At 70.3% G+C, this 57,671-nt stretch carries 47 protein-coding genes (1 of these 47 running past the window's edge); 24 read left to right on the top strand and 23 right to left on the bottom strand.

The window, feature by feature from the left end:
• The 4 genes from VI238_RS05975 to VI238_RS05960 form a co-directional block, all read right to left on the bottom strand.
• On the bottom strand, positions 1–4,298 hold the 5' portion of the coding sequence (locus tag VI238_RS05975; protein ID WP_331649468.1) for an ExeM/NucH family extracellular endonuclease. It extends 1,393 nt beyond the left edge of the window; only the first 4,298 of its 5,691 coding nucleotides appear in the window; it begins with the start codon at positions 4,296–4,298; its stop codon lies off the left edge, out of view.
• A gap of 174 nt (positions 4,299–4,472) precedes the next feature.
• Positions 4,473–5,717, bottom strand: a complete 1,245-nt coding sequence (locus VI238_RS05970; protein ID WP_331649466.1) for a DegT/DnrJ/EryC1/StrS family aminotransferase — start codon at positions 5,715–5,717, stop codon at positions 4,473–4,475.
• Positions 5,689–6,081 (bottom strand): DMT family transporter, encoded by a 393-nt coding sequence (locus VI238_RS05965; RefSeq protein ID WP_331649464.1) that lies wholly within the window; start codon positions 6,079–6,081, stop codon positions 5,689–5,691. Before VI238_RS05965 ends, VI238_RS05970 begins: the two co-directional genes overlap by 29 nt.
• Positions 6,078–6,443: an EamA family transporter gene (locus VI238_RS05960; RefSeq protein ID WP_331649461.1), complete on the bottom strand. Its 366-nt coding sequence runs from the start codon at positions 6,441–6,443 to the stop codon at positions 6,078–6,080. Before VI238_RS05960 ends, VI238_RS05965 begins: the two co-directional genes overlap by 4 nt.
• Before the next feature lie 195 nt (positions 6,444–6,638).
• Between VI238_RS05960 and VI238_RS05955 the strand changes: the two genes are divergently transcribed.
• From VI238_RS05955 to VI238_RS05920, 8 genes are all read left to right on the top strand, one after another.
• Positions 6,639–6,899: an acyl carrier protein gene (locus VI238_RS05955; protein ID WP_331649459.1), complete on the top strand. Its 261-nt coding sequence runs from the start codon at positions 6,639–6,641 to the stop codon at positions 6,897–6,899.
• A gap of 27 nt (positions 6,900–6,926) precedes the next feature.
• Entirely contained in the window at positions 6,927–8,141 is a 1,215-nt protein-coding gene (locus VI238_RS05950; protein WP_331649457.1) for a beta-ketoacyl-[acyl-carrier-protein] synthase family protein, read from the top strand.
• Between the two features lie 241 nt (positions 8,142–8,382).
• Positions 8,383–9,285, top strand: a complete 903-nt coding sequence (cysD, locus tag VI238_RS05945) for a sulfate adenylyltransferase subunit CysD (RefSeq protein ID WP_331649455.1) — start codon at positions 8,383–8,385, stop codon at positions 9,283–9,285.
• Positions 9,285–11,189 (top strand): sulfate adenylyltransferase subunit CysN, encoded by a 1,905-nt coding sequence (gene cysN / locus VI238_RS05940; RefSeq protein WP_331649453.1) that lies wholly within the window; start codon positions 9,285–9,287, stop codon positions 11,187–11,189. Before cysD ends, cysN begins: the two co-directional genes overlap by 1 nt.
• Before the next feature lie 64 nt (positions 11,190–11,253).
• Positions 11,254–11,649 (top strand): cupredoxin domain-containing protein, encoded by a 396-nt coding sequence (locus tag VI238_RS05935; RefSeq protein ID WP_331649451.1) that lies wholly within the window; start codon positions 11,254–11,256, stop codon positions 11,647–11,649.
• Positions 11,650–11,662: 13 nt separating this feature from the next.
• Complete coding sequence (pcp, locus tag VI238_RS05930) at positions 11,663–12,331, top strand: pyroglutamyl-peptidase I (protein ID WP_331649449.1); 669 nt, start codon at positions 11,663–11,665, stop codon at positions 12,329–12,331.
• Positions 12,332–12,483: 152 nt separating this feature from the next.
• The gene (locus VI238_RS05925) at positions 12,484–13,353 is read left to right on the top strand and encodes a DMT family transporter (protein WP_331649494.1); all 870 of its coding nucleotides are present in this window, start codon (positions 12,484–12,486) and stop codon (positions 13,351–13,353) included.
• Positions 13,350–13,943, top strand: coding sequence for a hypothetical protein (locus tag VI238_RS05920; protein ID WP_331649447.1), 594 nt, complete (start codon positions 13,350–13,352; stop codon positions 13,941–13,943). Before VI238_RS05925 ends, VI238_RS05920 begins: the two co-directional genes overlap by 4 nt.
• Before the next feature lie 152 nt (positions 13,944–14,095).
• Here VI238_RS05920 and VI238_RS05915 read toward each other — a convergent pair whose 3' ends face one another.
• The 3 genes from VI238_RS05915 to VI238_RS05905 are packed head-to-tail and all read right to left on the bottom strand — an operon-like array spanning position 14,096 to position 17,765.
• On the bottom strand, positions 14,096–14,809 hold the full coding sequence (locus VI238_RS05915; RefSeq protein ID WP_331649445.1) for a phosphatase PAP2 family protein: 714 nt from the start codon (positions 14,807–14,809) through the stop codon (positions 14,096–14,098).
• Complete coding sequence (ispG, locus tag VI238_RS05910) at positions 14,802–16,052, bottom strand: flavodoxin-dependent (E)-4-hydroxy-3-methylbut-2-enyl-diphosphate synthase (RefSeq protein ID WP_331649443.1); 1,251 nt, start codon at positions 16,050–16,052, stop codon at positions 14,802–14,804. Before ispG ends, VI238_RS05915 begins: the two co-directional genes overlap by 8 nt.
• A 42-nt stretch (positions 16,053–16,094) precedes the next feature.
• On the bottom strand, positions 16,095–17,765 hold the full coding sequence (locus VI238_RS05905) for a hypothetical protein (protein ID WP_331649441.1): 1,671 nt from the start codon (positions 17,763–17,765) through the stop codon (positions 16,095–16,097).
• A 93-nt stretch (positions 17,766–17,858) separates the two neighbouring features.
• Here VI238_RS05905 and VI238_RS05900 point away from each other — a divergent pair, with 93 nt between their 5' ends.
• From VI238_RS05900 to VI238_RS05890, 3 genes are all read left to right on the top strand, one after another.
• Positions 17,859–19,319 carry a phospholipase D-like domain-containing protein gene (locus tag VI238_RS05900; RefSeq protein WP_331649439.1) on the top strand — a complete coding sequence of 487 codons (1,461 nt, stop codon included), beginning with the start codon at positions 17,859–17,861 and terminating at the stop codon, positions 19,317–19,319.
• A 64-nt stretch (positions 19,320–19,383) separates the two neighbouring features.
• Complete coding sequence (gene xseA, locus VI238_RS05895) at positions 19,384–20,739, top strand: exodeoxyribonuclease VII large subunit (RefSeq protein ID WP_331649437.1); 1,356 nt, start codon at positions 19,384–19,386, stop codon at positions 20,737–20,739.
• A gap of 414 nt (positions 20,740–21,153) precedes the next feature.
• A complete protein-coding gene (locus VI238_RS05890; protein WP_331649435.1) occupies positions 21,154–22,581 on the top strand; it encodes an aldehyde dehydrogenase family protein in 1,428 nt (475 codons plus the stop codon).
• Between the two features lies 1 nt (position 22,582).
• Here the strand turns inward: VI238_RS05890 and VI238_RS05885 are convergent, their stop codons facing one another.
• Entirely contained in the window at positions 22,583–23,065 is a 483-nt protein-coding gene (locus tag VI238_RS05885; protein ID WP_331649433.1) for a hypothetical protein, read from the bottom strand.
• A 70-nt stretch (positions 23,066–23,135) separates the two neighbouring features.
• Here VI238_RS05885 and VI238_RS05880 point away from each other — a divergent pair, with 70 nt between their 5' ends.
• The gene (locus tag VI238_RS05880) at positions 23,136–23,738 is read left to right on the top strand and encodes a TetR/AcrR family transcriptional regulator (protein WP_331649431.1); all 603 of its coding nucleotides are present in this window, start codon (positions 23,136–23,138) and stop codon (positions 23,736–23,738) included.
• A gap of 33 nt (positions 23,739–23,771) precedes the next feature.
• On the opposite strand, the gene VI238_RS05875 is transcribed toward VI238_RS05880, so the two are convergent.
• The 4 genes from VI238_RS05875 to VI238_RS05860 all read right to left on the bottom strand — a co-directional run bounded on the left by VI238_RS05875 (position 23,772) and on the right by VI238_RS05860 (position 27,604).
• Positions 23,772–24,131: a VOC family protein gene (locus tag VI238_RS05875; RefSeq protein ID WP_331649429.1), complete on the bottom strand. Its 360-nt coding sequence runs from the start codon at positions 24,129–24,131 to the stop codon at positions 23,772–23,774.
• 30 nt (positions 24,132–24,161) lie between these two features.
• Positions 24,162–25,007, bottom strand: a complete 846-nt coding sequence (locus tag VI238_RS05870; RefSeq protein WP_331649427.1) for an AraC family transcriptional regulator — start codon at positions 25,005–25,007, stop codon at positions 24,162–24,164.
• A gap of 62 nt (positions 25,008–25,069) precedes the next feature.
• Positions 25,070–25,666: a hypothetical protein gene (locus tag VI238_RS05865; protein ID WP_331649425.1), complete on the bottom strand. Its 597-nt coding sequence runs from the start codon at positions 25,664–25,666 to the stop codon at positions 25,070–25,072.
• 474 nt (positions 25,667–26,140) lie between these two features.
• Positions 26,141–27,604, bottom strand: a complete 1,464-nt coding sequence (locus VI238_RS05860; RefSeq protein WP_331649423.1) for a wax ester/triacylglycerol synthase family O-acyltransferase — start codon at positions 27,602–27,604, stop codon at positions 26,141–26,143.
• 120 nt (positions 27,605–27,724) lie between these two features.
• On the opposite strand from VI238_RS05860, the gene nhaD reads away from it, so the two are divergent.
• The gene (gene nhaD, locus VI238_RS05855) at positions 27,725–29,107 is read left to right on the top strand and encodes a sodium:proton antiporter NhaD (RefSeq protein WP_331649421.1); all 1,383 of its coding nucleotides are present in this window, start codon (positions 27,725–27,727) and stop codon (positions 29,105–29,107) included.
• A gap of 50 nt (positions 29,108–29,157) precedes the next feature.
• Positions 29,158–30,354, top strand: a complete 1,197-nt coding sequence (locus VI238_RS05850; RefSeq protein ID WP_331649419.1) for a cation:proton antiporter — start codon at positions 29,158–29,160, stop codon at positions 30,352–30,354.
• On the opposite strand, the gene VI238_RS05845 is transcribed toward VI238_RS05850, so the two are convergent.
• Positions 30,327–30,776 carry a GNAT family N-acetyltransferase gene (locus VI238_RS05845; RefSeq protein WP_331649417.1) on the bottom strand — a complete coding sequence of 150 codons (450 nt, stop codon included), beginning with the start codon at positions 30,774–30,776 and terminating at the stop codon, positions 30,327–30,329. The genes VI238_RS05850 and VI238_RS05845 overlap by 28 nt on opposite strands.
• On the opposite strand from VI238_RS05845, the gene VI238_RS05840 reads away from it, so the two are divergent.
• Positions 30,775–31,272, top strand: a complete 498-nt coding sequence (locus VI238_RS05840) for a Slp family lipoprotein (protein WP_331649415.1) — start codon at positions 30,775–30,777, stop codon at positions 31,270–31,272. The two genes, VI238_RS05845 and VI238_RS05840, sit on opposite strands and share 2 nt — an antisense overlap.
• Before the next feature lie 193 nt (positions 31,273–31,465).
• On the opposite strand, the gene VI238_RS05835 is transcribed toward VI238_RS05840, so the two are convergent.
• From VI238_RS05835 to VI238_RS05810, 6 genes are all read right to left on the bottom strand, one after another.
• Positions 31,466–33,421 (bottom strand): pyrroloquinoline quinone-dependent dehydrogenase, encoded by a 1,956-nt coding sequence (locus VI238_RS05835; RefSeq protein ID WP_331649413.1) that lies wholly within the window; start codon positions 33,419–33,421, stop codon positions 31,466–31,468.
• A 340-nt stretch (positions 33,422–33,761) separates the two neighbouring features.
• Positions 33,762–34,532 carry a LytTR family DNA-binding domain-containing protein gene (locus tag VI238_RS05830; RefSeq protein WP_331649411.1) on the bottom strand — a complete coding sequence of 257 codons (771 nt, stop codon included), beginning with the start codon at positions 34,530–34,532 and terminating at the stop codon, positions 33,762–33,764.
• Positions 34,525–35,643, bottom strand: coding sequence for a sensor histidine kinase (locus tag VI238_RS05825; RefSeq protein ID WP_331649409.1), 1,119 nt, complete (start codon positions 35,641–35,643; stop codon positions 34,525–34,527). Before VI238_RS05825 ends, VI238_RS05830 begins: the two co-directional genes overlap by 8 nt.
• Before the next feature lies 1 nt (position 35,644).
• On the bottom strand, positions 35,645–36,553 hold the full coding sequence (locus VI238_RS05820) for a cation diffusion facilitator family transporter (RefSeq protein ID WP_331649407.1): 909 nt from the start codon (positions 36,551–36,553) through the stop codon (positions 35,645–35,647).
• 129 nt (positions 36,554–36,682) lie between these two features.
• Positions 36,683–37,060 (bottom strand): MmcQ/YjbR family DNA-binding protein, encoded by a 378-nt coding sequence (locus VI238_RS05815; RefSeq protein ID WP_331649405.1) that lies wholly within the window; start codon positions 37,058–37,060, stop codon positions 36,683–36,685.
• Positions 37,057–37,428, bottom strand: a complete 372-nt coding sequence (locus VI238_RS05810) for an MmcQ/YjbR family DNA-binding protein (RefSeq protein ID WP_331649403.1) — start codon at positions 37,426–37,428, stop codon at positions 37,057–37,059. The genes VI238_RS05815 and VI238_RS05810 overlap by 4 nt, the downstream gene beginning before the upstream one ends.
• Positions 37,429–37,567: 139 nt before the next feature.
• Here VI238_RS05810 and VI238_RS05805 point away from each other — a divergent pair, with 139 nt between their 5' ends.
• On the top strand, positions 37,568–38,131 hold the full coding sequence (locus VI238_RS05805) for a GNAT family N-acetyltransferase (protein ID WP_331649401.1): 564 nt from the start codon (positions 37,568–37,570) through the stop codon (positions 38,129–38,131).
• Here VI238_RS05805 and VI238_RS05800 read toward each other — a convergent pair.
• Entirely contained in the window at positions 38,122–41,253 is a 3,132-nt protein-coding gene (locus VI238_RS05800) for an efflux RND transporter permease subunit (protein ID WP_414650029.1), read from the bottom strand. The genes VI238_RS05805 and VI238_RS05800 overlap by 10 nt on opposite strands.
• Positions 41,254–41,301: 48 nt before the next feature.
• Positions 41,302–42,387, bottom strand: a complete 1,086-nt coding sequence (locus VI238_RS05795) for an efflux RND transporter periplasmic adaptor subunit (protein ID WP_331649397.1) — start codon at positions 42,385–42,387, stop codon at positions 41,302–41,304.
• Between the two features lie 277 nt (positions 42,388–42,664).
• Here VI238_RS05795 and mfd point away from each other — a divergent pair, with 277 nt between their 5' ends.
• The 5 genes from mfd to VI238_RS05770 all read left to right on the top strand — a co-directional run bounded on the left by mfd (position 42,665) and on the right by VI238_RS05770 (position 49,871).
• Entirely contained in the window at positions 42,665–46,162 is a 3,498-nt protein-coding gene (gene mfd / locus VI238_RS05790; RefSeq protein WP_331649395.1) for a transcription-repair coupling factor, read from the top strand.
• 196 nt (positions 46,163–46,358) lie between these two features.
• Positions 46,359–46,712, top strand: a complete 354-nt coding sequence (locus tag VI238_RS05785; protein ID WP_331649393.1) for a hypothetical protein — start codon at positions 46,359–46,361, stop codon at positions 46,710–46,712.
• A gap of 105 nt (positions 46,713–46,817) precedes the next feature.
• Positions 46,818–47,735, top strand: a complete 918-nt coding sequence (locus tag VI238_RS05780; protein WP_331649391.1) for an Hsp33 family molecular chaperone HslO — start codon at positions 46,818–46,820, stop codon at positions 47,733–47,735.
• Between the two features lie 194 nt (positions 47,736–47,929).
• Positions 47,930–48,496 carry a GNAT family N-acetyltransferase gene (locus VI238_RS05775; protein WP_331649389.1) on the top strand — a complete coding sequence of 189 codons (567 nt, stop codon included), beginning with the start codon at positions 47,930–47,932 and terminating at the stop codon, positions 48,494–48,496.
• A 115-nt stretch (positions 48,497–48,611) separates the two neighbouring features.
• Complete coding sequence (locus VI238_RS05770; RefSeq protein WP_345786180.1) at positions 48,612–49,871, top strand: MFS transporter; 1,260 nt, start codon at positions 48,612–48,614, stop codon at positions 49,869–49,871.
• 45 nt (positions 49,872–49,916) lie between these two features.
• Here the strand turns inward: VI238_RS05770 and VI238_RS05765 are convergent, their stop codons facing one another.
• On the bottom strand, positions 49,917–50,972 hold the full coding sequence (locus VI238_RS05765) for an NADH:flavin oxidoreductase/NADH oxidase (RefSeq protein WP_331649387.1): 1,056 nt from the start codon (positions 50,970–50,972) through the stop codon (positions 49,917–49,919).
• Positions 50,973–51,152: 180 nt separating this feature from the next.
• Between VI238_RS05765 and VI238_RS05760 the strand changes: the two genes are divergently transcribed.
• Together VI238_RS05760 and VI238_RS05755 are read left to right on the top strand one after the other, a co-directional pair.
• Positions 51,153–51,767: a cysteine dioxygenase family protein gene (locus tag VI238_RS05760; RefSeq protein ID WP_331649385.1), complete on the top strand. Its 615-nt coding sequence runs from the start codon at positions 51,153–51,155 to the stop codon at positions 51,765–51,767.
• 72 nt (positions 51,768–51,839) lie between these two features.
• The gene (locus tag VI238_RS05755) at positions 51,840–53,090 is read left to right on the top strand and encodes an ectonucleotide pyrophosphatase/phosphodiesterase (protein ID WP_331649383.1); all 1,251 of its coding nucleotides are present in this window, start codon (positions 51,840–51,842) and stop codon (positions 53,088–53,090) included.
• Between the two features lie 108 nt (positions 53,091–53,198).
• Here the strand turns inward: VI238_RS05755 and VI238_RS05750 are convergent, their stop codons facing one another.
• Positions 53,199–54,617, bottom strand: coding sequence for a formimidoylglutamate deiminase (locus VI238_RS05750; protein ID WP_331649381.1), 1,419 nt, complete (start codon positions 54,615–54,617; stop codon positions 53,199–53,201).
• A gap of 189 nt (positions 54,618–54,806) precedes the next feature.
• Here VI238_RS05750 and VI238_RS05745 point away from each other — a divergent pair, with 189 nt between their 5' ends.
• Positions 54,807–57,434: a fibronectin type III domain-containing protein gene (locus tag VI238_RS05745; protein ID WP_331649379.1), complete on the top strand. Its 2,628-nt coding sequence runs from the start codon at positions 54,807–54,809 to the stop codon at positions 57,432–57,434.
• The last annotated feature ends 237 nt before the right edge of the window (positions 57,435–57,671 follow it).

Below are 57,671 nucleotides of genomic sequence, written 5' to 3'. Positions count from 1 at the left end.
GCGACGCCCGAATGCACGCCCGTGCCCGCGCGGACGACGCGCATGCCCGTGCTGCGCAGCGCACCGTGTGCGTGGCGGACCTTGGAAACGTGCGGCAGCAGCCGCGCGATGCGCGAGGCCTGTCCCGTGATCGCGTACGTCAGCGCGTCGCTGCCTGCCGCATTCGCGATGTTCAGTGTCTGCGTACCGGTCTGGTCTTCGCGCACCGTGAAGCCCAGCGACGTCGGCGCCACCGTCGCCGCGGGAGGATCGTTGACGACGATGCCCGTACCGCTCAACGTGATCGTGCCGCTGCCCGGCGCGCTCGCGGTCACCGTCAGGACCTGGTTCGCCGCGCCCGCCACCGTCGGCGAGAACGTGAAGCTCAACGTGCAGCTTGCGCCGGCCGCGATCGTGATCGGGCCCGAACTCGCGCACGTGCCGCCGCTACGCGCGAACGGCGTGCTCGGCGGCGTCAGCGGCGCCACGTCGAGCGAGGCGCTGCCGTCGTTGCCGAGGGTGACCGTCTGCGCCGCGCTCGTGGTACCGACCGCCTGGTTGCCGAACAACACGCTCGTCGGTGTGATCGTGAGGTGGCCCTGCGGCGCGCCGGTGACCGTCGTCGTCGCGGTCGCGCTGTTGTTGGCCGGCACGGTATCGCCGAGGCTGCTCGTGATCGCCGCCGTATTGCTCAGCACGGTGCCGCCGGTGACGCCCGATGAAACCGCGACGGTCAGCGAGAACGTCGCATCGCCGATCGCGAACGACGCGATGCTGCAATCGACCGCGCCGGCCGCACCGACCGCCGGCGTCGTGCAGCTCCAGCCCGCGGACGAGGCCAGCGACACGAAGGTCGTGCCTGCCGGCAGCGTGTCGCTCCAGCTCGTCGACGGCGCGTCCGCCGGGCCATTGTTCGTCGCGGTGATCGTATAGGTGAGGTTGTTGCCGGCCGTGACCGGGTCCGGCGAATCGGCCAGCGCGATCGCGAGGTCGGTGCTGCCGAACAGGCCGACGACGACCGGATCATGGTCGGACGCGCGGTACGGCGAGGCCGGCTCGAACACCACGCGCGGCGGAGCGAGCGCGGAGCCGTCCGGCTTCTCTTCCTGCGCCGCTTCACCGGTGTCGCGGATCTCGTCGTTGTAGTCGAACGACGGCACTTCGTCGGAATTGATGTGCCAGGCGTCGGCGCCGGTCACCTGTGACTGCAGGCTCGCGTTCGCGAACGCATAGTCGAGGTGGCCGAGTTCGCCGTCGAACTGGTACGAATACGCGTTCGTGCCGTGCAGTACGGTCTCCATATCCGCGTAACCACCGGCCTCGAGTGCGGCGACCGGGTCCTCGCTCGCGTACGAATTGAAGTCTCCGAGCAGGAGCACGTCGGGGTCGCCCGCGGCCGGGATCACGGTACCCGCGATCCAGCTCATCGTGCGGTTCGCCTGCTGCGTGCGCTTGGGCGCCCAGCAGCCCTGGCCGTCGCCCTGGTCCGCGTCGGCGCCGCTGCCGGGGCAGCTGCCCTTCGACTTGAGGTGGTTGGCGACGACGGTGAAGCGCTGGCCGAACGCGGGATTGGTCGCGTCGGTCACGTCGAACGTCTGCGCGGTCGGCGGGCGGTCGTGGATCGGGTCGAGGTCGACGAGCGGCGACCCGACCGGCGAGACGACGCCGCTGCGATAGACGATCTGCACGCGGATCGCGTCGGTGCCGAGCGTTCCGCCCGTGCTCGCGGCCTGATACGGGTGCGCGCCGCCGCAGCGCGCGTTGACCGCGCCGAGCAGGTTGTCGATCGTGTCGCTCGGTGTCGTGTTCTCGAGCTCCATGAATGCCGCGATGTCGGGATCGAGCGTGCAGATCACGATCGAGGCGCGTTCGCGCTGGCGGCTGAGTTCGGCCGCGCTGTCGGCGCCGCGGCAGTCGAGCGTGCCGCCCGGACCGCAAGGTCCGCTGTTGTTGGACGAGGTCGTGTCGATCGTCGTGAAGTAGTTGAGCAGGTTCATGCCCACCACACGGATCGAACCGCCGACGTCCGGCGGCGTCGCCGGACGCGTGTTGACCGGCGTGAACGCGACCGGATGCGCCGCCGTCGGGCGGACGCGCCAGGCGTCGGTGCCGGTGAACCCGGCGAAGGACCAGTGCAGCACGCCGGTGAGGCCCGAAATCGTGTCGCCGCCGCGGAAGTAGTCGAGGCCCTGCGTGCCGGCGCCGAAACCACCGTTCTGGTGCGGCCAGTACATCGCCTGCTGGCCGTTCGGCTGCGCCAGCACGGAGTTCTGCACGTTGTTGTCGTCGTCGAGGATCACGCGGCGGCGCGCGAGATCCTCGAGGTGCGCGGCGAGGCCGGCGACGCTCGGCGCGTTGTCTTCGGTGAACGTGCGCGAACGACCGCCTTGCAACAACTCGATCTGGCCGTAACGCGGCAGCTCGAAGAATTCGGAGATCGTGAGCGTGTCGGAGAACGTGACGAGCATGCCCTCGCGCGCCTCGTAGTACGCATCGACGTCGCCGACGACCGGCAGCGTGATCGTCGCCGGGGTGACGTCCGCGAGATGGTTGCCCGCATCGGTGACGACGACCGACGCGGCCGACGGCGGGGTCAGTTCGGTCATGTTGAAGAATTCGCTGACCGTGCCGGTCACGCGCACGCGCTGGCCTTCGACCACCGAGCCCGCGACGCAGGATCCGCAGAACACGAAGATCGCCTCGGAGGTGTTCGGGTCGGCATCGGCATCGGCGTCCTCTTCCTGCAGGAAGAAGCCGCTCAGCTTCGACGAGCCGAGGAATTCGGCGGTGACGACGCCCTCGACCGTCACGGTCGCGCCGGCGATCGGCGTCGCGGCGCCGTTGCCTTGCACGTCGTGAATCCTGTTCAAGTCGTCGTTCGCGATCGAGCCGGTCGCCTGCGCGTCGTCGACGACGGCGTTGACGACGTTGCTCACGTTGACGTTGAACGCTTCGTCCGGCTCGCTCGTCGTGTCGCCGTTGACGACGACGGTGAACGCGTAGGTCGAACTGCCGGGCGGAATCGTCTGGCCCGCGAGCGACGTCGCTGCGTAGTCGGATGGCGCGGTCGCGCTGCCGTCGCTGGTCGCGATGTCGAACGTGACGCCGCCCGGGCCGGCCGGTTGCGTGAGCGACACGGTGAATACGTAGTTCGTCGTGCCGGCATTGCCTTCGCTCTGCGCGACGTCGGCGATCGAAAGGTGCGGCGCATCGTTGTCGACGATCGTGCCTTGGCCCTGTCCGTCCGTGACGGTCGCGCCGGTGGCGTTCGTCACATCGACGAAGAACGTCTCGTTCGCCTCCGGCAGCACGTCGCCGTCGACGGTCACGTCGAACGTGTAGCTGCTGCTGCCTGCCGGGATCGACTGCGAGACGAGCGCCTTGGCGACGTAGTCGCTGCCCGCGCTCGCGGTGCCGTCGGCGGTCGCGATGTCGAACGTGACGCCACCGGCGCCGGCGGGCTGCGAAAGGCTCACCGTGAACGTCGCGACGGTCGTGCCCGCGTCGCCTTCGGCAACCGATACGTCGTCGATGCCGAGATTCGGCTGCGCGACTACGCCGTGCGGCGTGACCGAGAAGTCGTCGATCGCGAGGCCGTGGTCGGCGCCGGACTGGTCCGGATCGGACCAGCGCAGCATGACTTCAGTCCCGTTCGGGATCGACAGGCCGGTCAGCGTGAACGTCTTCGCGACGCGGTTCGCCGCGAGGTTGCCGTCGAGCGCGCTGGACGTGCCACCCGTGATCGGGCTCGTGAAATCGAGCGACGTGACCGCGACGCCCGCGGACTGGAACTCGGCGAGGCTGCCCGTGACGAGCGGACTGCCGACGAGGTAGGAGAACGCGACCGTCTGCGCGGTCGCGGCGCTGTTGCGCCATTGCTCGCCGGTGTAGGCGATGTCGAGCGAGGTGATCGTCGCGCCCGTGGCGTTGGCCAGGCGCACGCCGTGGAAGAAACTGCCGGCAGCCGCGTTGCCCGAACCGAGCGTGCCGAGCGCACGGTCGGCGGCGCTGGTCGACCCGTAACTGTAGAGATTGCCGCCGTTGCTGCTGCCGGTATCGGCGACGATCGTCGTGCCCGAGCCGGTCCGCACGCTGTACCACCCGGCGAGCGTGGAGTTGCTCGTCCACGTCGCCGAGCCGGAGGCCGGCAGCGTGTTGAAATCCTGGGTGTACGGCGTGTCGAGCGCGGTCAGCGAAACCTGCGCGGACGATGCCGTCGCGAACGCGAGCAGCAGCAGCGCACCCGCCGTCCTGGCGGAAAACGGAACGAAACGACGATCGGCTCGCGCTGGGCGCGAGCGCATGGAAGGTGACGACATCACGATTTTCCCCTGCGAAATGGGCTGCACGGCGACCGCAGCCCGCAAAGTCTACCGGTCAACACGCGAACGGATTGATGCGGCGCAGCAAAAGCACCCGGTCTCCCGGGGGCAGGTCGGTGCCGCGCAAGCGTGCCGCGCGCATGCGACAGGCGGATGACGGCGGCGACGCGGTCAGGCCGTTGCCACCGCGTTGCGCACGAGTTCCTGCTCGATCACGGCGCAGACGGCCTCGAAATCCGCGTCGCCGAGCCATGGACTGTTGGAGATCGTGAGCGTCGTCGCGGCGAAGCGCCGCGCATGGGGAACATCGGCATCGCCGACGACGCCACGCAAGTACGCATAGTCGGGCAATGCGTGGATGAACAGCCGGCTCACGCCCCTGCCCGCGCCCCAGAGGCGCGCGAGGATCGCATCGCGAACCGCCGGCTCGCGCAGCTGAAGGAGCAGGAACGGCCAGCATCCTTCGGCGCCCGCGGGATCACCGAGTACCGCGACACCGGCGATCGCGGCGAGTCGCGCGCGCCGCCGGCGCGCGCGCAGACGGCAGTCGGCGACGAACGCGGGCAGGCGCGCGAACGCGCGCGCCCCCACGGTGCGCCGCCAACGACCGAGGCCGTGCAGCGGGATGCGCAGCGGGAAGTCGTCGCCGACGGCGGCGACCGGATCGCCGCGCCGAAGCGCTCGCCGCAGCGGCGCCCCGTAAGCGAGGCGCAGCAGCGAGGGCCGGTAGAACGCGTGGTAGCCGAGCAGCTCGAACGATCGACGCAGCTCCCAGTCCGGGCGCCACGCCACGATGTCCCGGCTCGTGCGGCGCAGTTCCCGGCGCAGGCTCGCATCCGCGCTCACGAGCAGGCCGCCTTCGTAGGTCGTGAGTCCCTTGCCTACCGCGAGGCTGAAGAAGCCGGCATCGCCCTCGAGGCCGACCGAACGACCGTCGCGGCGGGCACCCAACGCCTGCGCCGCATCCTCGATCACGAACGCGCCGACCGCGCGTGCGCGCTCGACTGCCGCCGCGACGTCCGCGACGCGCCCGCCGAGATGCGTCGGCAGCACGGCCAGCACATCGCGGTCGCACGCACGCGCGAGCGCATCGGCGTCGAGGTCGATCGATCCCGGCGCGAGGTCGCACAAGCGGAGTTCCAGGCCGCAATGCGCGACCGCGATCGCGACGAGCGGGCAGGTGAAGGCAGGTGCGACGACCACGCGGCGGCCGGCAAGGCGACGCAGCGTCGTCAGCGCGACGACGAGCGCCGCCGTGCCGGAGCACTCCGCCTGCACCTCGTCGACACCGATGAAGGCCGCTCCCTGCCGCTCGAGGCCGCCCTGCCGCGGCGCGAACGGCCAGAGATCGCCGCAGTGCGGCGGAAGTCCCGCGGTCGGCGGAATCTCAGCGAGGCGCGGGTGGTTTGTCGGCATCGGTTTCGCTGATCGCGAGGCAGACGATGCCTGCGATGATAAGCGCGCTGCCGATCCATTGCGGCGTACCGATGCGTTCGCCGAACAGCACGACCGACAGCCCCATCACGCTGAGCACTTCGAGGTGCGAGGCCGCGAAAGCCGGCCCGATCGGCGCGTGTTCGAGCAGGGTCATCCAGGTCACGAACGCCCCCACGTAACACGCGATCGCGCAGTACACCCACGGCGACGACAGCACGCGCAGAACCCAGCCGAGGTCCGCCGCGGGCGGCATCGCGTGGTTCGCAGTGAGCTTGAAGCAGATCTGCGCGAACGTGTCGAAGCAGACGAGCACGAGGAACCCGACGAGGTAGAAGCGTCTCACGCCCGGCCCCCGATGCCGACCACCGCGACGCCCGCCGCGATGAGGAGGATGCCGAGCGTGCGCAGCGGCGACAGCTTTTCGGCGAACAGGACGCGTCCCGCGACCATGACGGCGACGATGTTGATCGAGCCGAGCAGCACGCCCTCCGACAGCGGCACGAGCGAGAGGAACGCGAGCCAGACGAGGAACTCGGCCACGTAGCAGGCGATGCCCGACCATATCCACGGTCGCCGCGCCATCGCCCTCCAGCGCGCGAAGCCGCCGCCGAGATCCGATTCCGCCGCGGCCGCCTTGAACGAAAGTTGCCCGAAAGTATCGAGGACTATGTTGGCGAGCCAGAGCATGGCGACGGTGGCGGACATCGGATCCTGCACGGCGCGACGGGCGCGCAGTATGCCCGCGCGACCGCGGCAAGTCGAAGCGGCGCGGCACGCCGCTTGAAGATCGCTGCATGCCCGGCGATCATGCCGGGCGCCCGCGTCGCCGCCGTCGATGCGCGACGAAGGGATCGGGTGCGCCGCCCGGTCGAACCTTCCCGAACCATCCGGAGACGTGGAATGAGCAGCGTGCAGGACACCGTGTTCGACATCATCGCGAAGGAGTCGGGCATCGATCGCGCCCGCATCACGCCCGACGCGACGCTCAAGGACCTCGATATCCAGTCCCTCGATGCGGTGCAGATCATTTTCGAGATCGAGGACCACTTCAAGATCACGATGCCCGATCGCGATCCGAAGTTCGACACCGAGTCGGTGCGCGGTCTGGTCGAGACGGTCGAGAAGCTGCTGGCCGAGCAGGCAACGCAGCCGGTCCCCTGACCGGCGCGGGCCAACGATACGGATCGCATGCAGCGCGTCGTCATCACCGGCATGGGCGCGGTCACCGCGCTCGGCCACACCGCAGCCGCCACCTGGTCCGCGATGCGCGAAGGGCGCGTCGCGATCGGGCCGATCACGAGCCTGCCGCGCGAGGGCCTGCGCTTCGGCATCGCCGCGGAGGTGCAAGGGTTCGATCCGCTCGCACACTTCGAGCAAAAGAAGCTGATCCTGCTCGACCGCGTGTCGCAGTTCGCGCTCGTCGCCGCGCGCGAGGCGATCGCGCAGTCGGGCATCGACTTCGCCGTCGACGGCATCGGCGAGAACACCGCGGTCGTGATCGGCACGGGCATCGGCGGCGAACAGACGCACGACGAAGCCTCGCGCCGCCTGTACGCCGAGAACAATCCGCGCACGCATCCGCTGACGATCGTGCGCCTGATGGCGAACGCGCCCGCGAGCCAGGTCTGCATCGAGCATGGCCTCACCGGGCCTTCGTTCGCGACTTCGAGCGCGTGCGCGTCGGCGAACCATGCGCTCGCACAGGCGTTCCACATGGTGCGCAGCGGCGTCGCCGAGGCGGCCGTCGCCGGCGGCAGCGAGGCCTGCATCACGCTCGGCGTGATCCGGGCCTGGGAAGCGATGCGCGTGATGGCCGACGACACGTGCCGGCCGTTCTCCAAGCAGCGGCGCGGGATGGTGCTCGGCGAAGGCGCCGCCGTGTTCGTGCTCGAGACGCTCGAGCGCGCGCGCCGCCGCGGCGCGACGATCCTCGCGGAGTTCGCGGGCGCGGGCATGTCGGCCGACGCCGGCGACATCGTGTTCCCGTCGGAAGCCGGCGCGGCGAAGGCGATCGCGCGTGCGCTCGCCGACGGCGGCCTCGCCATCGACGACCTCGACTACGTGAACGCCCACGGCACCGGCACGCCGGCGAACGACCCGACCGAGAGCAAGGCGATCCGGCGCGTGTTCGGCGCACACGCCGACGCGCTCGCGGTGTCGTCGACGAAGTCGATGCATGGGCACGCGCTCGGCGCGGCCGGCGCGATCGAACTCGTCGCGACCATCGGTGCGCTGCGCGACGGCGTCGTGCCGCCGACGATGAACTTCCTCGACGCCGACCCGGAATGCGACCTCGACTACGTCGCCAATGCCGCACGCGAGCGGCGCGTGCGCGCCGCGCTGAGCCACTCGTTCGCGTTCGGCGGCCTCAATGCGGTGCTTGCGCTGCGCGGTGCCCCCTAGCCGGCGCGGGACCGCGCGCACGTTGCCTGGAGACGACGACTTGACCCGCACGCTCGCCCCGCGCGAACGCCGGGCCGGGCGCGCTGCCGTGCATCGCGGTCGTCGCCACGGTTACGCGGCGGATCGACCGCCGCGCCGGACCGACGCGTCGATGGCAGCCGGCGCCCTATGCACATGCCACCCCGTCATGGCCGCGGCCCGCGGCACGCCGTAAACTCGCGGTTTTCGCCCTACCGCCCCCATGACCGCGCTCACCCACCTGCAACGCCTCGAATCGGAGAGCATCGACATCCTGCGCGAAGCGGTCGCGGAAGCGGAGCGGCCGGTCATGCTCTACTCGATCGGCAAGGACAGCTCGGTCATGCTGCACCTCGCGCGCAAGGCCTTCTTCCCGTCGCGCCCGCCGTTCCCGCTGCTGCACGTGGACACGACCTGGAAGTTCCGCGCGATGTACGAATTGCGCGACCGCATGGCCCGCGAGTCGGGCCAGGACCTGATCGTGCATCGCAACCCGGATGCGCTGCGCCTCGGCATCAATCCGTTCACGCACGGCTCGGCGGTGCACACCGACGTCTGGAAGACGCAGGGTCTCAAGCAGGCGCTCGACCAGCACGGCTTCGACCTCGCCTTCGGCGGCGCGCGTCGCGACGAGGAGAAGTCGCGCGCGAAGGAGCGCGTGTTCTCGTTCCGCTCGGCGCAGCACCAGTGGGACCCGCGCAACCAGCGGCCCGAACTCTGGCGCCTCTACAACGCGCGCAAGAACAAGGGCGAGAGCATCCGCGTGTTCCCGCTGTCGAACTGGACCGAACTCGACATCTGGCAGTACATCCTCGCCGAAGGGATCCCGATAGTGCCGCTCTACCTCGCGGCGGAACGGCCGGTGGTGGAGCGCGACGGCACGCTCGTGATGGTCGACGACGAACGCTTCCCGCTGCGCCAAGGCGAGACGCCGGTCCTGCGCCGCGTGCGCTTCCGCACGCTCGGCTGCTACCCGCTCACCGGCGCGATCGAATCGGACGCCGACACGCTGCCCGCGATCATCCGCGAGATGCTCGTCGCGCGCACGAGCGAACGCCAGGGCCGGCTGATCGACCAGGACGCGGGCGCATCGATGGAGAAGAAGAAGGCCGAGGGGTATTTCTGATGGACGCCGAAGGCCGCCTCGAGGACATCGAGGGCTATCTCGCCGCGCAGCAGTCGAAGAGCCTGCTCCGCTTCATCACCTGCGGCAGCGTCGACGACGGCAAGAGCACGCTGATCGGCCGCCTGCTGCACGAATCCAAGGCGCTGTTCGACGACCAGCTCGCAGCGCTCGAGGGCGACTCGCGCAAGTTCGGCACGCAGGGCGACGAGCTCGACTTCGCGCTGCTGCTCGACGGCCTCGGCGCCGAGCGCGAGCAGGGCATCACGATCGATGTCGCCTATCGTTTCTTCTCGACCGAGCGGCGCAAGTTCATCGTCGCCGACACGCCCGGCCACGAGCAGTACACGCGCAACATGGTCACCGGCGCATCGACCGCCGATCTCGCGGTGATCCTCGTCGATGCGCGCAAGGGACTGCTCACGCAGACGCGCCGCCACAGCTACCTCGTCTCGCTCGTCGGCATCCGCAAGGTCGTGCTCGCGGTCAACAAGCTCGATCTCGTCGACTGGTCGCGCGACGTGTTCGAGGCGATCGAGCGCGACTATCGGGCGTTCGCCGCGCAGCTCGGGATCGAGGAGATCGTAGCGATACCGCTGTCGGCCCTGCGCGGCGACAACCTCGGCGCGCCGAGCGCGCGCACGCCGTGGTATCGCGGCCCGAGCCTGCTGCAGCACCTCGAGACCGTCGACGTCGGCAGCGACGAGCCGCGCGGCCCGCTGCGCCTGCCGGTGCAGTGGGTGAACCGACCCGACCCGGGTTTCCGCGGCTACTCCGGACGCATCCTCGGCGGGCGCGTGCGTCCCGGCGACGCGGTCCGCGTGCTGCCGTCGGGAAGGCTGACGTCGGTGGCCCGCATCGTCACCTTCGACGGCGACCTCGCCGATGCGCGCGCAGGCCAATCGGTCACGCTCACGCTCGCCGACGAGATCGACATCAGTCGCGGCGACGTCATCTGCGCGGCCGACGATCCGGCCGGGCTCGCCGACCAGTTCGAAGCGACGCTGGTCTGGATGGCGGATGCGCCGATGCTGCCCGGACGACCGTACCTCGTGAAGCTCGGCGCGACGACGCTCGGCGCCTCGTTCGGCCAGCCCAAGTACGCGGTCGACGTCAACACCCTCGATCATCTCGCGGCGAAGACGCTCGAACTCAACGGCATCGGCGTCACCAACCTCACGCTCGACCGCGCGGTCGCGTTCGATCCCTACGCGAGCAACCGCGACATGGGCAGTTTCATCGTCATCGACCGCTACACGAACCAGACCGTCGGCGCCGGCCTGCTGCATTTCGCGCTGCGCCGGTCGCAGAACATCCACTGGCAGGCGGTCGAGGTCGACAAGCAGGCGCGCAGCCGCCAGAACGGCCACAAGCCGTGCGTGCTCTGGCTCACCGGCCTTTCCGGCAGCGGCAAGTCGACGATCGCGAACATCGTCGAGCGCCAGCTGCACGCGCTCGGCGCGCGCACCTACCTGCTCGACGGCGACAACGTGCGCCACGGCCTGAGCAAGGATCTCGGCTTCACCGACGCCGATCGCGTGGAGAACATCCGCCGCATCGGCGAGGTAGCCCGGCTCATGGTCGATGCCGGCCTCATCGTGATCACCGCGTTCATCTCGCCGTTCCGCTCGGAGCGCAGGCTCGCGCGCGGCATGGTCGAGGACGACGAATTCATCGAGGTCTTCGTCGACACGCCGCTCGAGGTCGTCGAACGGCGCGATCCGAAGGGTCTCTACCGGAAGGCGCGCCGCGGCGAGCTCAAGAACTTCACGGGCATCGACTCTCCCTACGAGGTGCCGGCCGCGCCGGAGCTGCATGTCCGCACGATGGAGCAGTCGCCGGAAGAATCGGCGAGCATGATCGTCGAGGCGCTGGTCCAGCGCGGCGTGATCCGTCGGACGATCTGAGCCCCGCCCCCAGCCGGGCCGGGCCCGCCGTTGCATCGTGCCGCCGACCGCGTACCCTGTGCCGATGCGCCTGCCTGCCCCGCTCGTCCTGTCCGCCCTGCTCGCCGGGCCCGCCTGCGCGGCCGATTACCTCGTCCTGGTCGGCCCCGGCCAGACGTTCAATCCCGCCGAACTCACGATCGCGGCCGGCGACCGGGTCACGTTCCGCAACAGCGGCGGCACGCACAACGTCAAGGCGAACGACAACTCGTTCCGGTGCGCGAACGGCTGCGACGGCGACGGCCAGGGCGGCGATGGCGCAGCCGCGAACAACATCTGGCACTTCAGCCGCGTGTTCGCGTCGGCAGGGACGATCGGCTACTACTGCGAGACGCACGGCACGCCGAGCAACGGCATGCGCGGCACGATCGTCGTGCTGCCGAGCACGCCGGTCGAGCTGCAATCGTTCGAGATCGACTGAGTCGCGTCGCGGCATGCCCGGTTCCCCGTTCGACGCTCCGTGCGTATTGCTGACCGGCTTCGAGCCGTTCGGCGGCGAGTCGATCAACCCGTCGCAGGAGATCGTGCGCGCACTCGACGGCGCGACGGTCGCCGGCCACCGCGTCGTCGGTCGCGTCCTGCCGGTGTCGTTCGCAGCGACGTTGCCGATGCTCGAGGAATTGGTCGAGCGCCATCGTCCCGCGGTCGTGATCGCACTCGGACAGGCGGGCGGGCGCAGCGAGATCTCGCTCGAGCGCATCGCCGTGAACCTCGTCGACGCGCGCATCGCCGACAACGACGGCCTGCAGCCGATCGATCAGCCGGTCGTCGCCGGCGCACCTTCCGCGTACTTCACGAGCCTGCCGTCGAAGGCGATCGTCGCGCGGCTGCGCGAACGCGGCATTCCGGCCGGTGCGTCGCTGAGCGCGGGCTCCTTCGTCTGCAACCAGGTGTTCTTCGCGATCGCCCACCTCGTCGCGACGCGCCTGCCGCAGGCTCGCGGTGGCTTCGTGCACGTGCCGTGGCTGCCGCAGCAGGCCGTGCGCCATCCCGGGCAGCCGAGCATGGCGCTCGCGACGATGATCGAAGGCGTGTGCGCCGCGATCGAGTGCGCGATCGTGCTGCGCGACGATCTCGAAACGAGCGGCGGCGCGACTCATTGAATGCAGCATGGCCGCGGGCACGGCCCGCGGCGCGCGCGCGCGATCCTGCTAGACTGCGCGCCCGTCGTACCGGTTCGACCGCGATCGTGAGCCTCCCCGCCGCCGGCGCGGCATCCTCCGCCAGTCCCCTTCCCGCGCGCGCCGCGCTGCTGATGATCGCGAGCGCAAGCAGTTTCGGACTCATGGCAATCCTGATCCGCTACGCCTCGCACGGCCTGCACGCGTTCGAGATCGCGTTCTTCCGCAGCTTCTTCGGCGCGCTCGCGACCGCGCCGCTGCTCGCGCGCCACGGCTGGGGCGCGTTGCGCACCGACCGGCTCCGGTTCTACGTCGCGCGCTGCGCGATCGGCACGCTCGGCATGCTCGCGGGCTTCTGGGCGATCGCGCACTTGCCGCTCGCGCAGGCGATCGCGCTGTCGTACTCGTCGCCGCTGTTCGTCACGATCGGCGCGGTGCTGTTCCTGGGTGAAGTCGTGCGCCTGCGCCGCTGGAGCGCGGTCGTCGCCGGCTTCGTCGGCGTGCTCGTGATCGTGCGCCCGGGCACCGATGGCTTCAGCGCCGGCAGCCTCGTCGCGCTGCTCGCGGCCGCCTCGACCGGCGCGGTCACGATCAGCATCAAGTTCCTCTCGCGCAGCGATCCGCCGGACACGATCGTGCTCCTCACGACCTGGCTGTGGGTGCCACTCTCGCTGCCGTTCGCGCTCGCGGTGTGGCAGGCGCCGGCGGCTTCGCTATGGCCGCTGCTGGTCGTCATCGGCGCACTCGGCACGCTGGGCCAGTACCTGTGGACGCACGCGCTGCGCCTCGCCGAGGCGTCCACGCTCGCGCCGTTGAGTTACCTGCAGCTCGTGATCGTATCCGCGCTCGCCTGGTTGCTGTTCGACGAACGCATCGATGGCTGGACGGCGGCGGGGGCGGCCATCGTCATCGGCGCGAGCCTGTACATCGCGCGCCGGGAAGCACGGGTCGCGCGCCAGCGCCATGCGGAAGCGATCGCGGCGAGGACGGAGCCGCAGATATGAGCGAGCAGGCGCACCGAGGCGACACGCCGGCGCGCGTGCGCCGCCTCACGACGACCGACCTCGGCAGCGCGCTCGCGCTCGCGGTCAGCGTCTTCGCGCTCGCGCTCGGCGCGTACCAGACCCGCCTCATGCAGAGCCAGGCGCGCGCGAGCGTATGGCCGTACCTGTCGATCGGCTACACGTACTCGAACAACGTCGACCGTGACGCGTTCATCTGGACCGTCAACAACAATGGCGTGGGTCCGGCCAAGGTGGAAACCGTGCGCATGACCCTCGACGGCAAGCCGATGCGCGATTGGGAGCAGGTGCTCCTCGCGCTCGGTGCGCCGAGTACTTCGCCGAGCATGGCGACCTCGAGCATCGGCGGCGAAGTCATCCCGCCCAACACGAATCGCGAGACGACGGTCGTGCCGATCCGCCTCAACGAGCGCGAGGTCGCGAAACGCTTCAAGCTCGCCGAACACCGCCTCGGCATGGACATCTGCTACTGCTCGGTCTACGACGAGTGCTGGATCGCGCATTGGCAGCGCAGCCGCGTGGATGCGGTGGATCGCTGCGAGGCGCTCGGCGCGGATGCGTTCTCGAACTAGCCGGGCGGCGCAGGTCGCCGCAGGGTGCGTTCCGGTCGTCGTTCCCCTGCCCGGACGCGGCCGGGTCGTCGCGAATCACCGTTGCCTGCCGTCGGACTAACGACAGCGCGGCGGAAGCGCACCCTCGTTACCCGGACGGCGGGCGGGTTTCCTCACGCGCCGGCCCTGCGCGCTCCCGCCCCACCCCACGGCCTGATCCGCGCGCGAAACACCGTTCCGTAGACCGCGTACGTCCATGCGATCGCCGCCGCCCACCCTGCGAGGATGTCCGACGGAAAGTGCACGCCGAGATAGACGCGCGACGCGCCGACGAGCGCGACGAACACGATCGCCCCGGCGAGCGCCGGCCAGCGCCATCGCGTCCACCAGCACAGCAGCACGAGCACGCAGGCGAGCGTCATCGAGCCCATCGCGTGCCCGCTCGGAAAGCTGTAGTTGCCCTCGGGCGCGATGGACGCCCAGAGGCTCGGCCGGTCGCGCGCGAAGAGCGGTTTCGCACCGAGGTTGAGCAGGGCCGAACCGATGATCGCGATGCCGGCGAACAAGCCCTCGCGCATGCGCCGGCGCCAGCCGAGCGCGACGACGAGGGCGGCGTCGAGCGGCACCACGCCCCACTGGTAGCCGAGCGCGGCGATCACGACGAAGAAGCGATCGAAGCCGGCATGCTCGAGCGCGTGCGCGGCTTCGAGCAGCGGGATATCGAAGAAGAACCCTCCGCCTTCGCGGAGTTCGTGCGCGAGCGCACCGAACGCCGCGAGCGGAGCCAGCACGCCGAGGAACACGAGCAGCAGCGACAGGCCGTGCCGATGCAGGAACGCGACGCCGAAGCGCGCGTCCGCGCGGACGGTGTCGACCGCGTCACCCATGCGCCCGCGAGGCGTAACGGCGGGCGACGTAGTCCTCGACGATGCCGACGAACTCCTGCGCGATGTTCTCGCCGCGCAGCGTCATCGCCTTCGCGCCGTCGATGAACACCGGCGCCGCGGGCGCTTCGCCCGTGCCGGGCAGCGAGATGCCGATGTCGGCGTGCTTGGACTCGCCGGGCCCGTTGACGACACACCCCATCACCGCGAGCGTGAGGTTCTCGACGCCGTCGTACTTGAGGCGCCACTCGGGCATCTTCGCGCGCACGTGGTCCTGCACGGCCTTGGCCAGTTCCTGGAACAAGGTGCTCGTCGTGCGACCGCAACCGGGGCACGCCGTGACGAGCGGCGTGAATGCGCGCAGGCCCATCGTCTGCAGCAGCTCCTGCGCGACGATCACTTCGCGCGTGCGCGACTCGCCGGGCTCCGGCGTGAGCGAGATGCGGATGGTGTCGCCGATGCCTTCCTGCAGCAGCACCGCGAGCGCGGCGCTCGACGCGACGATGCCCTTCGATCCCATGCCCGCCTCGGTGAGCCCGAGGTGCAGTGCGTAGTCGCAGCGGGCGGCGAGGTCGCGATAGACGGCGATGAGTTCCTGCACGCCCGAGACCTTGCACGACAGGATGATGCGCTCGCGCGCGAGGCCGAGTTCCTCCGCGCGCGCGGCGGAGTCGAGCGCCGAACGGATCAGCGCTTCGCGACCGACGCGCGCCGCGTCCCAGGGCTCGGCGCGCGCATGGTTCTCGTCCATGAGCGCGGCGACCATCGCCTGGTCGAGCGAGCCCCAGTTCGCGCCGATGCGCACGGGCTTGCCGTACCGCAACGCCGCCTCGATGATCGCGGCGAACTGCGTGTCCTTCTTCTTGCCGAATCCGACGTTGCCGGGATTGACGCGGTACTTGGCGAGCGCCTCGGCGCACGCCGGTTCGCGTTCGAGCAACTGATGGCCGTTGTAGTGGAAGTCCCCGATCAGGGGCACGCCGACACCGATCATGTCGAGCCGCTCGCGGATGCGCGGCACTGCGGCGGCGGCTTCCGGCGTGTTCACGGTGATGCGCACGAGTTCGGAACCCGCACGCGCGAGCTCGGCGACCTGTCGCGTGGTCGAGGCCACGTCGGCCGTGTCGGTATTCGTCATCGACTGGACGACGATCGGCGCACGGCCACCGACGACGACCGAGCGCACCGGGACGGGTACGCTCGCGCGTCGCGACGGCGCGACGTCCGGATTGGCGCTGGAACTCATGCGGTGCTGACTCCGGGGCGGCGCCGCACCGCCGCGCCGCGGTCAGTGCTGGGACAGCCCAAAATGCTGATAGATACCGGTCGCTTCAAGCACGCGGAGGTTGCCCAGCCGAGCGCTGCGTGCGGGCATCGGCGGCCCGATCAGGTCAGGCGGCGCGGTCAGTTCCAGTTCGCGCACGCCGCGATCGATCTCGGTCGATGCCAGCAGCGCATCGTAGTCGATTCCGGGCTCGGGATTCAGCGCCCCCGCATTCAGCGGAGCGAGCAGGACGCCGCGGACGGGCGGCCGGCGACCGTCGTCGACAGGGCGGAGCCCGACCGGCAGCGCCCGCCGAGCGAGCAGCTCGACGCCGGCGTCGACGCGGCCGTCGTCGTCGATGCGGATCCAGCGGATGACACCGACCATCCAGTCGCCGCGCTCGCCGTCGGGGCCGGCAGGCAGGGACAGTCCGACCAGTTCGGCGACGCGCGCGCGCACGCTCTCGCCGCCGCTGCCGCGCTCCCACAGCAAGCGGTAGCCGCCCAGGCCCTGGTCGACCACGCGCGCGGGGAATCTCACGGTGCGCATGCCGCCGCCGGCTCGCTTCGCCCACGCGGCGCCGTAGTCGAGATCGGCGAGGCTGATCACCTGGCCCCGCACGTGCTGCATGAAGGTTTCGAAGTCCTCGCCGCCGGCGAGCGTCGCGTGCAGGTCGTGCAGCCCGATCACGGTGTCGAGCAGGTGCCCGCCGCCGACGCGCGCATGATTGCGCTCGCCGTGCGCACTCCATCCGGCGAGGAAACGACGCGCGAGCGGCGCGTCGATCGTCTGCGCGGGCCCTCCGCGGCCGCGGAGGGCCACGCTGCGGGCGCCTTCGACCGCGGCGAGCTGCTCATCGACGGACGCGAGCATCGCCGCGAGGTGCAACGAGAGCCCGTCCGGCGCCGGCTCGGCGCTCTCCTCGGGCAGGTAACCCGGCCCACGATCGATCTGCGTGCGCACGACGACGGCGCCGTCGCTGCCGCGTTCGCTCAACTGCGCGAGCGGTGCGAGCACGCGCGCGAGCGCGACCAGCTCGCCCTGTTCCCGTTGCGTGTAGCGGTACGGGTTGGCGAGCGCGATGAGCAGTGCCTGCACGTACGCGGTGCGGGCGTCGATGCTGCCGTTGACGTCCTCGATGGCGCGATCGGCGAGGCGAAGCGACGCGATGTATCGATACACGTCGTGCAGCGCCTGCCACGCGCCCGCGGGCGGCGTGCGGTACAGCAGGCACGCCTTGTTGAGCCATTCGCCGCCGTGCTGCAGCGCGCGCGTCGCGGCCAGCGCGACCTGCTTGCCACGCAGGAACGGCACCGACCCCGCCGGCGCGCAGGCCTCGGCGAGCGCGAGCCGGTAGCCGAGCGCGAGTTCGCTCTGGAACCCGAGCGCGAGCTCGCCGAGCTCACGCTTCTGCGCGGGGAGCGGAAAGCTCGATCCGACGATCTGCTTGTCGGCCGCCGTGGCGAGCTGAGCGACCGCGCCGCGCAGCGCTTCCAGCGCGTCGAGCCGCCGCGTGCCATCGCTGCGCGTGCGGTTGAACGCCTGCAGGCCATCGAGCATGCGCCGCGCTGCGATCGGGAAGTTGGCCATCGGCAGCGCGTCGATCCACGCGTGCAGGGCGCGCGCGTCGTGCGCGAACGAGCCGCCGGAGGCCGGCGGGAGCGGGGCGATGAGGCTGCGGTAGGCGTCGTTCATGCGCGGGTATCCTTGTACTGCGCCCTGAACAGGGAGTGCAAGGAGCGCGCCATCGACCGCCGCTCGCGCGCATCAGCGGCTACACTCGCCGCCATGCCCGCGTCCGCTCCCCCCACCGCGCCGCCGACCCGCTCGTCGACGCTGCGGCTGCTCGCCGAGCAATCGTTCAGCCGCGCCGCCGGCGCACCGCTGCTTGCGGGGAACGACGTCGAGCTGCTCATCGATGCGCGCGCCGCCTACGATGCCTGGCTCGCTGCGATCCGTGCCGCGACCGGCACGATCCTGTTCGAGAATTACATTTTCCGCGACGATGCGCTCGGCCGCGAGTTCATCGAGGCGCTCGCCGAGCGCGCCGCCGCCGGCGTGCGCGTATGCGTCGTGCGCGACTGGCTCGGTTGCCTCGGCCAGTCCCGCTCGCGCTTCTGGGCACCGCTCCTCGCCGCCGGAGGCGACGTGCGCGCCTACAATCCGCCGCGCCTCGCGAGCCCGTTCGGCTGGCTTTCGCGCGACCACCGCAAGCTGCTCGTCGTCGACCAGACGGTCGGATTCGTCGGCGGTATCTGCGTGAGCGGCACCTGGCTCGGCGATCCCGCTCGCGGCATCGACCCATGGCGCGATACCGCGGTCGCGGTGCGCGGCCCCGCGGTCGCCGAACTCGCGCACGCGTTCGCCGATGTCTGGAGCCAACTCGGAACGCCGCTGCCGGCGGACGCCGCGCCGCCCGCGCTGCCGTGCGGCCACGTCGACTTGCGCGTCGTCGCGACCGTGCCGAACACGGCCGGCCTGTATCGCCTCGACCAGCTCATCGCGGGCATGGCACGTCGCAACCTCTGGCTCACCGACGCCTACTTCGTCGGCGTCGCGCCGTACGTGCAGGCGCTCATCGCAGCCGCGCGCGACGGCGTGGACGTGCGCCTGCTCGTACCTGGCAGCAGCGACATCCCCGCGGTCGGCTCGCTGTCCCGCGCGGGCTATCGGCCGCTGCTCGAGGCCGGCATCCGCGTGTTCGAATGGAACGGATCGATGCTGCACGCGAAGACCGCGGTCGCCGACGGCCGCTGGGCCCGCGTCGGCTCGAGCAACCTCAACCTCGCGAGCTGGATCGGCAACTGCGAGATCGACCTCGCGATCGAGGACGATGCCTTCGCGCGCCGCATGGAGGCACAGTACACCGAGGACCTCGCCCACGCGACCGAGATCGTGCTGAAGATGCCGCGGCGTCGCCATCTCCGCAAGGAGGCGCGGCACGTCGCGCGCACCCACGGCGGCAGTTCGGGGCGCGCCGCGGCCGGCGCGCTCCGCATCGCCAATTCGATCGGCGCGGCGATCACGAACCGGCGCGTGCTCGGCCCCGCCGAATGCACGCCGCTGCTCGTCGCCGGCATCGCGCTGATCGCCGCGGCAGCGCTCGCGCTCCTCTGGCCGCGCATCGTCGCATGGCCGCTCGCGGCGCTCGCGGTCTGGATCGGCGTCGCCCTCGTCGCCCGTTACGCCGACGCGCGGCGCAAGGCACCGCCGGCGCGCGAGGACGGTGCGACGCGCTCGCCGACCTGACCGCACACGTGCGTGCGCGGACGCGCTTTGCGGTAACCTGTCCGGCCGTCCGCGCAGCACTCCCATGTCCGATCCGGCAGCCCCAGGAAGCGCCAGCCACGAGGTGTTCACGCCATCGTCGCTGACGCGGCTCGTGCGCGACCTGCTCGAGGACGCGCTGCCGCTGATCCGCGTCGAAGGCGAGATCTCGAACTTCTCGCGTCCCGCCTCGGGGCACCTCTACTTCACGCTGAAGGACGCCGGCGCGCAGGTGCGCTGCGCGATGTTTCGCCCGCGCAGCACGTGGCTGCGTTTCCGACCTGCGGACGGCATGCACGTCGTCGCACGCGTGCGCGTGAGCCTGTACGAGGCGCGTGGCGAGTTCCAGCTCATCGTCGATTCGCTCGAGCAAGCCGGCGACGGAGCATTGCAGCGCGCATTCGAGCAGCTCAAGGCGAAGCTCGCGGCCGAAGGGCTGTTCGAGACCACCCTCAAGCGCGCACTGCCGCCGTTGCCGCGTCGCATCGGCGTGGTCACGTCGGCGAGCGGCGCCGCGGTGCGCGACGTGCTCAGCGTGATCGCACGCCGCTTCCCGCTCGCGAGCGTCGAGGTGCTGGCCGTACCGGTGCAGGGCCGCGAGGCCCCGATCGCGATCGTCGCGATGCTGCAGGCCGCGTCGATGGCGCGCCGCCACGACGTGCTGCTGCTCACGCGCGGCGGCGGGTCGCTCGAAGACCTGTGGGCGTTCAACGACGAAGGCGTCGCGCGCGCGATCCGCGCCAGTGCGATCCCGGTCGTGAGCGCGATCGGGCACGAAGTCGACTTCACGATCGCCGACTTCGTCGCCGATCTGCGCGCCGCGACGCCGTCCGCCGCGGCCGAACTGCTCGTGCCGGATGCGCGCGACCTGTCGCGGGCGCTCGATCGGCAGCGGCAGCGCGCGGTGCAGCTGCTGCGGCGCGCGCTCGAATCACGCGCGCAGCGCGTCGACCATCTGTTCGCGCGCCTCAACGCGCAGCGCCCGCAGGCGCGCCTCGCGCGCGCCGACGAACGGCTGCACGCGCTGCGCCGCCGGCTGGTCGATCGCGGTCGCGGCACGCTCGAGCGACTCGACGCGCGAATGCGCCAGCTGCGCCTGCGCCTGTCCGCGCAGCATCCTGCCGCACGCCTCGCGCGCCGCGACGAGCACGCGCACGCGCTGTCCGAACGGCTTCGCCTCGCCGCACGGCACGGAATCGAGCGCCGCCGCGCGCGGCTCGGCGAACTCGCACGCACGCTGCATGCGGTCAGTCCACTCGCGACCCTCGAACGCGGTTACGCGATCCTGCTCGCCGCCGACGGCGGCGAGCTCGTGCGCTCCGTCGCACAGGCGCCGCCCGGCCGCGCGCTGCGGGCACGCCTCGCCGACGGCGAGATCGCCGTCGTGGTCAAGGACCGCTGAGCGCGGCGGGACCCGGGGTCGCCGCAGCGACCTCCGCGATACGCGCGCGGATCGCCGCGAGCTGTGGCGGTATGCGCCCGGAGATCCGCAGCCAGGTCTCTATGGCGAGCTCGGTCAAGGCCGGGCGCGGCCCGATGCGAAGCAACAGCTGGGCCTGCGAGCGGAAATCGCCCTACGGCATCGCGAACAGGCGGTCGGTCGCGTCCGCGCGCCCCGCGCGCACGCCATCGAGCAATACGTCGATTTCCGCGCAAGCCCCTGCCCCGTTCGCCAGGGCGCGAGCCCATCAGCACGCTGCGCCGGGCTCGGCACCGTTGCGCTTGACGCCGCCATCGTCGGATTGGATCGGGCGATGCTGCCGCTGTTCAGCGCGTTCCCATACAGTGTGCACACGATTGTCCGCGGAGCCACGTCATGCTGCAGAGCCGCTTCCCCTGTTATCTCGCCGGCGAGGCCATACAGCCGAACGAGGCGCTCGAGGTGCGCGACAAATATTCGGGCGACGTCGCGGCGCGCGTCGCACTCGCCGACGCGGCGATGATCGAACGCGCGATCGCCGCAGCCGCTGCGGCCGAACCCGCGATGCGCGCGTTCCCGCCGTACGCCCGCCAGGCCGTGCTCGAGCAGTGCGTGGCACGCTTTCGCGAGCGCCGGGACGAACTCGCCTTCGCGCTCTGCATCGAGGCCGGCAAGCCGATCAAGGACGCGGAAGGCGAAGTCACGCGCCTCGTCGACACGTTCCGCGTGGCCGCCGAGGAAGCCGTTCGGATCGACGGCGACGTGCTCAACCTCGAGATATCTAAGCGTGCCGACGGCTATCGCGGTTTCGTGCAGCGCGTGCCGATCGGCGCCTGCTCGTTCATCACGCCGTTCAACTTCCCGCTCAACCTCGTCGCGCACAAGGTCGCGCCGGCGATCGCGGCGGGCTGTCCATTCGTGCTCAAGCCATCGGAGAAGACGCCGATCGGCGCGCTCATCATCGGCGAAGTGCTTGCAGAGACGGAGCTGCCGAAGGGCGCATTTTCGGTGCTACCGTGCAGGATCGAGGATGCGAGCGCATTTGTCAGCGACGAGCGCCTCAAGCTGCTTTCATTCACGGGCGGCCAGGTCGGCTGGGAGCTCAAGGCGAAGGCCGGGCGCAAGAAGGTCGTGCTCGAACTCGGCGGCAACGCGGCCTGCATCGTCGACGCCGACCAGCGCGACCGCCTCGACCATGTCGTCGATCGTCTCGTCTTCGGCAGCTACTACCAGTCGGGCCAGAGTTGCATCAAGGTGCAGCGCATCTATGCGCATCGCTCGATCTACGCCGAGCTGCGCTCGCGCTTCGTCGCGGCGACGAGCGCACTCAAGGCCGGCGATCCACGCGAGCGCGACACTGTCCTCGGCCCACTCATCGACGAGGCCTCGGCCGAACGCCTCGCGGGCTGGATCGCCGAAGCCGAACAGGCCGGCGCGAAACGCCTCTGCGGCGGCGGCCGCGAGCGCAATCGGCTCGAGGCGACCGTGCTCGAGGACGTGCCGCGCGACGCGAGGATCAGCCGCCTGGAGGCATTCGGACCGGTCACCCTGCTCGCTCCGTTCGACGAGTTCGACGACGCGCTCGCGCGCGTCAACGATTCGGACTTCGGCTTGCAGGCGGGCGTGTTCACCGATTCGCTCGCGCACGCGACGCGCGCGTGGGACCGACTCGAGGTCGGCGGCGTGGTCGTCAACGACGTGCCGAGCTTCCGCGTCGACAACATGCCGTACGGCGGCGTGAAACGCTCCGGCCTCGGCCGCGAGGGGGTCCGTTACGCGATCGAGGACATGACCGAGCGCCGCCTCATGGTGCTGCGCGGCTGAGTCAGGCGAGCGCGACGACGTAGCGGAACACGCCCATCGCGAGGACCGACAGCGCCATCAGGCTCGCGGTCGTGCGCACGCTCAGCGCGACGCGCCGGCCGAGGGCGCCGATGTGCGCCCGCTGCTCGGGCGTCACCTCGCCGGCCTGCTGCAGGCGCGCGAGTTCGAGCCCGGCCGGGCGCCCGACGGTGAACCCGACCACCATCGCGAGCAGCGCCGCGAGAGCGCCGACGCGCAGCACCCAGCCCGCGAGCGTCGCGTCGTGCGCGTGCAGGGCGAAGAACAGGTAGGCACCCGACAGCACGGTGAGCAACGACGAGAGGCCCGACAGCGGGCCGACGCGACGCATGAGCGCGCCGAACCAGGCACCGCCGCCGGCCTCGCGCGCGGCCGGCAGGATCGCAGCCGCAAGCACGAACATCGCACCCGCCCAGGTCACGCCGGCGATGACATGAACCGCACGCGCCAGCACAATGAGCCCCATATCGCCCACGACGTTCTCCGGATCCGCCCTTGAATATACACACTGTATATCCAATTACATGACTGTCAAGATGCCCCGGCCCTATTCCAGTGCCGTGCGCAGCGCGGCCGCGGACGAGACGCGCGCACGCATCCTCGCCGCCGCGCGCGACGTGCTCGCCGGCGGACCGGGGCAGCCCGCCTTCTCGCTCGACGGCGTCGCGCGCGTCGCCGGAGTGACCCGGCTGACCGTCTACAACCGGTTCGAGTCCAAGCGCGGCCTGCTCGAAGCCTTGTTCGACGACATCGCGCGAGCGGGCGGCCTGTTCGACCTGCCGCAGGTGATCGGCCAGGAGGACCCCGAAGCGGCGTTGCGCGACTTCGTCGGCGTGTTCTGCCGATTCTGGACCGCGCACCGCCGCACGATGCCGCGCTTCCACGCCGTCATCCGCCTCGACGACGAACTCGCGGCGAGCCTCGCCGAGCGCAGCGAACGCCGGCGCCATGGTCTCGCCGCACTCGTGCGCCGCCTGTTCCCGCGCACCGCAAAGCCCGATGCCGACCTCGTCGACGTGCTGTTCGCGCTGACGAGCTTCGAGTTCCACGCGATGCTGTGCGTGCGCGGCCGCAGCGCGAGGGCGGTCGAGGCGCTCGTGCAGCGAGCCGTCGCCGACGCGGTCGACGCCTGTCGCTGACCGGTCATCGGATCACGCGCGACCGTCGCCCCCTCAGCGTGCCTCCATGCAGACCGCTTCCACGTTGTTGCCGTCGGGATCGAGCAGGAACGCGGCGTAATAGTTCGGCGCATAGTCCGGCCGCAATCCCGGCGCACCGTTGTCGCGGGCGCCATGCGCGAGACCCTGCGCATGGAAGCGGTCGACCGCGGCGCGGCTCGAGGCACGGAACGCGACGTGCGTGCCTCCGGTCGGGCCTTGCGCATGCTCGTACAGCCACAGGCCCGGCGCGTCGGGTGGACCGAAGCCGCTGCCCGACGCGTCGGCGACATGGCCGAGCGGCGCGAGCACCGCGCGATAGAAGCGCGCGCTCGCGCCGAGATCCTTCACCTTGATGCCGAGATGATCGTACATGCCGCTCTCCTGTCGTGGGGAGCGCCGAGACTAGGCGTGCGCGCCGGGGCGTTCTTGGAGAATCTTGCGCTCGCCGCGCGCGGCGCGCCGGAACGCGCGCGGCGACATGCCCGCGGCGCGACCGAACGTGCGCACGAAGTTCGACAGGTCACCGAAACCGACCTCGTACGCGACCTCGGTGACCGGTCGCTCGTCGCCGGCGAGCAGGCGCGCGGCGCGACGAAGGCGGGCGCGCAGGAGATACTGGTGCGGCGTGACACCGAGGACGCGGCCGAACGTGCGCAGGAAATGGAACGGGCTGAGGCCGGCTTCATCGGCCGCAGCGTCGAGATCGATCGCCCGGTTCGCATTCGCATCGATCCACAGCGCGGTGTCGACCACGCGCCTGCGGTCGCGCGCGCTCGCTTCGCCGCGCGGACGCCGTCGTCCGGCCTGCAGGTCGAGCCATCGTTGCGCGAGCAGCAGCGCGATCTCGTCGAGCCCGAGGTCGCTGCGATGGTCGGCGACGGCCTGGGCGAGTTCGCCGAGCACGACGAGGCCGGGGAACGGCGGCATCGCCCCGGCCCGCCATGTCGCATGCCCGCCGTGGAGGCGGTCGATCCAGGCCGGTTCGAAGTGGAACGACAGGCATTCGTCCCCGCCTGCGTGATGATCGTGCGTGCACAGGTATTCGTCGCCGGGATGGCCGATGAGGAACGCGCCGGCGACGAGCTCGTGGCGCTCCCCACGCGCGTGGCAGCCGAAACTGCCACGCCGCACGTACGAGATCGAATGCTCGCGGAAGCACTCGACGAAGGGACGGTCGGACGGGCCCGCGTCGCAACGATAGTCGCGCACCGTGAACAGGGGTTGGCGCAGCAGCGTGGTGACCCGCATCGGACGAGGCTAGCGAGCGCCGGCCCGCGTCGCAACCCGCGCATGGTCGCGGCGTGCTCGCGCTAGCCGTCGCAGGCTGGAGCGGAGCCGCGCGCCGACCGAGCAGCGTCCTGCCGGCAGGCGGACTGTCGTTGCGGCGCGGACGGTTGGCGCCGGCGGCCGAGCTCGTTGCACAAGGTCGAGTCGTGCTCGGCGAGGTCGGGCGGTGGGCGCGCCGTCTGCTCGTCGATCACCGAGATGTGGCAGCCCGCCTCGCCCGCATGCTCGGATACGCGATAGACGTGCGAGGGTACGGTGATGAAACTCACGAGGTACTCGCAACGGTTGCCGACGAGGTCGACGGCGCCCGGCTGGCCCGCGACGTCGCGCGTGCCCCAACGCTCGGCCGTTCCGAACAGGAACACGCGCTGGGAGCCCTCGACTTCGAGCGACGCATCGCGCGCATCGCCCGGGCCGATCGTCAAGGCGCGGGTGCGCGCGCCGTTGCAGCGGACGTCGCGATAGGCGCGAAGGTAGTCGACCTCGGCGACGTCGGCCGGCCCTTCACCGCCTTCGAGCACGACGCGCGCATGCTCGCCCATCGGCGCCAAGCGCAGGCCGGCGCAGCCAGCGGCCGCCAGCAGCCCGGTGCAAAGCACGATCGGCAGCATCCTGTGCATGGGATTGCGCAGCTCCGGTGTCCGAGCCTCGACGCGTACATTAGAGCATGGACCCATCGTATCGTACGAAGGTATTCGCTGATTGCGCTGTGGAAGCCCTGATGCCGTCGCCGTCCGCGCGGCGATCCGCTCGTGTGCCGCGATGCGCGAAGCCCGTGCCGTGGGTCGTGTCGAAATCGGTCGCCCTGGTTCGACGTCCGTGCAGGGCGCGCCGCCACGGCCGCCGCGAGAGGAGCGCAGCATGGGATCGAGCGCAAGCACGAGCATGGCCGCGCGCTGGCGACGGGGATCGCGGCATGTCGGATCGCTCGCGCCGTCCGCGGGCCTGGCCGCCTTCCTGGTCTGGTGCGCGCTCGCGGGATGGCCGCCTCCGAGCGTGCAGCCGCCTCTCGACGCATGGCCGACCGGCGACGCCCTGTGGGTCGCCTACATGGCCTGGCCGGTCGGCCTCGCCGCCTGGCGCGCCGGGCGCCGCTATGCGCCGTACCGGGCGAGTGTCGCCGCCGCGTCGGCTGCGCCGAAATCCTCGCTCCAGTCCTCCATGAGCGCGATCAGCACGAGCTTCTCGAATTCCTCGCCGAATCGCTGCACGATCGCGTCGGGGTCCTTCACGCGCATGCCGTCGCCGATGACGCCGAAATGCACGCGGCCGTTGTAGCTGAGGATGGACAGGCCGAGGCCGATCGAGCCGGTCTGCGGCACCCAGAACATGAGCTCGCGCACTTCGACGCCGGCCATGAACAGCGGCTGCTGCGGCCCGGGCACGTTGGTCGCGACCGCACTCGCCTTGCGGCTGAACAGTTCGAGCGCCGGCGCCTGCAGCGCCGCAGGCGCCATGCCGAGCGCGGCGAGCAGGCCGTAGGCGACGACGGCCTGGCGCCGGCCCTTGAGGTCGCGCATGCAGGCGGCGACGCGCTCGAGGCGACGCAGCGGGTTCGGTTCACCGATCGGCAGGTCGAGGAAAACGAGCCCGAAGTGGTTGCCGAGCTTCTTCGCGTGCTCGAGCGGACGCAGGTTCACCGGCACGGTCGCGCGGATCGTGAGGCCGTCGACGTCCTCGCCCTGGTCGCGCAGGTAGCCGCGCAGCGCGCCCGCCGCGCACGCGAGCAACACGTCGTTGACGGTGCAGCCGAGCGCCTTGCCGAGCAGCTTCACTTCGTCGAGCGGCATCGGTTCGGCCCAGGCGACGCGCTTGGCGACGCCGAGGCGCCCCTTGAGCGCGGTGACCGGATCGTCCGACAACGTCAGCGCGATCGCGAGCTCGCGCGTGATCTCGCTGCCCTCGTGCGCGAACTCGGCCGCGACCGCGGGATCGGCCATCATCTGCGCAAGCGTGGCCCAGGTCTTCTCGCCGAGCGCGACCGCCTTGTGCAGGCCGCCCTGCACCGGTTCGAGCAGGCGCTCGAGCACGCTGCCCCGGTCGCGCTTCAGCCAGGTCCTGGCGAGTTCCGCCTGCGCCTGCGGATGCGGCGCGGTGTCCGTGAGCGACAGCAGCACCTGCACGAGCGCGAGGCCGTCGGCGTAGCAATGGTGGATACGCGCGACCAGCACGCTGCCGCCGCGGTAATCCTCGACGACATGGAACTGCCAGAGCGGCTTGGACAGGTCGAGCGGCGTCGACGCGAGGTCGCTCACGAACGCCTCGAGCTCCGCCTTGTCCGCGGCGCCCGGCAGCGCCGCGACGCGCACGTGCCAGTCGATGTCGAAGTCGGTATCGGTTTCCCAGTACGCGCCGCCGGCGCCGAGGACGGGCTTCTGGAGGAAACGGCGGTACGAGAGGAAGCGCTCGGCGAGCAGGGCCTTGATCCGCGCGGGATCGAGCGGCGCGGCGAACATGAGCACGCCGGTGATCATCATGCGGTTCGTCGGCCGCTCCATGCGCAGCCACGCCGTGTCCACCTTCGACATCGGCTCGCGCGTGATCTCGGTATCCGCCATCTCGGTCCCTTGCGCGGCGTCGGGTGCTCCTAGGATCGACGCGCGCCGTGCAAAACGCAATGCGTCCTCCTGGCGCGACGCTGCTACCCTTGCCGATTCGATGTCGTGGAACCATCACCGATGACGAACGACCTGGCCATGCCGCTGCACGCCGCCGCGACCGCTGCCGAAGCGACCTCGACGTTCGGACTCACCGCTCACCCGGTCGGCTGGATCGCACTCGGACTGTTCGTGCTCGCCTATGCCGCGGTCATCGCCGAAGAGCGCCTGCGCATCGCCAAATCCAAGCCGGTCATGCTCGCCGCGGGCCTCATGTGGGGACTGATCGCCTGGTGGACGGCGCGCCCGGAGGGCGACGCATCGCCTGCGCGGACGGCGTTCGAGCACATGTTCCTCGAGTACTCCGAGGTGTTCTTCTTCCTCGTCGTCGCGATGACGTACGTGACCGCGATCGGCGAGCGCGGCGTGTTCGATGCATTGCGCGACCAGCTCGTGCGGCGGCGCTTCGGCTACCGCGCGTTGTTCTGGATCACCGGACTGCTCGCGTTCCTGATCTCGCCGGTGCTCGACAACCTCACGACCGCGCTGGTCATGTCGGCGGTCATCCTCGCCGTCTGCGCGGAAAACCCGCGCTTCGTCACCCTTGCCTTCGTCAATCTCGTCGTCGCCGCGAACGCCGGCGGCGCGTGGAGCGCGTTCGGCGACATCACGACCCTCATGGTGTGGCAGGCGCGCAAGGTGGAGTTCGCGCAGTTCTTCGCGCTGTTCGTGCCCTCGCTCGTGAACTGGCTCGTACCCGCGGCGATCATGCACTTCAGCGTGCCGGCCGGCCGACCCGATGCGACCGCCGCGCGCACGCCCGTGAAGGTCGGCGGGTTCGGCATCTGTTTCGCCTTCGCGCTCACGATCGCGATCACGGTCGCGGGTCGGCAGTGGCTCGGCATGCCGGCCGCCTACGGCATGCTCACCGGCCTCGCGCTGCTCAACGTCATCGCCTCGCGCATCGAGCGCAAGGAACGCGTCTACGCGCTCGCCCAGGGCCAACCGAACCCGTCGCGCTACTCGATCTTCCGGATCATCGCGAACGCCGAGTGGGACACGCTGCTGTTCTTCTACGGCGTGTTCGCCTGCGTCGGCGCGCTTGCCGCACTCGGCTATCTCGAGCTCGCCTCGCAGGCGCTCTATGGCGGCCTCGGCTACACGTGGGCGAATACCGCGATCGGCGTGCTCTCGGCCATCGTCGACAACATCCCGATCATGTTCGCCGTGCTCGGCATGAATCCGCCGATGGATCACGGCCAATGGCTGCTCGTCACGCTCACCGCGGGCGTCGGCGGCAGCCTGCTCTCGATCGGCTCCGCCGCCGGCGTCGCGCTCATGGGCGCATCCCGCGGCCTCTACACGTTCGGCGCGCACCTGCGCTGGAGCGGGGTCATCGCACTCGGCTACGCCGCGAGCATCCTCGTCCACCTCTGGCTCAACGCGCGGCACTTCGGCGGCTGAACGTCGGCTTCGCCCTGGGGTAGCATCGGGGCATACGAAGGAGCGCGCCGATGCACCACGCCGCCGACATCCTGCTCACGCTGTTCGCGATCTTCGTCGCGGCGCAAGTCGGCGCGGAGATCGCGCAGCGCCTGAAGCTGCCCGGCGTCGTCGGCGAGATCGTCGCCGGCTGCGCGATCGGCCCCTCGGCGCTCGGCCTCGTGCAACCGGAGCAGATCGTCGTCGGCACGCCGCTCGACGTGCTCGCCGAGATCGGCGTCGTGCTGCTGCTGTTCGCGGTCGGCCTGGAGACGCGCCTCGACGACCTCAAGAAGGTCGGCCGCAGCGCCCTCCTCGTCGGCGTGCTCGGCGTCATCGTGCCGTTCGCGCTCGGCGCGCTGTGGGCACACGGCAACGGCTTCGAATGGACGCGTTCGCTCTTCGTCGCGGCCGCGTTCGTCGCGACGTCGGCCGGCATCACCGCGCGCGTGCTGCAGGAGCTCGGCGTGCTGTCGCGCATCGAGAGCCGCGTCATCCTCGGCGCGGCGGTCATCGATGACATCCTCGCGATGCTGCTGCTCGGCGTCGTCACGTCGCTGCAGGGAGGCGCCGGCGTCAACGTGAGCGGGCTCCTGTTCGTGCTCGCGCAAGCGGTCGGCTTCGTCGTCGTGATCGGCTGGGTCGGTTCGCGCGTGATGCGCGCGCGCGCGCACTGGCTCGAGCGGCCGATCAACCCGCTCTCGCCGCTGACGATCGCGCTCGCGATCTGCCTCGGCCTCGCCTATCTCTCGACCGGCTTCGGGCTCGCCGCGATCATCGGCGCATTCCTTGCCGGCATGATCGCCTCGGAGGTGCCGCAGCGCGAGGAGCTCGAGCACCAGATGCAACCGCTGCTCGCGCTGCTGACGCCGTTCTTCTTCGTCGTGACCGGGGCCAAGATCGACCTGTCGGTGTTCGCGAGCGCGAGCGCTCTGTGGATGCTCGCGGTCGTCACCGTCATCGCGATCGCGTCCAAGCTCGCCGGCGGCTGGCTTGGGGCGCTGTCGCTCGGCCGCCGCGGCGCTCTCGTGGTCGGCGTCGGCATGATCCCGCGCGGCGAAGTCGGCGTCGTCATCGCGAGCCTCGGCCTCGCCGCGGGCGTGTTCTCGAACGAGATCTACGCGGTCATCGTCGCGATGTCGCTGTTGACCTCGATCGTGACGCCGCCGGTGCTTTCGCTGCTGCTGCGGCGCGAAGCCGCTCAGCGCGACAGCGCGTCGGGGTCGTAGCGCTCCATGAAGGTGGCGGGGTTCGCCAGCGGCCTGAAGCCGTAGTGCGCATACAGGCCGTGTGCGTCGCGCGTCGCCAGCATGAACCGGCGCACGCGCTGCAGATCCGGGTGGTCGAACACGAACGCCATGAGGCGCTTGCCTAGCCCGCGCCCTCGCGCGACGTCGACGACGAACACGTCGCACAGGTAGGCGAACCCGGCGCCGTCGGTCACCACGCGAGCGAAGGCGAGCTGGCGCGTGCCCTCGTAGGCTCCGAAACACAGCGAGCGCTCGATCGAGCGTTCGACCAGTTCGCGATGGATGCCGGGCACCCAGTACGACTCGCCGGCGAGGAACGCGTGGATCGCATCGATGTCCAGGCGCGCGCGATCGGTGGAGAATAGGACGCCGTCGACCGTCCGCTCGTGGTGTTCGCCCATGCCCAGCCCCGCCCTCCGTTTGCCTGCAACGCTGATCCTGCTCGCCGCGCTCGCGGGTTGCGCGGCGCCCGTCCTCAAGGACGCGCCCGCGACCTCGCCGACCACTGCCGAGGTCGCCGCGGCACCCGAACGCTATCACGACGCAGAGGTCGTCTGGGGTGGGAAGATCGTCGCGATCGAGAACCTCGCCGACACGACGGAAGTAGCCGTCGTCGCCTATCCGCTCGCACGCGGCCAGCGCCCCGACACGCGCGCACCGTCGCAAGGTCGCTTCGTGCTCGTCCTGCCCGGCTTCGTCGAACCGATGGACTTCCCGCCGGGCCGCTGGCTCAGCCTGCGTGGCCGCGTCGCGGGCAGCGAGGTGCGCACGATCGACCGCAGCGAGGTCGTCCATCCGCGCGTGCGCGATGCCGAAGTCCACCTGTGGCCGCGCGAGTTTCCCGACGATCGCGGGCACTGGAGTTTCGGCGTCGGTGTCGGCGTCGGGATCCGGTGAGTCGGCTCGTCGACTCCGGTCGGACGCAGCGGCGAGGGCGCTGCGTGGATGCGACCACGCTCGACCGGGAGCTTCATCGGGTTCGACGGAGCATCGCCCATCATGAGGTCGCGAGAGCCGTCCATGGCACGTGATGGGACTCGCGCTCGACCGCCTCGCTCCGCCATGCGCGGGAGCGCCGCTGCGTCCGACCCTACCCGCCCTCGGGCAGCGCGAACGCAAGCACGTAGTCGCCGCGCGTCGTGCCCATCTTCGCGTGGCCGCCCGCGGCGATCACGACGAACTGGCGACCGCCGGCCTCGTAGCTCATCGGTGTCGCCTGTGCACCGGCGGGCAGGCGCATCGTCCACACCTCGGCACCCGTCGCGGTATCGAATGCGCGCAGGTAGTTGTCGGTGGTCGCGCCGATGAACGTGAGCCCGCCGGCGGTCGTCAGCGGGCCGCCCATGTTCGGTGCCCCTTCGATGCCCCAGAACGGCCATGGTGCGCGGTCGCGCGACGTGCCGAGCGGCTTCGACCATGCGATCGCGCCATGCGCGAGGTCGACCGCGACGAGCTTGCCCCAGGGCGGCGCCGTGCACGGCGCACCGAGCGGCGACTTGAGCAAGGTGCGGCGCATCCCGTACGGCGTGCCGCGCTGCCACGCGAATTCCCAGCCCTCGTACTGGCCGGAGTCGTACTGCACCTCGAGTTCCGCGCGCGGGATCAGCGCGACGATGAACGGCAGCTCCATCACGTTCGCGAGCAGGAGCTGCCGTTGCGGATCCCACGCGCCGCTGCCCCAGTTCGAGCCGCCCGCGTATCCCGGGCGCTCGATCGTGCCTGCGAGGCTCGGCGGCGTGTAGATGCCTTCGCTGTGCAGCGCCGCGATCCGGTCGCGGCACGCGTTGCGGTCCCAGAACGTGAGCCCCCACGCATCCTCGGGCTTCACCGGTGCGTGCGACACGAGCGGCGGCAGCGACGAGAATGGCTGCGTCGGCGACGGCGTCTCGCCCTCGACCGCAGCCTGTGGCACGGCGCGCTCCTCGATCGGGAACACCGGTTCGCCGGTCTCGCGGTTCAGCACGAACACCTGCCCGGTCTTGTGCAATTGCACGAGCGCGGGGACGGTGCGTCCGTCACGCTCGAGGTCGACGAGCATCGGTTGCGAGGCGACGTCGTAGTCCCATAGATCGTGATGCACGAGCTGGCGTCCCCAGACGAATTCGCCGCTCGCCGCGCGCAGCGCGACGACCGAATTGGCCCACTTCGAATCGCCCGGGCGCATTCCGCCGAAGAAGTCGGGGCTCGCCGAGCCGGTCGGGACGAATACGAGGCCGCGCGCGGCGTCGACCGCGAGCGGCGCCCATGCGTTCGCGGCGCCGGTCCAGTGCGCCTGTTGCGCATCGACCTCGCCGAAGTCGGCGTTCGCCGCATCCGCGGGGATGCGCGCCGTGCGCGGGATCGGATCCCAGTGCCAGAGTTCGCGGCCGCTGCGCAGGTCGAACGCGCGCACGACACCGAGTTCGAGGTCGGTGCCGCCGCCGTCGCCGATCGACGAGCCGACCACCGCGACGTCGCCCGCAATCGCGGGCGGCGACGTGACCTCGTACTGGCCTACGCGCCGCTCGGACAGGCGCACGCCTTTCGAGAGCACGACCTCGCCGTTCGCGCCGAAGCCGCTGCACGGTCTGCCGTCCGCCGCGTCGAGCGCGATCAGGCGCGCGTCGATCGTCGCGAACAGGATGCGTTGCGCGCACGGCGCGGCCGCATCGGCGCGCGCGTCGCGCCAAAAACTCACGCCGCGCGAGGCCATCTCCGAGTAGTCGAGATCGCGCGGTACCTTCGCATCGAACTGCCAGCGCATGCGACCGGTCGCGGCGTCGAGCGCGAACGCCTTGCCGGTCGCGGTGTCGAAGTAGAGCGTGCCGTCGACCATGAGCGGCGTCGCCTCGAACGTGAGCGCATCCTTCGCGCGCGCGAAGCTTTCGCCGAGTTCACCCGTGCGGAACGTCCAGGCGAGCTCGAGCCGGCCGACATTCGCGGGCGTGATCTGCGTGAGCGGCGCATGCCGCTGGCCGCGGCCGTCGCCGCCGTACGCGCTCCATTCGAACGCGGCGTGCGCCGGGAGCGCGGCTGCGAAGCCCGCAAGCAGCAAGATCGTCCTCATCGTCGTCCCTCAACCATACCCTGCGCCGATTGGACGCGCGGCGCGCGCGCGGCGACAAGCAGGATGGGACGAACGGGACGGACGGCGACGCGGGCGGGACCCTACCTTGCGGTCGCCGGAGGCTCGTCCGAAGATCCATCGGGTCGTCTGCGGGTCAACGCCATGCGCACCTTCGCGAACGTCGCCATCGGCATCCTCGCCGCGTTCGGCCTGGTTCAACCCGCGGGCCTCCTGCAGGGGCGCCGGGCACGCGCGAACGCAGGCCGCATCGCACGCGTCGACGACATCCAAGCCGTAGCGTTTCCGCCCCTACCGATCGGGACCCTCGCCCGAAGCCGAATCAACCGCCGCGCCAGTCCGTGGGCAGCAGCGCGCGATAGCGCCGGCTCAACAGCAGCTCGGTGCCGTCGCGCAAGGTCAGCGCGAGGTCGCCGTGCGCGCGCGGGGCGGTCGCCGCGATGAAGTCCGCGCGCACGAGGTGCGAGCGGTGCACGCGCAGGAATTCGCCCGGGTCGAGCCGTTGCGCGAGGCGCGACAGGGTCGCGCGCACGAGGTGGCAGCGCTCGCGCGTGTGCACCTCGACGTAGTTGCCCGACGCCGACAGGCGCTGCACGTCGGCGATCGGCACGATGCGCGTACGGCCGCGCTCGTGCACGAGGAAGCGCGCGAGGCGCTCCGCGCGGCCGAGGTCGCCGACGCGGCGCAGCCGCTCCTCGTCGGCGGCGGCGCCATCGTCGCGGCGCCGTTCCGCGAGGCGGGCGGCGACGCGTTCGAGGCATTGCACGAAGCGCGTGCGATCGAACGGCTTGAGCAGGTAGTCGAGCGCGGCGACGTCGAACGCGCGCAACGCATGCTCGTGGTAGGCGGTCGTGAACACGACGAGCGGATGCGGCGGAGCGCTGCGCACGAGCACGTCGAAGCCGTTCCCGGCGCCGAGCTGGATGTCGAGGAACAGCAGGTCCGGCGCTGCGTCGCGCAACAACGCGATACCGCCGGCGACGTCTTCGGCTTCGCCGACGATGCGCCAATCCGGCTGCGCCGCGAGCAGGCGTCGCAGCTTCGCGCGCGCGGGCGGCTCGTCCTCGACGATCGCGACGCGGACCTCAGCCATCGCGCTCGAACGGCAGTTCGATCTCGATGCGCGTGCCGGCGATCCTGCCCGGACCGATCGCGAAGCGGTGCCGCCCTGGATACATGAGTTGGAGCCGATGGCGCACGTTGGCGAGCCCCACCCCGGGCACGTAGTCGGGAGCAAGCCCGCGCCCGTCGTCCTCGACCGTGCAGAACACCGTCGTGTCGTTCGCGCCGATCGTGACGCGCACGCGGCCGCGGCCCGACGCGAGCCCGTGCTCGAACGCGTTCTCGACCAGCGGCTGCAGCAGCAGCCGCGGTATGCGCGCGTCGCGCGCGGCGGGCTCGACTTCGACCTGCGTTTCGAGCTTGCCGCGAAAGCGCTCGCGCATGAGCTCGAAGTAACGTTCGAGCCAGACCACGTCGTCGATCACGCGCACGCGCGCGTCGCCGGTTTCGCTGAGCGCGACGCGCATGAGCACGGCGAGCGCGGCGATCATGCGGTCGGCCGCCTCGACGTCCTCGTGCATGCGATTGGAGATCGCATTGAGCGTGTTGAACATGAAATGCGGCTCGATCTGCGCGGTCAGCTGGGCCAGGCGCGCCTGTCCGAGGTCGCGCTCGAGCTCGAGTACGGCGAGCTCGCGCTCGCGCCGCAGGCGCAGCCCGCGCCAGGCGACGCACGCGCCCGCGAGCAGCGCGTAACTGATGAGGTCCTTCTGCAACTCGTAGGCGAAGCCGAGCAGCGGATCGCCGAAGTCGTAGCGGCCGCCCATGAACGCGTAGACCGCCTTGCGGATGCCGACCATCCCGAGCGTGTGCAGCAGAGAGAACACGATCGCCGCGGCCGCGTGCAGTGGCACGCGCCGCAGCCAGTCGGACCCGGACAGCGGATGGCGCCGCTCGAAACGGAAGATGCCGATCGCGAGCACCGCGACCACGGCCGCGCTGCTGAGTTCCCAGCACATCGGCTCCCAGGCGGGGATGCGGCTGCCGCTGTTGCGATGGCCGATGACGACGTTGATGCCGAGCCAGAGGCCGATGCCGAGCCAGGCGGCCGCATACGCGAGCCAAGGCCGCCACCGGACGCCGCGCGGCGCGGTGCTCTCCGCCGACACCGCGACCGCGGTCTCCGCGTCGACGGTGGACATGTCAGTCCGCCACGTCCGGCTCGAAGAACGACCAGCGCACCTCGGGGAACCGCGTCTTGAGGTCGCCCTCGACCGCGTTGATCGCCTCGACCAGCGCGCGCGCGGACAGGTCCCCGCGCATCTCGGCCTTCACCGCGACCATGACGTCGACGCCGAGCTGCAACGTGATGACGTTGAACACGCGTGCGACTTCCGGTCGCTGCTCGAGGAACGCATGGATCGCCGCCTTGAGTTCCGGGTCGGCGCTCTGCCCGATCAGCAGCGCCTTGACCTCGACCGCGACGAACAGCGCGACGAGCACGAGCAGCACGCCGATCGCGAGCGTGCCGATCGCGTCGAACACGGGATTGCCCGTGATCATCGTGAGCAGCACCGCGGCGAGCGCGAACACGAGCCCGAGCAAGGCGGCGAGGTCCTCGCCGAAGACGACGATGAGTTCGCTCTGGCGGCTCTCGCGGAACCAGTACCAGAGGCTGTGGTCGCCGCGCGCCTTGTTCACCTCGCGCATGCACCCCCACATCGAGAAGCTCTCGGCGACGATGCCGAACGCGAGCACGCCGATCGCGAGCCACGGCCAGCGCAGCGGCTCGGGTTCGTGCAGCTTGTGCAGGCCTTCGTAGATCGAGAACGCACCGCCGACCGTGAACAGCAGCAGCGCGACGAGGAACGACCAGAAGTAGATCGCCTTGCCGTGGCCGAGCGGATAGTCCGGCGAAGGCAGGCGCTTGGCGTTCTTGAGGCCGAGCAGGAGCAGGCCCTGGTTGCCGCAATCGGCGAGCGAGTGGACCGCCTCGGCGGTCATGGCGCCCGAGCCCGTGATCGCGGCCGCGGCGGCCTTCGACACGAAGATCGCGAAGTTCGCGCCGAGCGCGAAGAGGATCGTCTTGAGCGAATCGGCCTTGCCGGACATGCGCGATCGGTTCCGTGGATCAGGGTGGACGAGTGTAGGGCGGGTCGAGCGCGGAGCGGTAGGGCGGGCGGCGCGCGGCGCGAGAGACGCCGACGACGCGCGCGTCCCGACACTCGACACCGGATGATGTCATCGAGGCCCGCGTGCCTTCGTTCCTTGCGCGATCGTGCGCCACGCGGCCGTCAGCGCGTCGTGCAGCAGGTCGGCACGCACCGCATCGAGGCGCACGAGCGTGTAACCCTGCCGCCCCCACGCGCCCTTCGCGGGCACGAACGCGGCGTCGACGCGCATGAACAGTTCCTGCTGCTCGGGCGCGAGCTTGACCATGCCCCAGTGCGCATCCGGTGAACCGAGCGTGGCGAAGATCCTCTTGCGCACGCGGAAATCGGCGTGCCCCATGTGCGCGCCTTCGACGGCATCGGGCAGCGCGAGCGCGAGGCGACGGAACTCGTCGGGCCCGATCCCGAACGCCGCGGGCTTCCCGCCGGTGCCGCGCCGTGCGCTCATTCGCCGAGCGCGGCCTGGGTCTTCTTCGGCAGGTTCGCGCGCACGAGCTCGTAGGAGCGCCGCACGTAGCCCGCGAGTTCGTCGCGCGAGAACCGTTCGGGTTCGGTCACGCTGACCCAGAACGCGCGCGCCATGTAGTGCGCGGGCGCCATGCCCGGCTGCTCGGTCAGTTCGAGGAAACGGTCCGAATCGACCTTGAACGACAGCCGGCCGCGATCGGGCCCGAGCATGCAGTACACGACGAACATCTTGTTCGCGACGCTCCAGACGAGGTCGACTTCCCACTTGATCGACCGCGTGGCGCCCGGCCAGCGAGCGCACAGATCGTCGAGGTCCGCGTCGCCGAGGCCCGTGACCGGCTTGACCATCGTATCGACTCCACCCCGAAAGCGTGCATCCTAGCCCGTCGTGCCCCGACGCGGAAACCCGCGCTCGCGCCGCGGCGGCCGCGCGCTGCACGCCGCGACACGGCATGGCATGCTCGGGCGGTCGCCTGCCAGGTGCCGCATGTCCGCAGACCCCTCGCCGAATCATCGCCCGAAGCGCCCGCGCGGCCGCGCGTTCCGCACCGCCGACGGCCGCGTGCTGCGCGTGCGCCCGGTGCGCGTCGACGACACCGAAGCGCTCAAGCGCGGCTTCGCGCGGCTCACCCCGGAACAGGTGCGCCAGCGCGTGTTCCATCGCATGACCGAGCTGTCCGAACAGGCCGCGCACAACCTCGTGCATTTCGATCCGGCCATGACGGCCGCGTTCGTCGTCGTCGACGAGGACGGCGAGATCCGCGGCGAGGCGCGCATGCACGTGGATCCTGGCGGGCAATCGGCGGAATTCGCGGTCGTCGTCGACCCGAGCATGGTCGGCGTCGGCATCGGCCGCGCGCTCATGCAGCGCCTCGTGAGCGAAGGGCGCCGCCGCGGCCTGATGGAACTGTGGGGCTCGGTCCTCGCCGACAATGCGCTCATGCTCGATTTCTCGCGCCGGCTCGGCGCGCAACGCGAGGCAGTCCCGGGCGAAGCCGATCTCGTGCGCGTGCGCTTCGACCTGCGCCGGCCGCTGCGTTCCTACGACTGAATGCCGCCAACGCCCTCGTGCGCCGGCAACGTCGTCGCGTCCGCCGCAGCATGCCGGCGCCGCAAGCGCTGCTGCAGGCGATCGAAGTAGAGGTAGATCACCGGCGTGATGTAGAGCGTCAGCAGCTGCGACGTGACCAGGCCACCGACCACCGCGAGGCCGAGCGGTCGACGCGCTTCGGCGCCGGCGCCGAAACCGAGCGCGATCGGCAAGGTGCCCATCAGCGCCGCGAACGTCGTCATCATGATCGGCCGGAAGCGGATCACGCAGGCGTCGAGGATCGCGTGCTCCGGGTCCTCGCCCTCGCGCTGCTTCTCGAGTGCGAAGTCGATCATCATGATCGCGTTCTTCTTCACGATGCCGATCAGCATGATCAGCCCGACCGCGCCGTAAAGGTCGAGGTCCTTGCCGAACACGGTCAACGTCAGCAGCGCGCCGAACACGGCGGTCGGCAATCCGGAGAGAATCGTCAACGGGTGGATGAAGCTCTCGTAGAGGATGCCGAGCACGAGATAGATCACGAACACCGCGAGCAGCAGCAGGATGCCCATGCCCGCGAGCGAATCCTGGAACTGCTGCGCGGTGCCTTGGAACGACGCGCTGATCGTGTCGGGCAGGTGCAGCTGCGCGACGGTACGGTCGACGCCCGCGACCGCGTCGCTGAGCGACATGCCGGGCGCGAGGTTGAACGAGACCGTCACGGCCGGCACCTGGCCGAGGTGGTTCACCGTCGCCGGACCCACCGATTGCCCCGTCCGTGTGACCGCGGACAGCGGCACGAGCTGGTTCGACGGCGCCGCGGTCGCGTCGCCCGCGCTCGCCTTCGGCGGCAGCGTCGGCGTCACGTAGATCGACGACAGCACCGAGGTGTCGCCCTGGCGCGCGGGATCGACCTGCATCAGCACCCAGAACTGGTCGGTCGGCGTATAGATCGTCGACACCTGCGCCGGACCGAACGCGTAATAGAGCGCCTTCTCGATCGCATCGGGCGTGACGCCGTAGGCCGCGGCGGCATCGCGATCGATCGCGACGTCGAGCTGGGGATTGGCGATCAGCATGTCGCTGCTGACGTCGAGGAAGCCGGGCAGCTTCGACAGCGCAGCGACGAGTTTCGGCGTCCATTCGAACAGGCGCTTCGTCTCGGTGTCCTGCAGCACGAACTGGTACGTGCTGTTGGTGAGCTTGCCGCCGATGCGGATCAACGGCAGGTTCTGCGCGAACGCCTGCAGGCCCGGAATGCCCTGCAGCAGCGGCCGGATCTCCTGCACCACCGCGTCCGCGCTCTTGCGCTCGTGCGACGGCTTCAGGTTGACGATCATCCGCCCGAGGTTCAGCGTCGCGCTGCTGCCGCCCGCACCGACGAACGCGAGCACGCTCTCCACGTTCGGGTTGCGGCGCAGGATCTGCGCTGCCTCGCGCTGCTTCGCCATCATCGCGTCGAAGCCGATGTCCTGCGCGGCCTGGGTGAACACGAACAGCTGGCCGGTATCGTCGTTGGGCAGGAACCCCTTCGGCATGCGCACCGCGAGCACGCCCGTCGCGACGACGAGCACGAAGAACGTGAGCAGCACCGCGAGACGATGCCGCAGCGACGCGCGCAGGGTGCGCGCGTACGCCGACTGCATCGCGTCGAACCCGCGCTCGCACGCCTGGTACAGGCGGCCGTGGGTGCCGCCGTGCAGCGGCTTGAGCATGCGGCTGCACAGCATCGGCGTGAGGCTGAGGCTGACGAAGCCGGACACGAGCACGGCGGCGACGATCGTGATCGCGAACTCCGCCAGCAACCGCCCGATGATGCCGCCCATGAACACGACCGGGATGAATACCGCCGCGAGCGACAGGGTCATCGACACGATCGTGAAGCCGATCTCGCGCGCGCCGTCGAGGGTCGCACGCAGGCGGTCCTTGCCCATCTCGAGGTGGCGCGAGATGTTCTCGAGCATGACGATCGCGTCGTCGACGACGAAGCCGACCGCGAGCGTGAGCGCCATCAGCGACAGGTTGTCGATGCTGAAACCGAGCGCGTACATGACCGCGAACGTCCCGACGATCGACATCGGCAACGCGAGCGACGGGATCACGGTCGCCGCGAGGTTGCGCAGGAACACGAAGATCACGAGCACGACGAGGCACAACGCGAGCAGCAGGCTGAACTTCACGTCGGCGACCGACTCGCGGATGCTCTGCGAGCGGTCGTAGATCACGCGCAGTTCGGCCCCGGCGGGCAGCGTGCGCTGGAACGCCGGCAGCATCCTCTTGATGTCTTCGACGACCTGGATCGTGTTCGTGCCCGGTTGCTTCTGGATCGCGAGCACGACGCCCTGCTCGCCGTTGAACAGCGCGCCGCCCTTGTCGTTCTGCACGCCGTCGTAGACCTTCGCGACGTCCTTCAGGCGCACCGGCGCGCCGTTCTGGTAGGTGACGATGAGCTCGCCGAACGCGGCCGCGTCGTACAGCTGGCCGTCGACCATCACGTTGTAGATGCGGTTCGGCCCGTACAGCGTGCCGGTCGGCAGGTTCACGTTGCCCTTGCCGACCGCGGCGGCGACGGCGTCGATGCCCAGGCCGCGGGTCGCCAACGCATCGGGATCGAGGTCGATGCGCACCGCGTACTTCTGCGAGCCGTAGACGTTCACCTGCGCGACGCCGTTCACGGTCGAGATGCGCTGCGCGAGCGTGTTTTCGGCGTACTCGTCGAGGGTGGACAGGCGCAGCGTCTTCGACGTGAAGCCGACGAAGAACACGGGCGAGTCGGCCGGGTTCACCTTGCGGAACGTCGGCGGCGTCGTCATCTGCGTCGGCAGCTGGCGCAGCGCGGCCGAGATCGCCGCCTGCACGTCCTGGGCGGCCGCGTCGATGTTGCGGTCGAGCGCGAACTGCAACGTGATGCTGGTGGACCCGAGCGCGCTCGACGAGGTCATCGAATCGAGCGCGGGAATCGTCGAGAACTGCTTTTCGAGCGGCGTCGCCACCGCAGACGCCATCGTCTCGGGCGAGGCACCGGGCAGGCTCGCCGACACCTGGATGGTCGGGAAGTCGACGTTCGGCAACGCGGCGACCGGCAGCAGCCGATAGCCGACGATGCCGAACACGAGGATGCCGATCATGACCAGCGTGGTCATGACCGGCCTCCGAACGAAGATCTCCGAGACGCTCATCGCGGCAGCCCTTCAGCCCGACGCGGGCCGCACGTCGACCGCGGCCTTGTCCTCGACGCGCGACTGCCCGTCGATGACGACGGTCTCGCCACCTGCGAGCCCCTTCTCGATGACCGCCTGTCCGCTCACGACCCGCGCGACGTCGACCTGCCGCTGCTCCGCGGTCCGGTCGTCGTGGACGACGAACACGTAGGCGCCGTCGGGCCCGTTCTGCACCGCCTGCGCAGGCACCACGACCGCGTTCGGATCGTGGCCGAGCGTGAGGCTCACGCCGACGAGCTGGCCGGGCCACAGCACGTGCCCGGCATTGGAGAACTCCGCGCGCAGGCGCACCGTGCCCGTGGACGTGTCGACCTGGTTGTCGATGAAGGCGACCTTCCCGTCGACCGGCGCGTCGATGCCGACGATGCTCGCCCTGGCACGCAGCGGCGCCGACTTCTGCGCAGCCTGCATGCGACCGAGCAGCGTCGACGGCAACGAGACGTTCACGTAGATCGGCTCGATCTGGTTGATCGTCACGAGCGGATTGGTGTCGTTCGCCTTCACGACGTTGCCGGGCTGGATCAGGATGCGGCCGATGCGCCCCGCGATCGGCGCATGGATCTCGGTATACGAGAGCGCGACGCGCGCGGCGGCGACGTTCGCCTCGTCGACCTTCACGCTCGCGCGCGCGGCATCGAGGTTGGTGCGGTACTGCTCCATCTGGTCCGCCGAAAGGTAGCCCTTCGCCGCGAGATCCTCGTAGCGCTTGACCTGCGAGCGCGCCTGCGCGAGCGTCGCCTCGTCCTTCGCCTGCTGTGCGAGCGCCTGCTGCAGGCTCGCCTGCGCGGGGCGCGGATCGATGCGGAACAACAGCTGCCCCGCGCTCACGTCCGCGCCGTCGCCGACGAGCGACTCGAGCAGTTGCCCGTCGACGAGCGACTTCACCGCGACGCTGTTGATCGCCTCGACGCTGCCCGGGGCGGACACGAGCACGGGCACGTCGCGCGTCTGCGCGACGGCGACGACGACCGGCACCGGCGCAGCCTTGGGCGGCGCGCGCTCGCGCGAACATGCGCCGGCGAGCACGCAGGCCACGACCGCGGCGCCGAACGACACGCGTTGAAGGAGATTCCGCCGATCCATCCGCCGCCTGCTCCCGAGCATCGTCCGGTCAATTGTCGCCGATCGGCATGCCGTGGTTCCCGATGCGCCGGTAAACGCGAGGTAAAGAACCGCCATGACGATCGGCCCGTGCCCGCGCCGCCGCCTTCGGACAGGCGCGACGGCCGTCGTCCGTGACCGCCGCTGCGCGCTGCGGATCGTCGCCGATGGGCTGATAGAATGCGCGACCCTGCGCCGCGCCCCTGCCGCGGTCGTACCCGCCCGGCCTCGCATGACCCGACTGATCCATCCCAGCCTGCCGACAACGCCCCGCCAGCGACGCTACTGGAAGGCGCCGCACGGGTCCGCCTTCGCGCTCGCGCTCGCCGAAACGGCGCGCAGCCATGCCGGGCTCGTCGTGGCGGTCGCGCGCGACACGCACGCGGCGCACGCGCTCGAGGCGGAGCTCGCGGTGTTCGCCGGCAGCGACGTCGAGGTCATGCAGTTCCCCGATTGGGAAACCCTGCCGTACGACCTGGTCTCGCCGCACCCGGACATCGTTTCGCAACGCGTGGCGGCGCTCTACCGCCTGCCTGCGCTCGCGCGCGGCGTGCTCGTCGTGCCGGTCGCGACACTCATGCAACGTCTCGCGCCGCGCGGCTACGTCGGCGGCTCGAGCCTCGTGCTCGAGCTCGGGCAGAAGCTCGACATCGCGCACGAGCAGCGTCGCCTCGAATCGGCCGGCTACCGCAACGTGCCGCAGGTGCAGGAACCCGGCGACTTCGCGGTGCGCGGTGCGCTGCTCGACATCTACCCGATGGGCAGCGCGGCGCCGTACCGCGTCGAGCTGTTCGACGACGAGATCGAATCGATCCGCACGTTCGACCCGGAGACGCAGCGCTCCGAGCACAAGGTCGATGCGGTACGGCTGCTGCCCGCGCGCGAGTTCCCGCTCACCGAAGAGTCGGCGAAGGCGTTCCGCAACACGCTGCGCGAACGCTTCCCGATCGATCCGCGCCGCTGCCCGCTGTACCAGGACATCAAGGAAGGCGCCACCCCGGCCGGCATCGAGTACTACCTGCCGCTGTTCTTCGCGCACACCGAAACCCTGTTCGACTACCTCGCCGGCGAGGCATTGTTCGTGCTCGGCGACGGCGCGCTCGACGCGGCCGACACCTTCTGGACGCAGACCGGCGAACGCTACGCACAGCGCGCGCACGACGTCGAACGGCCGGTGCTGCCACCGGCCGAGCTCTACCTCACGACGCAGCAGCTGCGCGAGCGCCTCAACGGCGCGCTGCGCGTCGACATCGTGCCGCGCGACGCGGCCACGGCCGGCGCCGAGGGCGGCGCAGCCGAACGCCATGCGATCGACCTCGGCACGCAGCCGGCACCGGCGGTGCCGCTCTCGCGCAAGGGCGAGGAACCCGGCGAGGCGCTGCGCCGCTTCGTCGCCGCCTACCCGGGCCGCGTGCTCATCGCGGCCGACTCCGCCGGCCGCCGCGAGGCGCTGATCGAGCAACTCGCCGCTGCTCGCCTGCGACCGCAGACCTACGCCGGCTGGCGCGACTTCGTCGACGAGGGCAACCGCTTCGGCATCACGGCCGCGCCGCTCGAGCAGGGCTTCGCACTGACGGACCCGGCGATCACGGTGCTGACCGAGCGCGAACTGCACGGCGAGCGCGTGCAGCAGGTGCGCCGGCGCCGGCGCGCCGCGCGCGACCCGGAACAGGTGCTGCGCGACTTGTCCGAACTCGTCGCCGGCGCGCCGATCGTGCACATCGATCACGGCGTCGGCCGCTACCAGGGACTGGTCAAGCTCGACGTCGGCGGGCGCGCCCAGTTCGGCGAAGAGCCCTCGGAATTCCTCGCGATCGAGTATGCCAAGGGCGACAAGCTCTACGTTCCGGTCGCGCAGCTGCACCTCGTTTCGCGCTATTCCGGCACGGCGCCCGAGCTCGCGCCGCTGCATGCGCTCGGCGGCGACGCGTGGGAGCGCGCGAAGAAGAAGGCGGCGCAGAAGGTGCGCGACGTCGCCGCGGAGTTGCTCGCGATCTACGCCCAGCGCGAGGCGCGCCAGGGCACGGCGCTCGCGATCGACCGCGAGCTCAACGAGCAGTTCGCGGCCGCGTTCCCGTTCGAGGAGACGCCGGACCAGACGACCGCGATCGAGGCCGTGCTCGCCGACCTCGCTTCGGCGAAGCCGATGGACCGCGTCGTCTGCGGCGACGTCGGTTTCGGCAAGACCGAAGTCGCATTGCGCGCCGCGTTCGCGGCCGCGTCCGCGGGCAAGCAGGTCGCGGTACTCGCGCCGACCACCCTGCTCGCCCAGCAGCACTACCAGAACTTCCGCGACCGCTTCGCCGATTGGCCGGTCCGGGTCGAGGTGCTTTCGCGCTTCAAATCGAAGAAGGAGATCGAGGCCGCGCTCGAGAAGCTCGCCGACGGGCGCATCGACGTCATGATCGGCACGCACAAGCTCGTGCAGCCGGACGTGCGCTTCAAGGACCTCGGCCTCGTCATCATCGACGAGGAACAGCGCTTCGGCGTGCGACAGAAGGAAGCGCTGAAGAAGCTGCGCGCGGAAGTCGACCTGCTCACGCTCACCGCGACGCCGATCCCGCGCACCTTGAACATGGCGATGGCCGGGCTGCGCGACCTCTCGATCATCGCGACGCCGCCCGCGCACCGCCTCGCCGTGCAGACCTTCATCAGCCCGTACGATCCGGCATTGATCCGCGAGGCGATGCAGCGCGAGCACGCGCGCGGCGGCCAGGTCTACTTCCTGCACAACGACGTCGAGACGATCGAGAAGACCGCGCGCGAGCTCGCCGAGCTCATGCCGGATGCGCGCATCCGCTACGCGCACGGCCAGATGCCCGACCGCGAACTCGAGCTCATCATGCTCGACTTCTACCGCCAGCGCTTCAACGTGCTCGTCGCGACCACGATCATCGAATCGGGCATCGACGTGCCGAGCGCGAACACGATCATCATCAACCGCGCGGACCGCTTCGGCCTCGCCCAGCTGCACCAGCTGCGCGGCCGCGTCGGCCGCTCGCACCACCGCGCGTACGCCTATCTCATGGTGCCCGACGGACGCTCGATCACCGCCGATGCGGAGAAGCGGCTCGAGGCGCTCGCCTCGCTCGACGAGCTCGGCGCCGGCTTCACGCTCGCCACGCACGACCTCGAGATCCGCGGCGCCGGCGAACTGCTCGGCGAGGAACAGAGCGGGCAGATCGAGGAAGTCGGCTTCTCGCTCTACACCGAGATGCTCGACCGTGCGGTCCGTGCGCTGAGGCAGGGCAAGGTGCCCGACTTCGACCTCACGAGCGAGCACGAGACCGAGGTGGAACTGCACCTGCCCGCGCTGATCCCCGACGACTACCTGCCCGACGTCAACACGCGCCTGACGCTCTACAAGCGCATCGCCAGCGCGCGCAACGAGGACGAGCTGCGCGAGCTGCAGGTCGAGATGATCGACCGCTTCGGGCTGCTGCCGGAGCCGCTCAAGCAGCTGTTCGCGGTGACCTCGCTCAAGCTCGCGGCGACACCGCTCGGCATCCGCAAGCTCGAACTCGGCGCGAGCGGCGGGCGCGTCATCTTCAGACCGAATCCCGCGGTCGAGCCGCTCACCGTGATCCGCCTGATCCAGTCGCAGCCGCGCGTGTACGCGCTCGACGGCCAGGACAAGTTGCGCTTCAAGTTGCCGCTGGAGGAAGCGAGCGAACGCCTGCGCGCCGCCTCCGACCTGCTCTCCGCACTCGGCGCGCGCAAGGCCGCCTGAACGCGCCCGCGTCGTCGGGCGAACGGCCCCGCGACGGAAGTTGATCGACCGCATGCGTCGTCGTGCGCACGTGAATGCGTCCTGTCGCGTTCAGGTGCGCCACCGCTGCGGTTCAGCGGTGCGGCGTAGCCTTCGTCGACGAACAACGGCCGCTCCGTACGCCGGTGTTCTTCCGATTGCCAAACGAGGAAACGCCATGAAGCTTCGTACCAGCTTGATCATTGCGACCGCGACGATCGCCCTGACCGCGCTGCCGGCGGTCGCCCAGCAGACCACGACGACGGAAACCACGACGACGACCACGACGGTCAAGAAGGGCCATCACCGCTACGTCTACTACGGCGACCACGACATCTACTTCGCCCCGGAGACCAAGGTGTACTACTGGCGCGAAGGCAACGACTGGCGCTCGGCCGCCGAGTTGCCCGAGACGTATCGCACGTACATCACGCGCGGCGGCGTCAACATCGAGCTCGACACCGAGAAGCCCTACGAGCGCAACGAGTGGGTGATCGCGCATTACAAGCATCACGATCGCGACGACGAGTAACGCTCTCGCCGATCAGCGCCGGCGGCCGCCCGGCCGCCGGCCTTTCGTTGCCTGCCGCTGGCCCGCGCCGCTAGACTTTCGGCCAATCGACCACGGACCGCGGCCTTGACCGAACCCCTCCGACACGACGCGCGCGCGCTGAATCCGCCGAACGATGTGCTGCACAGGTTCCAGCTCGAGCGCGCGGGCGTGCGCGGCGCGTTCGTACGCCTCGAGCGTGGCTGGCAGGACCTGCGCTCCAACGGCGACTACCCGCCTGCGCTCGGCGAGCTGCTCGGTCAGGCGGTCGCCGCGAGCGCCCTGTTCACGAGCACGATCAAGTTCGACGGCCGCCTGTCGGTGCAGCTGCAGGGCCAAGGTCCGCTGCGCCTGCTGTTCGCCGAGTGCACGCACGACGGCAGCGTGCGCGGCATCGCACGCTGGAGCGGCGCGCCGCCCGTCGCGCCCATCCGACTCGACCCGGAGGCGCGTCTCGCGATCACGATCGAGAACCGTGTCACCGACACGCGTTACCAAGGCCTGGTGCCGGTCGAAGGCGGCGACCTTGCGCATGCGTTCGAGAACTACTTCGAGCGATCCGAGCAGTTGCCGTCGCGCATCGTGCTGGCCGAGGCGCACGGCCGCTGCGGCGGCCTCCTGCTGCAGCAGGTCGCGCGCGAAGGCGGCAAGGGTGCGGCCGACGACGACGGATGGAACCGCGCCGGTCACCTGCTCGCGACGCTGACGCCGCGCGAACTGCTCGAGCTCGCGCCCGAAGTGTTGCTGCTGCGCCTGTTCCACGACGAGGACGTGCGCCTGCAGTCGGCGCAGCCGCTCGCGTTCGCGTGCACGTGTTCGCGCGAGCGCGTCGAGGCGATGCTGCGCTCGCTCGGGCGCGGCGAAGCGGACGCGACGCTCGCCGAACAGGGTTCGATCGAGGTGCACTGCGAGTTCTGCAATCGTCGCTACGTGTTCGACGACAACGACGTCAACGACGTCTTCGGTGCGACCGACCCCTCGCCGCCGGGCGCGACGCGACATTGACGCGGCGCGCGGCGGCCCCGTCCGCGCGGCCACCGATGGCCCTGCCCGGGCGCGCGTCCTTGCGTGAAGATGCGCCGACGCTCCATCGCCTCGAGCGTTCCGCGGCAGCGAAACGCGTGCGCAGGCTCGGCGCGAACGAATGGTGAAGCGGCCCGGCGCGGGAAGATCGCGACCGGAGCCGCGAGGCTGCACACATGAAGGGCGACATCGGCATGCACCGACTGCTCATCCGCCGCGGCGTTCGTGCCGACGCGCCCGCGCTCGCCGAATTCGCGGCGCGCAGCTTCGCGGACACGTTCGGTGCGGCCAATGACCCACTGCGCCTGCAGGCGTTCCTCGAAACGACCTACGGCGTCGCGCAGCAGTCGCGCGAACTCGCCGATCCCGACACCGCGATCCTGCTCGCGACCGACGGCGGCGACCTCGTCGCATACGCGCAGGTGTGTCGCGGCGAGCCACCCGCCTGCGTCGACGCGCCCGACGCGGTCGAACTGCAGCGCTTCTACGTCGACCGCGCCGCGCACGGCAGCGGCGTCGCACAGCGACTCATGCAGGCCGTGCGCGACATCGCGCGCGAGTTCGGCGCGCATGCGCTGTGGCTCGGCGTGTGGGAGCACAACCCGCGCGCGATCGCGTTCTACGCGAAATGCGGCTACACCGACGTCGGCTGCAAGACGTTCGACCTCGGCGGCGATCGCCAGACCGACCGTGTGATGCTGCTGCGCCTCGATCGCGCCGGCGCGCCCCGGGGGCGCGGGTGAGGCCGGTCCGCGACGAAACGCCGTCGCCGACGAGCGGCACGCATCCGCGCGATCGCATGCGTGTCCGACCTGTCCGATAATGCGCGCTGCCGTCCCCCGACATCCCGATCGTCGAATGCAGAACCTCACCCCCGCCCCCGATGCGCTCGCCGACGCACCCGTGACGCCGGCCGAACCGCCCGGGGCCAGCGCCGAGCGCGCCGCGCACACGGCGTTCCCGATCCTTGCGATGCTGAGCATCTGCCACCTGCTCAACGACCTCATCCAGTCGTTGCTGCCGGCGATCTACCCGCTGCTCAAACAATCGTTCGCACTCGACTTCGGCCAGATCGGCCTCATCACGCTGACGTTCCAGCTCACCGCGTCGCTGCTGCAGCCGTTCGTCGGCATCTACACCGACAAGCGACCGATGCCTTATTCGCTCGCGATCGGCATGGGTTTCACGCTGACCGGACTGCTGTTGCTGTCGCAGGCGACGACGTTCCCGGTGCTGCTGCTCTCGGCGGCGCTGATCGGTTCGGGTTCTTCGGTGTTCCACCCCGAATCCTCGCGCGTCGCGCGCATGGCGTCGGGCGGCCAACATGGCCTCGCGCAGTCGCTATTCCAGGTCGGCGGCAACGTCGGGTCGGCGAGCGGACCGCTGCTCGCGGCATTCATCGTGATGCCGCGCGGGCAAGGCAGCGTCGCGTGGTTCGCGATCGCCGCGCTCGTCGCGATCGTGCTGCTCGCGCGCATCGGCGCCTGGTACCGCGTGCACATCCCGGCGCATCGCGCGGCCGGCATCGCGCAGCGCGCGTCGCGCCTGCCGGGTCGCACGGTGGCGACCACCCTGCTCGTGCTCGGCGTGCTGATCTTCTCGAAGTACTTCTATCTCGCGAGCATCAGCAGCTACTACACGTTCTATCTCATGCAGAAGTTCCAACTCGGCGCGCAGAGCGCTCAGCTGCACCTGTTCGCGTTCCTTGGCGCGGTTGCCGCGGGGACGCTCGTCGGCGGTCCGGTCGGCGACCGTATCGGTCGGCGCTACGTGATCTGGGGTTCGATCCTCGGCGTGCTGCCGTTCACGCTGCTGCTCCCGCACGCGAACCTGTTCTGGACCACCGTGCTCACGATCGTGATCGGCCTGATCCTGTCGTCGGCGTTCTCCGCGATCATCGTCTACGCGCAGGAACTCGTGCCCGGTCGCACCGGCGTCATCGCGGGCCTGTTCTTCGGCTTCGCCTTCGGCATGGGCGGCCTCGGCGCCGCCGTGCTCGGCGAACTCGCCGACCACATCGGCATCGAGGCGGTCTACGGCCTCTGTGCGTGGCTGCCCGCGCTCGGCTTGCTCGCGTGGTTCCTGCCGAATCCGCACCGGCGGGCACGTACGGCCTGACCGGACGGCGGGACTCGCGCCGGGCGCTCGACCCGCCCTACGCGCTCACCAGGCACGCCCGTATTGCGGCGGCGCCTCGATCCGGATGCCGAGTTCGGCGGCCGCGCGGCGCGGGAAGTACGGGTCGCGCAGCATCTCGCGTGCGAGCAGCACGAGATCCGCGTCGCCGCGCACGACGATGTCGTTCGCCTGCGTCGACGTCGTGATGAGCCCGACCGCGCCGGTCGCGATCCCGGCTTCGCGACGGATGCGCGCGGCGAACGGGACCTGGTAACCCGGCGCGACCGGCACCTTCGCATGCGGCACCGCGCCGCCGGACGAGCAATCGACGAGGTCGACGCCGTCGTCGCGCAACCAGCGCGCGAGTTCGACGCATTCGTCGATGTCCCAACCGCCGGCCGCCCAGTCGGTCGCCGACACGCGCACGCACAGCGGCCGCGGACGCGGCCAGGCTTCGCGCACCGCGGCGACGACCGCGCGCAGCAGGCGCGCGCGACCGGCAAGATCGCCGCCCCAGCGATCGTCGCGCACGTTGCACAGTGGCGAGAGGAATTCGTGGATCAGGTAGCCGTGTGCGGCGTGCACCTCGACCACGCCGAAGCCGGCCGCGGCCGCGCGTGCCGCCGCTGCGCGATAGTCCGCGATCACCTTGGCGATGCCGGCGTCATCGAGCGCACGCGGCGCCGGATAGCCTGCATCGAACGGAATCGCGCTCGGCGCAACGGTCGTCCACGCCGCCGTTCCCTGCAGCGGTTTGCCGCCGCGCCAGGGCACGTCGGTGCTCGCCTTGCGTCCCGCGTGCGCGAGCTGGATGCCCGCGACGGCCCCTTGCGACGCGATGAAGCGCGCGATGCGCGTCCATGCGGCCTGCTGCGCGTCGTTCCAGATACCGGTGTCCCCCGGCGAGATGCGCCCCTCGGCCGACACCGCCGTGGCCTCGGTGAATACGAGCCCCGCGCCGCCGACCGCGCGACTGCCGAGGTGCACGAGGTGCCAGTCGTCGGGTACGCCATCGCTCGCCGAGTATTCGCACATCGGCGAGACTGCGATGCGGTTGCGCAGCACGACATCGCCGAGCGTCAGGGGATCGAACAGGTTCATGCGGTGTCCTCGCCAAGGGTTTCCGATCATAACCCGGCGCTATCCAAGCCGAATCAATGCACTGGCGCCATGTCTTCAATGAGGTTCGAGAACGACCGCCGATGCGGCCATGCGCCTTATCGAAGACTTAACGAAGAGTGTGATGCAGTGGACATCGCTCACCGTCCCCTGGGGTGCTGCATGATCGCGATCGACCTCGATGTCACGCGCAGTGTGCGTGCCTACATGGCGTCCTGCCTCGCCGATGGACACGCGTCGTTCGGACGCGATGCGCTCGAGCGCGTGCACGCGGGCCTGCGCGACGCGGTCTGGTATTCGCCGAAGGATCGGCGCGCGTTGCGCGCCATCTGCGACGAGCACCCGCAGCAGTTCACGCGCTGGCTCTACGAGTGCGAGCGCGACGGCCGGTACACGGGACTGATCATGGTCTGGCCGGCCGGCCATGCGACGCCGATCCACGACCACGCAGGGCTCTGGGGCATCGAAATGGTGTTGCAAGGCACGCTCAGCGTGGAGGACTACGAACTCGGCGAGCAGCACGCCTTGCGTCACGTCGGCACGACCGTGCTCGAGGAAGGGCAATCGTGCGCGTTCCTCGGCACGCAGGGTCACGCGCATCGCTGCACGAACCTGTCCGCTCGGCGCGCAGCCGTCACGCTGCACGTCTACGGCGGCCTGCTCGAGCACTATCGCAACTACGATGTCGGACGCGGCGGCTGCTACGTGCCCGTGCCGACGCGCGCGCAGGTCGACGGCCGCATCGGCGCGACGCACGCGTTCGCGCGCACGGGCTGAGTCGATCGCCCGCTAGGCGCGCGGGCGTCCTTTCGGCGACCATACGCGGCTCGAATGTCCGCGGAACCGTCGATGCGTCGCACCGTCCTCCTCGCCCTGCTCTGCTTCGTCCTCGGCGCCTGCAGCGGGATTGCCCCGCGACGTGCGGACTCGGCGCACGCGCCGCTGATCCTCGTTTCGATCGACGGCTTCCGCGCCGATTACCTCGCGCGCGGACGCACGCCGACGCTCGCCGCGCTCGCGGCGGACGGCGTGCGTGCCGAGGCACTCAAGCCTTCGTTCCCGACCCTCACGTTCCCGAACCACTACACGCTCGTGACCGGGCTGTATCCGGATCACCACGGCATCGTCAACAACCGCATGAGCGATCCCGCGTTCGGCCACGCCTTCGTCTACAAGGAACAGGCGACGATCGAGGATCCGCGCTGGTGGGGCGGCGAGCCGCTGTGGGTCACCGCCGAGAAGCAGGGCGTGCGCAGCGCAACCATGTTCTGGCCCGGTTCGTCGGTCGCGATCGCGGGCGTGCGCCCGTCGTTCTGGGAGCCGTTCGATCGCACGGTCGAACCCGACGCGCGCGTCGACCAGGTCCTCGCATGGCTCGACCTGCCGGTGCCGCGACGACCGCGCTTCCTCACGCTGTATTTCGACCAGGTCGACCACGAAGGCCACCAGCATGGACCGGACTCGGCCGAGGTCGACGCCGCGCTCGCGCGTATCGATGCAGCGCTCGCGCGCCTCGTCGACGGCCTGCACCGGCGTGGGCGATTCGATGCGACCGACATCGTGATCGTGTCCGACCACGGCCAGGCTGCGACGTCGCCCGAGCTTCGCACGTACCTCGACGACATCGTGCCGCTCGCCGACGTGGACGTCGCCAACTACGGCATCCTCGCCGGCATCGAGCCGCATGCGGGCAAGGCCGCCGCGATCGAGCACGCGCTGCTGCAGCCGCACGCGCACATGCAGTGCTGGCGCAAGGGCGACGTGCCGGCGCGACTCCATTACGGCACGCACCCGCGCATCCCGTCGCTGCTGTGCCTCGCCGGACACGGCGGCAACATCACCTCGCACGGCTACGACGACAAGGGCGGACGCTATTCGCCCGGGGAGCACGGCTACGACAACGACGACCCGGCGATGCGCGCATTGTTCGTCGCGCGCGGCCCGGACTTCCGCCGCGGCGTCGTCGTGCCGGAGTTCGACAACGTCGACGTCTATCCGTTGCTCGCGAGGCTGCTCGGCGTCGCTCCGCAACCGAACGACGGCGACTTCGCCGCGGTCGCGGGCTTGCTGCGCGACCGCACTCCCGTCGCCGCGCCCTGAACGCCGGGCCGGACTCGAAGGGCCCGCGCGCGATGATCGACGTCGCCCGCTGCGCTCGACGCGAGCGGAACCGTGGCGCGGTTCGCGCGAGGCCGGATTCCAGGGACCCTAGCCGCGCGCAAGTCGCTCGACGACCTCGCGGTAGCGACGCGCGATGCGCTCGGCGTCGCGATGCCGCCGCTCGCGCACGACCCGGTCGCCGCCGACGATCACCTCGCGCACGAGGTTCGCATTGCCCGCGAACAGCCAGGTATCGATGACCTGCTGCGGCGAACGCCCCGCGAAGAGCGGCGAGGCTTCGTCGAGCACGACGAAATCGGCGCGATGGCCGGGCGCGAATGCACCCAGCGCGCCGCCGGACGCCTGCGCGCCGCCGGCGAGCGCTCGCGCAAGCAGCGTTTCGCCGCTGCTCGGCTGCGACGCACTCGCGCTGATGTTGCGATGGCGCGTGGCGAGGCGCTGGCCGTACTCGAGCCAACGCAGCTCCTCGACCGGCGACACCGAGATGTGGCTGTCCGATCCGATGCCGAGGACGCCGCCGGCGTCGAGATACGCCCTGAGCGGAAACAAGCCGTCGCCGAGATTGGCTTCGGTGGTCGGGCACAAGCCCGCGACGGCTCCGCTCGCGGCGAGGCGGCGCGTTTCGACATCGGTGAGATGCGTCGCGTGCACGAGGCACCAGCGCGCGTCGACCGGCGCATGCTCGAGCAGCCATTCGACCGGACGCGCATTGCGGATCGCAAGGCAATCCTGCACCTCGCCGACCTGCTCGGCGATGTGGATGTGCACGGGCATGCGCGCGGCCGGGCGCTGGCGCGGACTCGCACCGATGGCGTCGATCGCCGCGAGCACCGCGCGCATCGCGTCCGGCGGCACCGCGCGCAACGAATGCAACGCGATGCCGACGTTCAGGCGTGGCTCGTCGAGGCCGCGCAGGCGTTCGACGAGGCGCAGGTAACCGTCGACGTCATGGCCGAAGCGACGCTGGCGTTCGGACAACGGGCGGCCGTCGAATCCGCCGGTCATGTACAGCGTCGGCAACAAGGTGAGGCCGATGCCCGTCTCGCGCGCGGCCTCGACGAGCGCGAGCGACATCGCGGCCGGATCGTCGTACGCGCGGCCGTCGGGCCGGTGATGCAGGTAATGGAACTCGCACACCTGCGTGTAGCCGGCTTCGAGCATCTCGACGTAGAGCTGCGCGGCGATCGCGCGCAGCTCGTCCGGCCCGATGCGCCCGGCGAACACGTACATGACTTCGCGCCAGCTCCAGAAACTGTCCTCGGCCTGCTGCGGCGCGCGCCGTTCGGCGAGCCCCGCCATCGCGCGCTGGAACGCATGCGAATGCAGGTTCGGCATGCCGGGAACGACGATCGGCCCGAGCGCCGTCGAATCGCCCGGGCGCGCTTCCATGCGCACGGATCGCAACGTGGCGGCGCCATCCGGGGCCGCATCGGTCGCGAATTCGACGCCTTCGGCGAACCCGCCCGGCAGCCAGGCCCCATCGGCGTGAAAGTGGATGCGTGACATAGGGGTTCCGTCGCGGCGAAGCGGCGAGCCTAGCCGCGCGCGGACGCCATTGCCAGCGCGTTCGCGCGCGCCGCGCGTTGCGTTCATCTTCGCGCCGACCGCTCGTTCCGCAGCCGGTTCAATTGTGGCGAATGCGGTGCTAGGCTCCCGGGACAGGGGAAATTTCGTCTGGGCTGATCGGGGATGCACATGCTCAAGTACAGATACCTCACGGCCGTATTGGCACTCGCATCGGGTGTCGCAGCCGCAGCGGCGGGCGCCGCCGCACCGGCGGGTTTCGGTGCCGGATTCAAGTCCATCGACGAGGTTGCCACTGCGCGTTACGGTGCGCTCGACCTCAAGCGAATCGCCGAAGAAGATGCCCTGCGTGAAGCGGCCGGCAATCCGATGCGCTTCGCGATCGCGCACGACAGCGGCATCGACGTCCGCACGGGCGGCACCTGGGAGCAGAAGGGCGATCGCAGCATCTGGCGCTACCGCGTGCAGGCGCAAGATGCCGCTTCGCTCAACTTCGGCTTCACCCGCTTCCACGTCCCCGCGAGCGCGCGCGTGTACATCTACGCGAGCAAGGACCACGCCCAGCTTGCCGGTCCGTACGACGCCACCTCGCACAACGCGCTCGGCCAGCTGTGGACGCCGATCATCGCGTCGGCCGATGTCATGGTCGAGCTCGACGTCGCGACCAGCGAGCGCGACCAGGTCGATCTCGTGCTCGGCAAGATCAACCAGGGCTACCGCGGCTTCGGCACGCACGCCAAGGGCTACCAGCAGCCGGGCATCCATGTCGCCGGCGAAGGCAAGTCGGCCTGTTCGCCCGACGCGATCCAATCGGGCGCGTGCAACATGGACGTCGCCTGCATGGATGCATCCGATCCGTGGAACAACCCGCGTCGATCGGTCGGCGCTTACACGATCGCGGGCACCGACACGTGCACGGGTTCGCTCGTCAACAACACCGCCAACGACCGCAGCATGCTGTTCATCACGGCGAGCCACTGCAACGTCGTCGCGAATCCGGCCGGCATCGTCGTGTACTGGAACTACGAGTCGGCGACCTGCCGCACGCCGGGCAGCGCGCAGAGCGGCGTTCCCGTGCCACGGCCGACGACGACGAGCAGCGGCTCGACGTTCCTCGCGCGCACGCGCAATCCGTTCAGCGGCAGCGATTGCACGAACGGCGCGGTCTGCTCGGACAACACGCTCGTGCGGCTCAACGGCACGCCGGATCCCGCGTGGAACCTGTACTGGGCCGGCTGGGACCACGGCGCGACGGCGGCGACCTGCGTACCCGGATCGAACCCCAACTCCGACACGGGCCAGTGCGCGTCCATCCATCACCCGAACGTCGACGAAAAGCGCATCACCTTCGTCGAGCAGAACTTCGAGGTCGGCGGCATCGCCGGCGGCACCAATACGCACTGGCATGCGTTCTGGGATCCGACGCCGCCGATCCTGCCGAACATTCCCGCGCCGCAGCCAAGCTCGCTGCCGCCGGGCGTGACCGAGCCGGGTTCGTCGGGCTCGCCGCTGTACAACGCGAGCCAGCGTCTCGTCGGCGTGCTCAGCGGCGGTCCGTCCGCGTGCGGGGCGACCGGCGCGAACCTCTCGGACTTCTACGGCCAGCTCTCGGTGGCGTGGGAGGGCGAAGGCACGCCGGCGACGCGCATGAAGGACTGGCTCGACCCGACCAGTTCGGGCGCGACTGCGATCGACGGCATCGGCACGACGCCGTTCAACTTCACGCTCGATCCGACGTCCGTGTCGGCGTGCGTCACGAGCGATACCGCGACCGTGAACCTCGCAGCGACGTACGACGTGGGGTTCAGCGGCACGGTTTCGTTCACCGCAGCGAGCAACCCGCCGGGCGTCGGCAGCACATTCGCGCCACCGAGCCTGACACCGCCGGCGAATGCGTCCGTGCTCACGCTGGACGGCATTTCGTCGCTCGCGCCGGGCTCGTTCTTCACCATCCTCGTGTCGGGCACGAGCGGTGCCGACACGGTAAGCAAGTCGCTTCCGCTCACGGTCGCAGGTCCGCTGTCGGGGTCCGTCAGCCTGCTGACGCCGGCCGACGGAGCGACCGGCGTGAGCACGGGCACCACGCTGACCTGGGATGCGCTCGCGGGCGCGGCGAGCTACACGGTCGAAGTCGCGACCGACCCGGGCTTCACGAACATCGTCGCGACCCAGTCGGGCATCACGACGACGAGCTACGCCACGAGCGGCCTGAATCCGAACACGACCTACTACTGGCACGTGAAGGCGACCAACGGCTGCGGCGACGGCACGTTCTCGGCGGCGTTCAGCTTCACGACCGCGAACCTGATCTGCCACAGCCTCTCGCTCGCGATCCCCGACAATAATCCGACGGGCGTGAACGACACGATCACGCTCAGCGATGCGTCGATGGTCAACTCGCTCAAGCTGTCGATCAAGGCGACGCACACCTACGTCGGCGACCTCAAGTTCACGCTGTCGAAAGATGCGGCGAGTTCGGCCGTGATCGATCGCCCGGGTTACACGGGCACGGGCTTCGGTTGCGGCAACAACGACATCGACGTGGTGCTCGACGATGCGGCCACCTCGCCGGTCGAGGACGCCTGCAGCGCGACGCCGCCGGCGATCGGCGGCACGCTGTCGCCGAACGCGCCGGGCCTCGCGCCGTTCGCGGGTCTCTCGCTCGCGGGCACCTGGACGCTCAACGTGTCCGACAATGCGAGCGCGGATACGGGCACGCTCACCGAGTGGTGCCTGCTGCCTGAACTCGCGATCGATGACACGATCTTCGCGGACGGGTTCGAACTCATCGTCCGCTGAGCGACCCGGCATCGTTCGCATTCCCAGGGGCCGCCATGCGGCCCCTGTTTTTTTGGGCGCCCGTTTCCGCTCGTCCACGATCGCGGCCGCCCCGGCGCTCGGCGTCGAGGGAAATTCCCCATGCTCGCCGTGATCCCTCGCCCATCGCCCTCCCGTATGCAACCCGAGCGCTCATTCCGACGCGCACGAAGGAGTACCGCGATGGTCGCCAACACCACGATGTTCCGCACCCTGCTC

Source organism: Dokdonella sp. (assembly GCF_036518555.1).
Lineage (GTDB): Bacteria > Pseudomonadota > Gammaproteobacteria > Xanthomonadales > Rhodanobacteraceae > Dokdonella_A.
This window is presented reverse-complemented; position numbering and strand designations above follow the sequence as displayed.

Coding starts and splice junctions, on each gene's coding strand:
- VI238_RS05775 (WP_331649389.1), top strand. CDS start 47,930: ATGAAGGGCGACATCGGCATGCACCGACTGCTCATCCGCCGCGGCGTT.
- VI238_RS05925 (WP_331649494.1), top strand. CDS start 12,484: ATGATCGCGAGCGCAAGCAGTTTCGGACTCATGGCAATCCTGATCCGC.
- VI238_RS05805 (WP_331649401.1), top strand. CDS start 37,568: ATGTCCGCAGACCCCTCGCCGAATCATCGCCCGAAGCGCCCGCGCGGC.
- nhaD (WP_331649421.1), top strand. CDS start 27,725: ATGACGAACGACCTGGCCATGCCGCTGCACGCCGCCGCGACCGCTGCC.
- VI238_RS05915 (WP_331649445.1), bottom strand. CDS start 14,809: ATGGGTGACGCGGTCGACACCGTCCGCGCGGACGCGCGCTTCGGCGTC.
- VI238_RS05905 (WP_331649441.1), bottom strand. CDS start 17,765: ATGAACGACGCCTACCGCAGCCTCATCGCCCCGCTCCCGCCGGCCTCC.
- mfd (WP_331649395.1), top strand. CDS start 42,665: ATGACCCGACTGATCCATCCCAGCCTGCCGACAACGCCCCGCCAGCGA.
- cysN (WP_331649453.1), top strand. CDS start 9,285: ATGGACGCCGAAGGCCGCCTCGAGGACATCGAGGGCTATCTCGCCGCG.
- VI238_RS05850 (WP_331649419.1), top strand. CDS start 29,158: ATGCACCACGCCGCCGACATCCTGCTCACGCTGTTCGCGATCTTCGTC.
- VI238_RS05860 (WP_331649423.1), bottom strand. CDS start 27,604: ATGGCGGATACCGAGATCACGCGCGAGCCGATGTCGAAGGTGGACACG.
- VI238_RS05970 (WP_331649466.1), bottom strand. CDS start 5,717: ATGCCGACAAACCACCCGCGCCTCGCTGAGATTCCGCCGACCGCGGGA.
- VI238_RS05755 (WP_331649383.1), top strand. CDS start 51,840: ATGCGTCGCACCGTCCTCCTCGCCCTGCTCTGCTTCGTCCTCGGCGCC.
- VI238_RS05770 (WP_345786180.1), top strand. CDS start 48,612: ATGCAGAACCTCACCCCCGCCCCCGATGCGCTCGCCGACGCACCCGTG.
- VI238_RS05950 (WP_331649457.1), top strand. CDS start 6,927: ATGCAGCGCGTCGTCATCACCGGCATGGGCGCGGTCACCGCGCTCGGC.
- VI238_RS05920 (WP_331649447.1), top strand. CDS start 13,350: ATGAGCGAGCAGGCGCACCGAGGCGACACGCCGGCGCGCGTGCGCCGC.
- VI238_RS05870 (WP_331649427.1), bottom strand. CDS start 25,007: ATGCGGGTCACCACGCTGCTGCGCCAACCCCTGTTCACGGTGCGCGAC.
- VI238_RS05880 (WP_331649431.1), top strand. CDS start 23,136: ATGCCCCGGCCCTATTCCAGTGCCGTGCGCAGCGCGGCCGCGGACGAG.
- VI238_RS05890 (WP_331649435.1), top strand. CDS start 21,154: ATGCTGCAGAGCCGCTTCCCCTGTTATCTCGCCGGCGAGGCCATACAG.
- VI238_RS05760 (WP_331649385.1), top strand. CDS start 51,153: ATGATCGCGATCGACCTCGATGTCACGCGCAGTGTGCGTGCCTACATG.
- VI238_RS05820 (WP_331649407.1), bottom strand. CDS start 36,553: ATGTCCGGCAAGGCCGATTCGCTCAAGACGATCCTCTTCGCGCTCGGC.
- VI238_RS05815 (WP_331649405.1), bottom strand. CDS start 37,060: ATGAGCGCACGGCGCGGCACCGGCGGGAAGCCCGCGGCGTTCGGGATC.
- VI238_RS05825 (WP_331649409.1), bottom strand. CDS start 35,643: ATGTCCACCGTCGACGCGGAGACCGCGGTCGCGGTGTCGGCGGAGAGC.
- VI238_RS05765 (WP_331649387.1), bottom strand. CDS start 50,972: ATGAACCTGTTCGATCCCCTGACGCTCGGCGATGTCGTGCTGCGCAAC.
- VI238_RS05745 (WP_331649379.1), top strand. CDS start 54,807: ATGCTCAAGTACAGATACCTCACGGCCGTATTGGCACTCGCATCGGGT.
- cysD (WP_331649455.1), top strand. CDS start 8,383: ATGACCGCGCTCACCCACCTGCAACGCCTCGAATCGGAGAGCATCGAC.
- VI238_RS05900 (WP_331649439.1), top strand. CDS start 17,859: ATGCCCGCGTCCGCTCCCCCCACCGCGCCGCCGACCCGCTCGTCGACG.
- VI238_RS05800 (WP_414650029.1), bottom strand. CDS start 41,253: ATGACCACGCTGGTCATGATCGGCATCCTCGTGTTCGGCATCGTCGGC.
- VI238_RS05885 (WP_331649433.1), bottom strand. CDS start 23,065: ATGGGGCTCATTGTGCTGGCGCGTGCGGTTCATGTCATCGCCGGCGTG.
- pcp (WP_331649449.1), top strand. CDS start 11,663: ATGCCCGGTTCCCCGTTCGACGCTCCGTGCGTATTGCTGACCGGCTTC.
- VI238_RS05875 (WP_331649429.1), bottom strand. CDS start 24,131: ATGTACGATCATCTCGGCATCAAGGTGAAGGATCTCGGCGCGAGCGCG.
- VI238_RS05955 (WP_331649459.1), top strand. CDS start 6,639: ATGAGCAGCGTGCAGGACACCGTGTTCGACATCATCGCGAAGGAGTCG.
- VI238_RS05960 (WP_331649461.1), bottom strand. CDS start 6,443: ATGTCCGCCACCGTCGCCATGCTCTGGCTCGCCAACATAGTCCTCGAT.
- VI238_RS05935 (WP_331649451.1), top strand. CDS start 11,254: ATGCGCCTGCCTGCCCCGCTCGTCCTGTCCGCCCTGCTCGCCGGGCCC.
- VI238_RS05785 (WP_331649393.1), top strand. CDS start 46,359: ATGAAGCTTCGTACCAGCTTGATCATTGCGACCGCGACGATCGCCCTG.
- VI238_RS05840 (WP_331649415.1), top strand. CDS start 30,775: ATGCCCAGCCCCGCCCTCCGTTTGCCTGCAACGCTGATCCTGCTCGCC.
- xseA (WP_331649437.1), top strand. CDS start 19,384: ATGTCCGATCCGGCAGCCCCAGGAAGCGCCAGCCACGAGGTGTTCACG.
- VI238_RS05830 (WP_331649411.1), bottom strand. CDS start 34,532: ATGGCTGAGGTCCGCGTCGCGATCGTCGAGGACGAGCCGCCCGCGCGC.
- VI238_RS05835 (WP_331649413.1), bottom strand. CDS start 33,421: ATGAGGACGATCTTGCTGCTTGCGGGCTTCGCAGCCGCGCTCCCGGCG.
- VI238_RS05865 (WP_331649425.1), bottom strand. CDS start 25,666: ATGCACAGGATGCTGCCGATCGTGCTTTGCACCGGGCTGCTGGCGGCC.
- ispG (WP_331649443.1), bottom strand. CDS start 16,052: ATGAGTTCCAGCGCCAATCCGGACGTCGCGCCGTCGCGACGCGCGAGC.
- VI238_RS05810 (WP_331649403.1), bottom strand. CDS start 37,428: ATGGTCAAGCCGGTCACGGGCCTCGGCGACGCGGACCTCGACGATCTG.
- VI238_RS05750 (WP_331649381.1), bottom strand. CDS start 54,617: ATGTCACGCATCCACTTTCACGCCGATGGGGCCTGGCTGCCGGGCGGG.
- VI238_RS05845 (WP_331649417.1), bottom strand. CDS start 30,776: ATGGGCGAACACCACGAGCGGACGGTCGACGGCGTCCTATTCTCCACC.